The organism is Ignatzschineria sp. 22MB058224, assembly GCF_058188435.1.
The window spans coordinates 338,356-396,026 of record NZ_CP187366.1; the positions used below are offsets into that span (position 1 = coordinate 338,356).

45 protein-coding genes (2 of these 45 only partly in view) are annotated in these 57,671 nt (G+C 38.1%); 25 read left to right on the forward strand and 20 right to left on the reverse strand.

Annotated elements, in window-relative coordinates; all coding sequences use genetic code 11:
* Positions 1-305, forward strand: the 3' portion of a protein-coding gene (locus ACPF7B_RS01265; RefSeq protein WP_490505826.1) for a class I SAM-dependent methyltransferase. It extends 919 nt beyond the left edge of the window; 305 of the gene's 1,224 nt are visible here — the last part of the coding sequence; the start codon falls outside the window, past its left edge; it ends in the stop codon at positions 303-305.
* An 87-nt stretch (positions 306-392) separates the two neighbouring features.
* On the opposite strand, the gene recQ is transcribed toward ACPF7B_RS01265, so the two are convergent.
* From recQ to ACPF7B_RS01280, 3 genes are all read right to left on the reverse strand, one after another.
* Entirely contained in the window at positions 393-2,180 is a 1,788-nt protein-coding gene (gene recQ / locus ACPF7B_RS01270) for a DNA helicase RecQ (RefSeq protein WP_490505827.1), read from the reverse strand.
* A 511-nt stretch (positions 2,181-2,691) separates the two neighbouring features.
* Entirely contained in the window at positions 2,692-3,987 is a 1,296-nt protein-coding gene (gabT, locus tag ACPF7B_RS01275; protein ID WP_490505828.1) for a 4-aminobutyrate--2-oxoglutarate transaminase, read from the reverse strand.
* A gap of 146 nt (positions 3,988-4,133) precedes the next feature.
* On the reverse strand, positions 4,134-5,531 hold the full coding sequence (locus ACPF7B_RS01280) for an APC family permease (protein ID WP_490505829.1): 1,398 nt from the start codon (positions 5,529-5,531) through the stop codon (positions 4,134-4,136).
* A 471-nt stretch (positions 5,532-6,002) separates the two neighbouring features.
* On the opposite strand from ACPF7B_RS01280, the gene ACPF7B_RS01285 reads away from it, so the two are divergent.
* Together ACPF7B_RS01285 and ACPF7B_RS01290 are read left to right on the forward strand one after the other, a co-directional pair.
* Positions 6,003-6,242, forward strand: a complete 240-nt coding sequence (locus tag ACPF7B_RS01285; RefSeq protein WP_490505830.1) for a hypothetical protein — start codon at positions 6,003-6,005, stop codon at positions 6,240-6,242.
* The gene (locus tag ACPF7B_RS01290; RefSeq protein ID WP_490505831.1) at positions 6,232-7,632 is read left to right on the forward strand and encodes a solute symporter family protein; all 1,401 of its coding nucleotides are present in this window, start codon (positions 6,232-6,234) and stop codon (positions 7,630-7,632) included. Before ACPF7B_RS01285 ends, ACPF7B_RS01290 begins: the two co-directional genes overlap by 11 nt.
* Here ACPF7B_RS01290 and ACPF7B_RS01295 read toward each other — a convergent pair.
* Positions 7,579-8,934, reverse strand: a complete 1,356-nt coding sequence (locus ACPF7B_RS01295) for an aminotransferase-like domain-containing protein (RefSeq protein WP_490505832.1) — start codon at positions 8,932-8,934, stop codon at positions 7,579-7,581. The genes ACPF7B_RS01290 and ACPF7B_RS01295 overlap by 54 nt on opposite strands.
* Before the next feature lie 163 nt (positions 8,935-9,097).
* On the opposite strand from ACPF7B_RS01295, the gene pdxS reads away from it, so the two are divergent.
* Positions 9,098-9,949, forward strand: coding sequence for a pyridoxal 5'-phosphate synthase lyase subunit PdxS (gene pdxS, locus ACPF7B_RS01300; RefSeq protein ID WP_490505833.1), 852 nt, complete (start codon positions 9,098-9,100; stop codon positions 9,947-9,949).
* Positions 9,950-10,078: 129 nt separating this feature from the next.
* Here pdxS and ACPF7B_RS01305 read toward each other — a convergent pair whose 3' ends face one another.
* Entirely contained in the window at positions 10,079-10,267 is a 189-nt protein-coding gene (locus ACPF7B_RS01305; protein WP_490505834.1) for a lipoprotein, read from the reverse strand.
* 90 nt (positions 10,268-10,357) lie between these two features.
* Here ACPF7B_RS01305 and ACPF7B_RS01310 point away from each other — a divergent pair, with 90 nt between their 5' ends.
* The 6 genes from ACPF7B_RS01310 (at position 10,358) to ACPF7B_RS01335 (ending at position 17,313) form a co-directional block, all read left to right on the forward strand.
* A complete protein-coding gene (locus ACPF7B_RS01310) occupies positions 10,358-10,672 on the forward strand; it encodes a hypothetical protein (protein ID WP_490505835.1) in 315 nt (104 codons plus the stop codon).
* A gap of 450 nt (positions 10,673-11,122) precedes the next feature.
* Positions 11,123-11,608 (forward strand): aminoacyl-tRNA deacylase, encoded by a 486-nt coding sequence (locus ACPF7B_RS01315; RefSeq protein ID WP_490505836.1) that lies wholly within the window; start codon positions 11,123-11,125, stop codon positions 11,606-11,608.
* 268 nt (positions 11,609-11,876) lie between these two features.
* Entirely contained in the window at positions 11,877-13,067 is a 1,191-nt protein-coding gene (locus ACPF7B_RS01320; RefSeq protein WP_490505837.1) for an MFS transporter, read from the forward strand.
* A gap of 98 nt (positions 13,068-13,165) precedes the next feature.
* Complete coding sequence (locus ACPF7B_RS01325; protein WP_490505838.1) at positions 13,166-13,705, forward strand: DUF2165 domain-containing protein; 540 nt, start codon at positions 13,166-13,168, stop codon at positions 13,703-13,705.
* Between the two features lie 181 nt (positions 13,706-13,886).
* On the forward strand, positions 13,887-15,515 hold the full coding sequence (locus tag ACPF7B_RS01330; protein WP_490505839.1) for an ABC transporter substrate-binding protein: 1,629 nt from the start codon (positions 13,887-13,889) through the stop codon (positions 15,513-15,515).
* Between the two features lie 154 nt (positions 15,516-15,669).
* Positions 15,670-17,313 (forward strand): ABC transporter substrate-binding protein, encoded by a 1,644-nt coding sequence (locus ACPF7B_RS01335; protein ID WP_490505840.1) that lies wholly within the window; start codon positions 15,670-15,672, stop codon positions 17,311-17,313.
* A 105-nt stretch (positions 17,314-17,418) separates the two neighbouring features.
* Here the strand turns inward: ACPF7B_RS01335 and ACPF7B_RS01340 are convergent, their stop codons facing one another.
* The 3 genes from ACPF7B_RS01340 to ACPF7B_RS01350 form a co-directional block, all read right to left on the reverse strand.
* Positions 17,419-17,916 (reverse strand): hypothetical protein, encoded by a 498-nt coding sequence (locus ACPF7B_RS01340; protein WP_490505841.1) that lies wholly within the window; start codon positions 17,914-17,916, stop codon positions 17,419-17,421.
* A 60-nt stretch (positions 17,917-17,976) separates the two neighbouring features.
* Positions 17,977-18,453, reverse strand: a complete 477-nt coding sequence (ybeY, locus tag ACPF7B_RS01345; RefSeq protein WP_490505842.1) for an rRNA maturation RNase YbeY — start codon at positions 18,451-18,453, stop codon at positions 17,977-17,979.
* A gap of 64 nt (positions 18,454-18,517) precedes the next feature.
* Entirely contained in the window at positions 18,518-19,525 is a 1,008-nt protein-coding gene (locus tag ACPF7B_RS01350) for a PhoH family protein (protein WP_490505843.1), read from the reverse strand.
* Positions 19,526-19,683: 158 nt separating this feature from the next.
* Between ACPF7B_RS01350 and ACPF7B_RS01355 the strand changes: the two genes are divergently transcribed.
* From ACPF7B_RS01355 to ACPF7B_RS01370, 4 genes are all read left to right on the forward strand, one after another.
* Positions 19,684-21,780 carry an ATPase, T2SS/T4P/T4SS family gene (locus ACPF7B_RS01355; protein ID WP_490505844.1) on the forward strand — a complete coding sequence of 699 codons (2,097 nt, stop codon included), beginning with the start codon at positions 19,684-19,686 and terminating at the stop codon, positions 21,778-21,780.
* Positions 21,781-22,494, forward strand: a complete 714-nt coding sequence (locus ACPF7B_RS01360) for a pseudouridine synthase (protein ID WP_490505845.1) — start codon at positions 21,781-21,783, stop codon at positions 22,492-22,494.
* Between the two features lie 2 nt (positions 22,495-22,496).
* On the forward strand, positions 22,497-23,537 hold the full coding sequence (locus ACPF7B_RS01365; protein WP_490505846.1) for a methyltransferase: 1,041 nt from the start codon (positions 22,497-22,499) through the stop codon (positions 23,535-23,537).
* A 250-nt stretch (positions 23,538-23,787) separates the two neighbouring features.
* The gene (locus tag ACPF7B_RS01370) at positions 23,788-35,526 is read left to right on the forward strand and encodes an autotransporter outer membrane beta-barrel domain-containing protein (RefSeq protein ID WP_490505847.1); all 11,739 of its coding nucleotides are present in this window, start codon (positions 23,788-23,790) and stop codon (positions 35,524-35,526) included.
* Between the two features lie 71 nt (positions 35,527-35,597).
* Here ACPF7B_RS01370 and ACPF7B_RS01375 read toward each other — a convergent pair whose 3' ends face one another.
* Positions 35,598-36,497: a LysR substrate-binding domain-containing protein gene (locus ACPF7B_RS01375; protein WP_490505848.1), complete on the reverse strand. Its 900-nt coding sequence runs from the start codon at positions 36,495-36,497 to the stop codon at positions 35,598-35,600.
* Between the two features lie 168 nt (positions 36,498-36,665).
* Between ACPF7B_RS01375 and ACPF7B_RS01380 the strand changes: the two genes are divergently transcribed.
* Positions 36,666-37,859, forward strand: coding sequence for an MFS transporter (locus tag ACPF7B_RS01380; protein WP_490505849.1), 1,194 nt, complete (start codon positions 36,666-36,668; stop codon positions 37,857-37,859).
* A 37-nt stretch (positions 37,860-37,896) separates the two neighbouring features.
* Here the strand turns inward: ACPF7B_RS01380 and mutT are convergent, their stop codons facing one another.
* From mutT to ACPF7B_RS01425, 9 genes are all read right to left on the reverse strand, one after another.
* Complete coding sequence (gene mutT / locus ACPF7B_RS01385) at positions 37,897-38,301, reverse strand: 8-oxo-dGTP diphosphatase MutT (RefSeq protein ID WP_490505850.1); 405 nt, start codon at positions 38,299-38,301, stop codon at positions 37,897-37,899.
* Between the two features lies 1 nt (position 38,302).
* Positions 38,303-39,520, reverse strand: a complete 1,218-nt coding sequence (locus ACPF7B_RS01390) for a CinA family nicotinamide mononucleotide deamidase-related protein (RefSeq protein ID WP_490505851.1) — start codon at positions 39,518-39,520, stop codon at positions 38,303-38,305.
* A gap of 76 nt (positions 39,521-39,596) precedes the next feature.
* Positions 39,597-39,911, reverse strand: coding sequence for a GIY-YIG nuclease family protein (locus tag ACPF7B_RS01395; protein ID WP_490505852.1), 315 nt, complete (start codon positions 39,909-39,911; stop codon positions 39,597-39,599).
* Positions 39,911-40,492, reverse strand: a complete 582-nt coding sequence (locus tag ACPF7B_RS01400; protein WP_490505853.1) for a DUF2726 domain-containing protein — start codon at positions 40,490-40,492, stop codon at positions 39,911-39,913. Before ACPF7B_RS01400 ends, ACPF7B_RS01395 begins: the two co-directional genes overlap by 1 nt.
* On the reverse strand, positions 40,465-42,387 hold the full coding sequence (locus tag ACPF7B_RS01405) for a lytic transglycosylase domain-containing protein (protein WP_490505854.1): 1,923 nt from the start codon (positions 42,385-42,387) through the stop codon (positions 40,465-40,467). The genes ACPF7B_RS01400 and ACPF7B_RS01405 overlap by 28 nt, the downstream gene beginning before the upstream one ends.
* Before the next feature lie 244 nt (positions 42,388-42,631).
* Positions 42,632-43,267 (reverse strand): uracil phosphoribosyltransferase, encoded by a 636-nt coding sequence (gene upp, locus ACPF7B_RS01410; RefSeq protein ID WP_490505855.1) that lies wholly within the window; start codon positions 43,265-43,267, stop codon positions 42,632-42,634.
* Positions 43,268-43,338: 71 nt separating this feature from the next.
* Positions 43,339-43,671: a Grx4 family monothiol glutaredoxin gene (gene grxD, locus ACPF7B_RS01415; RefSeq protein ID WP_490505856.1), complete on the reverse strand. Its 333-nt coding sequence runs from the start codon at positions 43,669-43,671 to the stop codon at positions 43,339-43,341.
* 130 nt (positions 43,672-43,801) lie between these two features.
* Positions 43,802-45,064 (reverse strand): glutamate-5-semialdehyde dehydrogenase, encoded by a 1,263-nt coding sequence (locus tag ACPF7B_RS01420; RefSeq protein WP_490505857.1) that lies wholly within the window; start codon positions 45,062-45,064, stop codon positions 43,802-43,804.
* A gap of 239 nt (positions 45,065-45,303) precedes the next feature.
* Positions 45,304-45,837, reverse strand: coding sequence for a carboxymuconolactone decarboxylase family protein (locus tag ACPF7B_RS01425; RefSeq protein ID WP_490505858.1), 534 nt, complete (start codon positions 45,835-45,837; stop codon positions 45,304-45,306).
* Between the two features lie 265 nt (positions 45,838-46,102).
* Between ACPF7B_RS01425 and ACPF7B_RS01430 the strand changes: the two genes are divergently transcribed.
* The 8 genes from ACPF7B_RS01430 to ttcA all read left to right on the forward strand — a co-directional run bounded on the left by ACPF7B_RS01430 (position 46,103) and on the right by ttcA (position 53,344).
* Positions 46,103-46,582, forward strand: coding sequence for a YiiD C-terminal domain-containing protein (locus ACPF7B_RS01430; protein WP_490505859.1), 480 nt, complete (start codon positions 46,103-46,105; stop codon positions 46,580-46,582).
* Positions 46,583-46,731: 149 nt separating this feature from the next.
* A complete protein-coding gene (locus tag ACPF7B_RS01435) occupies positions 46,732-48,534 on the forward strand; it encodes a glycerol-3-phosphate dehydrogenase/oxidase (protein ID WP_490505860.1) in 1,803 nt (600 codons plus the stop codon).
* A 58-nt stretch (positions 48,535-48,592) separates the two neighbouring features.
* Positions 48,593-48,928, forward strand: a complete 336-nt coding sequence (locus ACPF7B_RS01440; RefSeq protein ID WP_490505861.1) for a YerC/YecD family TrpR-related protein — start codon at positions 48,593-48,595, stop codon at positions 48,926-48,928.
* A 212-nt stretch (positions 48,929-49,140) separates the two neighbouring features.
* On the forward strand, positions 49,141-50,127 hold the full coding sequence (locus tag ACPF7B_RS01445) for an ABC transporter substrate-binding protein (protein WP_490505862.1): 987 nt from the start codon (positions 49,141-49,143) through the stop codon (positions 50,125-50,127).
* 12 nt (positions 50,128-50,139) lie between these two features.
* Positions 50,140-50,985 (forward strand): ABC transporter permease, encoded by an 846-nt coding sequence (locus ACPF7B_RS01450; protein ID WP_490505863.1) that lies wholly within the window; start codon positions 50,140-50,142, stop codon positions 50,983-50,985.
* Positions 50,979-51,734, forward strand: coding sequence for an ABC transporter ATP-binding protein (locus ACPF7B_RS01455; protein ID WP_490505864.1), 756 nt, complete (start codon positions 50,979-50,981; stop codon positions 51,732-51,734). The genes ACPF7B_RS01450 and ACPF7B_RS01455 overlap by 7 nt, the downstream gene beginning before the upstream one ends.
* A 21-nt stretch (positions 51,735-51,755) precedes the next feature.
* Positions 51,756-52,421 carry a SprT family zinc-dependent metalloprotease gene (locus ACPF7B_RS01460; RefSeq protein ID WP_490505865.1) on the forward strand — a complete coding sequence of 222 codons (666 nt, stop codon included), beginning with the start codon at positions 51,756-51,758 and terminating at the stop codon, positions 52,419-52,421.
* Positions 52,422-52,501: 80 nt separating this feature from the next.
* The gene (gene ttcA / locus ACPF7B_RS01465; RefSeq protein WP_490505866.1) at positions 52,502-53,344 is read left to right on the forward strand and encodes a tRNA 2-thiocytidine(32) synthetase TtcA; all 843 of its coding nucleotides are present in this window, start codon (positions 52,502-52,504) and stop codon (positions 53,342-53,344) included.
* An 83-nt stretch (positions 53,345-53,427) separates the two neighbouring features.
* Here the strand turns inward: ttcA and ACPF7B_RS01470 are convergent, their stop codons facing one another.
* Both ACPF7B_RS01470 and ACPF7B_RS01475 read right to left on the reverse strand, forming a co-directional pair.
* Positions 53,428-54,591, reverse strand: coding sequence for a hypothetical protein (locus ACPF7B_RS01470; protein WP_490505867.1), 1,164 nt, complete (start codon positions 54,589-54,591; stop codon positions 53,428-53,430).
* Positions 54,592-54,781: 190 nt separating this feature from the next.
* A complete protein-coding gene (locus tag ACPF7B_RS01475) occupies positions 54,782-55,897 on the reverse strand; it encodes a toxic anion resistance protein (RefSeq protein ID WP_490505868.1) in 1,116 nt (371 codons plus the stop codon).
* Between the two features lie 268 nt (positions 55,898-56,165).
* On the opposite strand from ACPF7B_RS01475, the gene ugpB reads away from it, so the two are divergent.
* Both ugpB and ugpA read left to right on the forward strand, forming a co-directional pair.
* A complete protein-coding gene (gene ugpB / locus ACPF7B_RS01480) occupies positions 56,166-57,479 on the forward strand; it encodes a sn-glycerol-3-phosphate ABC transporter substrate-binding protein UgpB (protein ID WP_490506480.1) in 1,314 nt (437 codons plus the stop codon).
* 71 nt (positions 57,480-57,550) lie between these two features.
* Positions 57,551-57,671 carry the 5' portion of a sn-glycerol-3-phosphate ABC transporter permease UgpA gene (gene ugpA / locus ACPF7B_RS01485; RefSeq protein ID WP_490505869.1) on the forward strand. 758 nt of this gene lie beyond the right edge of the window, so 121 of the gene's 879 nt are visible here — the first part of the coding sequence; the start codon lies at positions 57,551-57,553; the stop codon falls past the right edge of the window.

Sequence of the window (57,671 nt, forward strand, 5' to 3'; positions counted from 1 at the left end):
AAGATCTAACTGCAAATGTAAATTTCAGCCATGTTGCGACAATTCTTGTTGATATGGGCTTGGAGTTTTTAGGTTATACATCCCAAGCGTATTTTCTTTTTGGCAATAAGATTCAACAATTGGTAGAAGTAACAAAATCCGAGCTTGGGGATAATGAAATCGCATGGTACGAAGTCTCTAAACGTGTTCAACATCTGATTCATCCTGAAGAGATGGGGGAGCGATTTAAAGTGCTAGCGGTTGGGAAAAACTTTGCTCATGCCTTACAAGGTTTTGAAGTGCATGATTATGCCCATCATCTCTAGATAAAAAAGACAAGTTTGTCACCAAATGTTAAATAGACTGATATTGAGCCATTTTATGGATAAGTTTGCATTGATAGAAGTTTTAAATTATGAGAATTCTTGGATGGTACTGATAAAGAGTTTTCCATATTGATCAAGTTTCTTAAGACCAATTCCTTTGATCTGTAATAGTTGTGCTGGATTTTGGGGTTTACGTTGCGCAATCTCTCGTAAAGTTGCATCATTAAAAATGGTGTACGCTGGTACATCACGTTCTTTAGCAAGTTTTAATCGAAGTTCACGAAGCTTATCATAAAGAGGAGAGTGATAATGCTTTTCTGGATTGTGAAACTCTCGATGAGCAATTAAGTCTTGTCGATGGAAGAGTTGTTTTTCGCCTTTCAGAATTGTTTTGGCACTATTTTGTAGCTTTAAAATCGGGCGAGCATCTGGGGTTTGGTAGAGATATCCACGGGCAATGAGCGTCATAATCATTTCTCTGATAGAGCGCTCTGAATACTCCAACATAATCCCATAGGTAGAGAGTTTATGAAGTGAGCGTTCAATAATTTGTTGATTTTTAGAGCCGCGAAGAATCTGAATAATTGTGGTGATACCGTAGTTTTGCTCAGCACGATAGACACATGAGAGAATTTTTTGTGCTTCAATAGTAATGTTGATCTTTGGTACAGTATTTGTACAGTTACTGCAATTATTACACTGAGTAAATTGCGGCACTTCGGAAAAATAGTGCAAAATTTCCGCACGTAAACAATCTTCTGTATGACAATAATCAATGAGCGCTTGTAAATTCTCATATAGAATTTTTTTGCGTTCTGGATCTGTGATAAATTCGTTATTCTCAATAAGATACTTTTGGTTTGAAATATCTTTTGGAGAATACATTAATAGACAATGTGCCGGCTCCCCATCGCGTCCAGCTCGTCCTGCTTCTTGATAATAAGATTCCATATTTTGTGGCATATTGTAATGAATTACAAAACGGACATTCGATTTATCAATCCCCATTCCGAAAGCATTTGTTGCGACAATAATTTGAACTTCATCAAAGATAAAGGCATTCTGATTTTCTGTGCGCATCTCGTGATTCATCCCGCCGTGATATCCACGTGCTTGGAAACCTTCATCAATAAGAAATTGTGTTAATCGCTCAACATTATTGCGAGTTGCACAGTAGATGATTCCTGATTCTTTGGAGTAATATCGGCGAATAAAATCGATAATATAGCGGCGTTTATCAGAAACTTTTCGGACTTCAAAAGTTAGATTTTTGCGGTCGAAACTAATAATGGACTCAACGGGATTTTGTAATTGCAGTAGTTGTTTAATTTCACTGATAACATCATGCGTTGCAGTTGCAGTATAGGCACCAATCGGTGGTCGATAGGGAAGTTGATGAACAAAATTTGTAATCTCACCATAAGCGGGTCGAAAATCATGTCCCCATTTAGAGATACAGTGAGCCTCATCAACAGCAATAAAACTGATTGGAAGTGCACTAAAGAGTGATCGAATAAGATAGCTGTTTAGTCTTTCAGGGGCAATATAGATAATCTTGTATTGTTTTTGACGAATTTCGATTAAACGGTTTCGCAAAATAGTATCTTCAAGCGTACTATTAATAAAGGTTGCAGGAATGCCAATTTCTGCTAACGCATCGACTTGATCCTTCATTAAAGAGATCAGCGGTGAGATAACGAGAGTAATGTTGGGTAATAATAGCGCAGGGACTTGGTAGCAGAGAGATTTTCCTCCGCCCGTCGGCATAATTCCTAAGCAATCTTGATTTGATAATATGGCATTAATGAGCGCCTCTTGTCCTTCTCGAAATGCGGAATAACCAAAATATTTTTGTAAGGCCTCTACAATTTTCAAAAAAATGATCCTAGGAATGCATAAAAAGAACAAAGAATTATCATAGAGCAAGAGGGAGACGAGTTCAAGATCGATTTTTCTTTAATTATTTGATAAATCCTATTAAAAAGTAATTGCTAATATCTTTATTCAACTAAAAAATCATAAATATTAATTATATTAATAATATATAAAATTAATTAGAGTTTATGCGTATTATGAGGAGAATATATTGGTGTTATGGAAAACTCGCATGGGAGCTAAACGGATTAATTCTCTAAAATATAATGATCGAATAGGAATTTATAAGGAAAATTTAGCCATGACTTGATGGATAAAGCATACAAGGATGTAGCTAAATTGAGGAAATAGTAATAAAGGATGGTTACTTCATGGATGAAAAGATCATAATGATCTGAACCACTAGGTAATTGCCTAGTGGTTTTTTATCAATTTATAAAGCACTTCAAGAATAAAAATCCCGAGTGATAGTCGGTCACTCGGGATTGTAAAGCAGAGGGTAAATTCTTGTTTATTGATTCAAGGCCTCAGTAAGGATCATAAGACCTTTTTCAAGCTCTGTATCTGTGATCGTTAATGGTGCAAGGAAGCGGATCACATTACTATTAATGCCGGCAGAGAGAAGTAATAAACCATTATCATTAGCATATTTTGTAATTGCACTTGTTTTAGCTGCATCAGGCTCTTTCGTCTCTGGTGATTGAACAATTTCTGCTGCAACCATCGCACCAAGACGGCGGATGTCGCCAATAAATGCGTGTTTTGTTTGTTGTTCTTTTAGATATACTTCAAGTTTTGCACCAAGAACTTCGGCTTTTTCGTTCAGTTTTTCTTCTTCAACGATATCCATTACTGCAAGTGCGGCAGCACATGCAAGAGGGCTTCCTGAGAATGTGCCTCCAAGTTCACCAGGGTTTGGGGCATTAACAACTTCAGCTCGGCCCACTACTGCGCTCAATGGAACACCTGCCGCTAATGATTTTGATGTTGTCATTAAGTCAGGAACGATACCGAAGTTTTCCATTGCGAATAATTTACCAGTTCTTGAGAAACCTGTTTGGATCTCATCTGCGACAAATAAAATTCCATTTTTTTGACAGAAATTATATACATGTTCAACGAAACGTTTTGGAGGAACAATAAATCCACCTTCACCTTGAACGGGTTCCATGACCAAACAAGCAATGGTTTCTGGTGATGCTGTTGCTTTGAAGAATTGATCAAAGCGGTGAATTGTATAATCAATATACTCTTCTTCACTCATATGTGCAGGACGTTGATAGGTGTATGGAAATGGTGCTTGATAAATTTCAGAAGCAAAAGGACCAAAGCCAACTTTATAGGGCTTAACCTTACTAGTCATTCCCATTGTGAGGTTTGTACGACCATGAAATGCTCGATTAAATGCAACCACTCCAGTACGCCCTGTAAATTTACGGGCAATTTTGACAACGTTTTCAACCGCTTCAGCGCCGGTGTTAAATAAGATCGCTTTTTTATCATGATCACCTGCTGTAATTTCACAAAGACGTTTACAAACTTCTAAGTAACCTTCATACATCATGACGTTAAACCCAGGATGGGTAAAATGATCGAGTTGAGCTTTGACTGCTGAAACAACCTTAGGATGACTGTGACCGACGTTCATGACACCGATAGCACCGGCAAAATCGATGAATTCTTCACCTTTCTCGGTAGTAATAGTGGCATTTTTAGCAGAAGTTGCAATATTAAGATTGCCATTGCTAACGCCTCTTGCAACATATTTATTACGGATTTCTTGTAATTGTTCAGTAGTATATGACATTTTTATTTCCTTCTTTATATATTAAGTGGCTGACCAAGAGTGACTTTTTTATTCTCTTATTATTAATTTTGGTCAAAAATAGTGTATCTATTATTTAACTGTTTTAGTAGGGGGATCTAAATATATTTTTACATCTTGGAGAAAGCTTACTTTTTGTGCTCCGCAACAAGCGATTGTTGTGAAAGATGTAGTTTTTTAAATGCACGTTCTTTTTCAGGATTTCGATGTAGAAAAAGAAAGTATGCACCGATTAAGTACCAGCCTAAAACTAAACTCCATTCGATAGGGAAGTTAAGCTCTGCCGGCATCCCAGGAAAGTAGAGTGATAAAAATCCAAGACTTAAAAATACCGCAATCCATCCGATTGTTTTCGGATACTTGACAGCATAAGGACGCTCCAAATTTGGTTCGAGTTTTCGAAGTTGCAAGAAAGCCAGTGTCACAATGAGATAACCTAGTACAATTCCAATACTTCCGGCATTTACAAGCCAGTTAAGGGCATGACGACCCAAAAGCGGTGCTAAGAATGCGAGGGCTGTTAAAAAAATAATGGCATTGGAAGGTGTTTGGTATTTTGGATGCATTTTAGCAAACCATGCTGGCAACATACCGCGGATCGCCATTGCATACATAATACGACTACCGCCGATAACAAACGCATTCCAACTTGTGATGATTCCGGCAATACCTCCAACAACAAGAATTTTTCCTAAAATAGCGTTATTAAATAAGTTACTCATCGCATCTGCAGTGGCGAGTTTTGAGGTTAATAATTCACTATGAGGTAGACCAATAGAGACACCATAGATGATGAGTACATAGAAGATAAGTGCAGACAAAATTGAAACAACCAATATTTTCCCAAGTGATTTTGTCGCTTTCACTTCAGATGCTATTTGAGGGATGACATCAAAACCAACAAACATAAAAGGAACCATGATGAGTACTTGCATTAAGCCATCAAAGCCTCCACTGAAATATGGTTTTAAATTCTCACTATCACCATGATAACCCGCGCCAAAAATAAGTAAAAATCCAACGCCAACAATGGCGATAGTGAATACAGTTTGTAAAATGGTAGCAGACTTAATACCGCGATAGTTAAGAGCACCAAGAAAGAGAGCTCCAACTGAACCGATCAAGGCCCACGTTAGATAAACTTCATATCCAGCAATACTCCAAAGGCGTACTTGATGAGTTAGCGGGTGAATATAATCAATAACCGTTGGAAGTGCAACGGCTTCAAATGCAATGACTGATACGTAGCCAAACAATACAGACCATCCTGCAAGAAATGCTAATGGTGTAGTAAAGGCGCGCTGGACGAACGCAACACCGCCACCTGTTTCGGGAATTGCTGTTGCAAGTTCTGCATAAGTTAGGCCGATGAGGATAATGAGTAGTCCACCGCCGGCAAATGCAATAGTAGCGCCTAAAAATCCAGCAGTAGCAACCCACTCACCTGAGAGAATGACCCATCCCCATCCTAGCATTGCCCCCATAGCCAAAAATAAGACATCGATAGATGATATCTTCTTGCTCATAACTCCTCCTTTGAGACTCTACCAAATTTTTATTTTCTAACAGACTGAATGGGTAGAGTTTTAATAAAATGTGTTTTTACTATATTTGATAGTATGATTTTCTGTTGAATAAAATACACTTCATTGTGTGTTGCATGCAACTTACCGCCTTATTTATTACATATCTATTTAGGATTTGCAATTAAAAATCCTCGAATTAGGTGCTAACGATCATTAAATTTTCAAATTGTAAAAAAGCATCGGGTTGCATCCAAGCGATTGTATTTGATGTTTTTTTATAATTTAGATGGACACAGAATTTTCTTTGACCTCAACTGAACATTATCATTGATTATTTGATTGAGACCATCAAACTTCTCCTTTTTGATTTTTGTGATGATGAAAAAGTAATTCTATATTTTTTATTGGAAGGATTTAACGGTTTTAGGAAGTATAATTGTTAAATTGAGTTATAAAAATGGAGCGCTAGAAATGAATGCACGACAGATATTAATTTTAATCACTTTGTTGCCAATGTTTTTTTACTATTTGAAACTAAGTTTTGCCCCTAAATTGATGGCGACCTATTTTATTTTGGGAGTACCACAATCAATTTTTTGGGGAGTTATGGTAATGCTCTGGGGTGTTCTGATGGCATTTGTTTATATTTTTTTCGCCGTAAAATCAGCTGAAGAACTTCAAAAACGAGGCGCTAATAGTCATGAACAATAACGCAAAATCCATAGAGAAAGATCATTCTTCTAGTTACTTTTTAGCGGGACGGTCTGTGGGTAGTCTGCAAAATGCACTTGCTCTTGCTGGGGATTATCTCTCTGCTGCGGCATTTTTAGGTTCAATCGCGATGTATTTTAGCCAAGGAATGGATTCTCTTTTTTATGCTGTGGCGACACTGATTGGTTGGACCTTACTTCTAATTCTCTTTTCAGAAAAATTACGTGAAACGGCTGCGTATACCTTCTCGGATGTGATTAATAATCATTTTAATAGCCAGCGACTTCGAATGTTGAGTGCTTCAACGAGTGTGTTGATCTCTCTTTTTTATCTGCTAGTACAATTGATGGGAGCTGGCGCACTCTTATCATTACTATTCCATATTGGCTATACGGTGTCTTTGATTATCATTGGGTTTTTAACAGGAGGATTGGTATTGTTGGGTGGGATGAAGGCTACTACATTAGTGCAAAGCGTGAAGGCATTGTTACTCTTTATTTTTGCAGGCACCATTGCATATCTTTCATTGAAATATTTCGATTTTTCTTTCACCAATCTATTTGTACAGGTTGCTAGTCTTTCTGGATTTGACGCATTAATGCCAAGTGTAATCATTCATTCTGGTGTAGAGCAGATCTCATTAATTATGGGATTAGTATTAGGTCTTTTAGGTTTACCGCATATTCTCATGCGTTTTTTTACAGTCAAGGATGCGAAAACTGCGCTCTACTCCGCAGCAGGCACAACATTCCTGATTGCGCTCTTCTTTATTTTAAATCTGATTATTGGTTTCTCCGCCTTTGTTCTGTTGAATGGGCAAATTTTAGAGGGGGGAGGTAATATGGCACTCTTACATTTAGCGGAGCTTCTTGGTGGTGCTTCTTTTAAATGGATACTTGCAACTTTAGTATTTGTCACTGTTTTAGCGGTTATTGCAGGATTAGTAATGGCTGCAAGTGCGAGTATTACGCGTGACATTATTCCATTGCTTTGGCCAGAGAAAAAAGAGAGTGTTATAGTTGCTCGCTTCTCAATTGTGGGAATTTTTATGGTAGGTATTTTCCTTGCTTATCTTTTTAAAGGAATGAATCTTGCATTTTTGTTTGGTATTGCGTTTTCGTGGGTTGCAAGTGCTCATTTCCCGGTAATGTTTTGCCGTTTTTATCTTTCAGGATTCAATGAGAAAGGTGCATTTTATGGGCTTTTAGTCGGAGCTTTTGGAAGTCTTATATTTATTATTAGTAGCGACACAGTTTGGGTAAATATCCTCCATTATGAATCGTTACATCCCTATAAAAGCCCGACGCTATTTGTTTTGCCGGTCAGTTTTTTAGTATTATGGTGCTTGCGAGATAGAAAAATGGGCAAAAGAGAGACGAAAATTCGGTGAGTCATCTCCGAAAAAATCCCCCTTTCGATAGCTACAAGCAAGTTCTTGTAGCTTTTTTTCAATTTCTTTACTTGTAGCATGATCGATACTTTTTGCGTAGAGATGGAAACCACCGAAAGGTGATGAAAATATCAATTTGTCGTTAAAATTGTTTTTAAGCCATAGTGTAAGATTATGGGCACGATTTTGTAGTGCTTGAGTAAGTTTTTGCTCATGGTCTAAAGCGTGTTGGATTAAGTAGTGTTCTGCCATGAATTGAGGGAGAGAACTTAATCCTGATTCTAACTGAAGTCTAATATTTGCAAGGTGCTCAACAATAGATGCTGGAGCAATCATCCATCCAATGCGAATTGATTTTCCAATATATTTAGAAAGTGATCCTAAGTAGAGTGTATTGCCGCTGATATCAAGTTTTTTTAAAGGTGAGCAATCGATCGACGGCGTGAAACTAAGTTGTGAGTATGCATCATCTTCAATAATTAGAAGTTGTTTGCGTTCACAATAGTCAATGAGTTGTTTTTTTCGTGCAGAGCTCATCACCGTTCCCGTTGGATTATGAAAAATAGGATTGATAAAAACCATCTTGATAGAATGTTTATCGACAAGTGCATCTAATTTATCTATCAGCACACCATTTTGATCGATTGGTATTCCATAAATACGAATCCCTAATGCTTGAAAAATAGAGAGCGAGTAGAAATAAGAGGGATTTTCAATGGCAATAGCATCTCCAGTTTTGAGCAGTCCAAGGGTAATGAGGGAAATCGCCTGTTGTGTGCCTGAAGTAATTAAAATTTCATGAAGATCGACACTCCATGAAAATCGATCTAAAAGGTAGTTTTTTACCGCTTTTCGTAAGCCAAGAGTGCCTAATTTGCTAGCTTGTTGCTCTTGTTCTGCCGCTACTAATAATTGCCACTCAATTTCAGGAAGATGGAAATTAGGGTAGAGCTCAGTGGGGAGATCTCCATTTGCAAGATCATGTTGAAATTGTTCTAAAAAAGTGACAGTGGGGCTATTTTGACGCCAATTCATCTGTGGAGCAAAGAATCGTCCCCATTTTTGAGGGTTAATATAGGTTCCCGATCCGACTTTTCGGATTATGATATTTCGGTCATGTAAAATTTCCATCGCTCTTACAATTGTTGAGCGATTGACGTTGAAATAATGGCTCATATCTCGTTCGGAAGGGAGCTTTTCTCCAGGTTTAATTCTTCCCGTAATCATTGCTTCCTCTACTAGTTCAACGATTTGTTGGTAGAGAGGTTTTGAGTTTTTTTTATCAAGTTGGAAGGAGAGCATTAGTACTGTTCCTTAAAATATCACTTTTAAAATATCTATTTAAAAATGGATGGGTAATTAATCATCCAAATGGCTCTTTTGAGAAATAATAGCAGAGTGTATCGTTTCATGGTGAGAGTTTTATCTCAATGAATAATGTTAATAACGAACAGAGGAGTTCAATATGAGTCAATTTTTAGAGATGCCAAAACGTGGTGTGATTATGGATGTTGTCAATGCAGAAGAGGCAAAAATTGCGGAGGCAGCCGGCGCGTGTGCGGTTATGGCACTTGAGCGTGTGCCATCTGATATTCGTAAAGCTGGTGGTGTTGCACGTATGACCGATCCTGCATTGATTGAAGAGATTCAAAATACAGTATCAATTCCGGTAATGGCAAAAGCGCGTATTGGTCATATCGCTGAAGCGCGTATTTTGGAAGCAATGAAAATTGATTATATTGATGAGAGTGAGGTATTAACACCTGCCGATGAAGTTTATCATCTTCTGAAAAGTGATTATAAAGTACCTTTTGTTTGTGGCTGCCGTAATTTAGGAGAAGCGCTTCGTCGATTAGGGGAAGGCGCTAAAATGCTGAGAACAAAAGGTGAGCCAGGTACTGGGAATATTGTGGAAGCAGTACGTCATATGCGCCAAGTAAATGATGATATTCGTCTATTACAGAATAAATCTAATGATGAATTAATGGTGTTTGCACGCGATATTCAAGCACCGTACGAATTAGTGAAAAAGGTTAAAGAGCTTGGTCGTTTGCCTGTTATGAACTATGCAGCAGGCGGGGTTTCGACTCCAGCTGATGCTGTATTAATGATGCTTCTTGGTGCGGATGGTATTTTTGTCGGTTCAGGTATTTTTAAATCTGAAAATCCTGAAAAGTTTGCAAGAGCAATTGTAGAAGCAACAAAATATTATGATGATTTTGAGTTGCTTGCAAAACTTTCTAAAAATCTTGGTAACCCAATGCCGGGTCTAGAAATTGGTACACTTTCTGAAAATCAAATTATGCAAGGCCGATAATTTGATTTTAAGGGATAACGATATATTATAATTAGTTCATATCTGATAATAAAAAGCCGATAGTAGTTTTTAACTGTCATCGGCTTTTTTATTGAAGTCATTATTCAATGGTAATTGAAATGAGATTGTCTATTGTTCTACTGATCTGATAGATGATTCTGTTTTAATATTAGGATCGCCTTCTAAAGTTGAGAAGGTACAGTTATTATCTATATTTCCGTCAATGACACAGTCAGCAAGGCGTTTTGCAGCATCTACTCCAGAAGCACAACCTGTTAAAGTTGCGATGAGCACTGACAATAATAGAATTTTTTTCATGGATATTCCTCCGACACATATAATTTTAATTAATTTACATAATTTATTATATCTTATGGATGATTTTTATATATAACTTTAGGGAGTAATATGGAAGATACTGCTGTTTCAAATGTAAAAAACTCACGTTTGAGAGATTTATGTCTGGCTTATTCTATTGGTTTTTTAGTATTTATCGCTTCAATATTTATAAGTATGTATACATCGGGACTAGTAGGAATCCTTGTGTATATCGTAATAGGATTTTATCTAACAAAAGTCTACCTTCCAAAGTTAATTAGTTTTCATCCTGTGTGGGCCACAATTGATAATTTAGTAAGCATAAAATTAAGAGCAGTTTTTCTTTGGCCGCTATTTTATCTTTTTTTAATGCTGAAACTTGGTTTTTTACATGTGATGAAATAATACGAAATTAGGTGGTTTATAAGTTTAATCATAACCTCGGTATTTTAAAATACTGAGGTTTTTTATAACTTAAATAATCCTTTAGTAGCGGGAAATAGATGATTATTCATTTTTCTGAGCATTCTTGCTGATTGGTATTTTTTTGTGCAAAAAACATTAATATTATTGTGATCGTTTCTTTTATCGAGATTGATCTGAATTTAATCTATCCCTAACAATCTATGATTTTTATCTTGGTAATAGCGGCAATAGTCGAGAGAGCGATAATTGTTGGGTGCAACAAAGAAAATTAGCGCAATAATTCTAGCAGTGTAATAATCAGTACTACGATTAGAAGTGTATATTATTTATTTTATAATCTTCATTTTTCCCCCTATTATGAAGTATGTTATCTTTTTAATATAATATGATTTCAAAGGGTTATTTCGGAGTTTTAATAATTGATGACTTATGAAAAAAAGAGCTAAAAAACCCTTAAAGACACCTGCAATTCGTTTTCTTGATCAACACAATTTTGATTATGAAATTTTTCAATGTGAAGGTGGAATTGAGGGAACTGCAGAATTTATGGCAAAATTTTTAGGAGTCTCAGCTCATAAAGTGATAAAGAGCATTGTTTTTATGGATGATAAATATCATGGTTATATGGTGTTACAGCATGGTGATCAGACCATTGACACAAAAATTTTAAAGAAATTATTTGGTGTAAAAAATGTTCGTGCTGCCCCCTATGAATATGCTCATAAGTGGACAGGCTATGAGTTTGGCGGAACGTCTCCCTTTGGAATTAAAGCCAATATCCCTATCTATGCAGAAAAAACAATTTTTGAACTCGATGAGTTTTACATTAACGGTGGTATGCGTGGCGTAAATGTGCTTATTAAACCGAATATTCTTATAGAAATTGGCGTGATCCCTGCTGAAGTGACGAAATAATTTTCGTTGCTTATCGAGGTATATTCATAAAATAAATAGACTTATTTCAAAATCTCGACTAGATTCAGAATTAAGGGATCAATTTTAAAATAGTAATAAATATAAATTTTGATCTTTTACGGAGGAAATAACGGACTCGGTTTGCAATGACAATCTGAGCCAATAAAGGAGGAGCAACTATTTAGACTGGTATCTCAGATAACAGTTATCTGATAGCATGTCTAAATATTAACGCTCTCAATAATAATGATAATAGAAGGGAGTATATATGAGTCATACAATTTCTCATCGTTCACTGGTTTTGTCCGCATTTGCATCTGCTTATGGAGTCGGGCTTTTAACACTTTTAATGCTTCCATTTTTGATGGGAGCAATGATGGATGGATTAGGTCTAAGTGAAGGAACTACCGGATTAATATTATCCGTTGAATTTACAGTTGCAATGATGTCGTCACTGTTAATTTCCCCTTATATCAATCGTGTGCCTCGAAAAACTATCGCAATAATTGGAACCTTAATGGCTATTATCGGCAATATCGCTTCTGCTTATGTTGTGGATGTTTCACTCTTGATCTCTATAAGAGCTTTTGCAGGCTTTGGTGCAGGACTTGCATTAGCCACAGGGAACTCTGTAATTGCTTCTGCTAAAGATCCAGATAAAACTGCAGGTCAGGTGAATGTTCTTTTTGTTATTCTAATGATTGTCGTAATGTTAGGGTTTGGATTTATTTCCGATAATTTTGGTCTTAAAGGTACTTATTATGGGATTGCAGCTTCATATGCGTTAATGTTGGTATGGGTTGTTCGTTTGCCACAATATATTACGAGCGAAGATGCGCCTATTGACGAAGATGTGACAACTAACAATTCTAAGAGAGTAAAGCTTATTGGTCTTGTCCCGATTGGAATGATGGTTGCAATGTTTCTCTTTTCAATGCGCGACACAATGGGGTGGGCATTTGTGGAGCAAATTGGCGTTTCGCTTGGTTATTCTACTTCAGAGATGGGCATGATTTTAGCGTTACAAGCTTTTATCGCTTTAATTGGTCCCTTTATTGTCGCAAAAGTGGGGAATAAATTTGGGATTACTATTCCTGTTTTAATCGGTATTATCGGGCATGGAGCAATAACACTTGGTTATCTCATGGCATCGGAATCAAAATTCTTCTATACCTTAATTGTTTTAATGAATGCGACGGCGTATTTTTATGCTTTAGCGTATTTAACAGGATTAGCGGCTTCCTTAGATAAGGAAGGGCGCGTTGTTGCTGCGACAGGAAGTTTTATCGCCTTAGGTATTGCGATTGGTCCTGCTTTTGCAGGACAACTAATCGATATGGGAGGATACGCAATTGCGGGATGGGCAATTATTGTTGTGGTTGCTCTAACAGTTATAGCTGTGATTCCTCCGCTGAAGGCGGCAAGGCAGGAAGAGAGATTAAAGAGTTTTAAAAAGTAAGAAGAGATCTTCTAGATCACAAATGAATTTCACTTTTTGATATCAATCAAAGTATACTGCCGATTTAAGTAATTGTAATTTTTCTAAGGAGATTAAATATGGGTAAGAAATTGAATGTTATTTCAATTCAACAGCTTTCTAAAGCAGTAATCGCCTTTTCTGTCGGTGTTTTTTGCTTTTTGGTCGGCTTTGATAATATCGTTGATTTTCAAACAAATTATCAATTTGTTGATGCAGTATTATCAATGGATCAGATGGAGCCTTTTTTTTCAGGAACAAAAGCAATTGAAGAGCGCGCTATTACGAGTAATTCTATTCATTTAGTTGCTTATTGGCTGATTATTCTTGGGGAGTTGACCGCAGGTATTATCTGCTTAATTGGCGCATTTTATATGGCATTTAGAATTAATAGTCCGAAATTTGTGTATGGACAAGTGATTTACTTAATTGGTGGCACAATCGCAATTTTATTATGGTATCTCGGTTTTGCTGTTATTGGAGGAGAGTATTTTTCAATGTGGGCAAACAAGATGAATGGGCAGATGAAGGCATATGCATTTGCGACATTTATTATTATGACTATGATCTATGTCATGATGCCATATATAAAACCAGCTCTAGAGTCAGATAGCCAATAATACTTAAAAACGTTATTTAATATTTATAAAGACGTCTACTCGTTGAAGTGGGCGTTTTTTTGAGTATTGAAATAAGCTATGATCTATTTTTTCTTTCATAATAATTCATAATCTAATTGAAATAATATTTTTATTATAGGATGCTAAGAGAGTTCTCATAAAAAAGATATCGGAGGAAAGAATGAACAAAAATTGGCATAAGAATTTCCTAGCGGCAGCTTTAATTGCTGCATTAGGTATCGGTAACGTAATAGCAGCAGATGTTCCTGAAGGTGTAAAACTGCATTCTGAGCAAAAGCTTGTTCGTAATAATGGTGCAGAGCCTCAATCGCTTGATCCTCATAAGATCGAAGGGGTACCAGAGGCGAATCTTGCTCGCGATCAGTTTGAAGGATTAGTGAATATCGATTTAAATGGACAAATCCGTCCTGGTGTTGCTGAGTCATGGGAAAATGATGATGCGAAAGTATGGCGTTTCAATCTTCGTAAAGATGCCAAATGGTCTAATGGAGATCCAGTTACAGCGCATGATTTTGTCTATTCATGGAAACGTTTAGTTGATCCAAATACTGCATCTCCTTATGCAAGTTATCTTCAGTATGCGCATATTGAAAATGTTGATGACATTGTTAATGGTAAGGCCGATCCAGAAACTTTGGGTGTTAAAGCACTAGATGATTATACTTTTGAAGTCACGCTTACAGAACCAATTCCTTATCTCGATAAGCTCGTTGGGCATACGTCTGTGGTACCAGTTCATAAAGAAACTGTAGAAAAATATGGTAATCAATGGACATCTCCAGATCATTTTGTCGGTAATGGTGCATACAAATTGAAAGATTGGGTTGTGAATGAGCGTATTGTTTTAGAACGCAATGATCAATACTGGAATAATGATAAAAGTGTGATTGATGAAGTAACATTTTTGGCTGTGCCTTCAGAAGTTACTGATGTGAATCGTTATCGTAGTGGCGAGATAGATATGACAAACAATGCAATTCCTGTGGATCTATTTGCGCGTTTACAAAAAGATATTCCCGATGAGGTAAAAATTTCTCCCTCATTATGTACGTATTACTACGAAATTAATAATGAGCAGGCACCTTTTGATAATCCGAAAGTGCGTGAGGCAGTGAAGCTTGCACTAGATCGCGATATCATTGCCAATAAAGTGATGGGGCAAGGACAAGCACCAGCATTTGGCTTTACACCACCTTCAACAGTAGATATGGAAGCAATTGAGCCAGAGTGGTTTGGTTTGTCGCAAAAAGAGCGTAATGATCGTGCAAAAGCGTTATTAGAAGAAGCCGGCTACACTAAAAATAATCCGTTAACTTTTACGTTACTCTACAATACTTCAGAATCCCATAAAAAAGTAGCGATTGCAGCAGCATCTCTTTTAAAACAGAATGCAGGTATTAATGTGAAGCTTGAAAATCAGGAGTGGAAAACGTTCCTTGATAATCGCCATCAAGGTAATTTTGAAGTGGCACGAGCAGGTTGGTGTGCTGATTATAATGAGCCATCAAGTTTTCTAAATATTATGCAGTCAATGAGTAGTAATAATACATCGCATTATAAGAGTGCAGAGTTTGATGCTGCAATGCGAAATAGCATTACTGCTAAAACAGAAGCTGAGCGTATAAAAGCATATCAAGAAGCTGAAAAAATTCTCGATAAAGATAGTGCTATTGTACCGATTTACTATTATGTATCGCCTCGTTTAGTGAAACCTTATGTTGGTGGTTACAGTGTGAATAATCCATTAGGTTATGCATATACAAAAGATATGTATATTATCGAGCACTAATTTATCGCAGTATTCATTGAGGCATTCTTCGAATAACTGATTATTAGAGCCACTCTTGGGGTTGGCTCTAATTTTTTGCTTACGCTATTTACGAGCAACATAAAATAGGGTAATTCTAATATTGTGATATAAAAAATAATTAAGGGGAATAATAATGACGCAACGCAGATTGATTAAACTTGCAATCCCAACAGTTTTAACAACGTTATTACTTTTCAGTAATACAGTACTCGCTGCAATAATCCCAGAAGGTATTTTGTTAGCTAAAGAGCAGAAGCTTGTTCGTAATAATGCAACAGAGCCGCAATCGCTAGATCCCCATAAAATTGAAGGAGTAGCAGAATCCCATCTTTCTCGGGATCTTTTTGAAGGATTGGTGATTATTAATAGCGAAGGGGAGTTAGAACCTCGTGTGGCTAATACATGGGAAAATGATGATTACATAACGTGGCGTTTTACATTGAAACAGGATCTTAAATGGTCTGATGGGACACCACTAACGGCACACGATTTTGAATATGCTTGGCGGCGATTAGTTGATCCTGAAACTGGCTCTCCATATGCGAGTTATCTACAATATGCGCATGTTAAAAATGTCGATGAAATTATTGCCGGAAATTTACCATCAGAAGCACTAGGAGTAAAAGCATTGGATGATGACACCATTGAGTTACAACTCGATACCGCGGTGCCATATTTGCCTAAATTGTTGGCACATACCGCAATGGCACCGGTGCCACAAAAAGTGATTGAGCAATACGGTAATCAATGGACAAATCCCGATAATTTTGTGGGAAATGGTGCTTATAAATTAGCAGATTGGCACGTTAATGAGTTGATTCGTTTAGTGAGAAATGATTACTATTGGGATAATAAAAATACAGTGATTAATGAAGTTACATTTTTGCCAATTGCTTCTGAAATTACTGAGGCGCAGCGCTATCGTGCAGGCGAGATTGATATTACTGCGAATGTGCCCATTGATCTTTTTAGTAAACTTCAAAAAGAGATTCCTGATGAGATCAAAGTAAGTCCTTATCTTTGCACTTATTATTACGGTATTAATAATAGCCGTGAACCTTTTACAGATGTTCGAGTACGAGAAGCACTGAAACTATCCCTTGATCAAGATTTATTAACCAATAAAGTTAAAGCTCAAGGAGATTTACCAGCGTATACTTTTACGCCACCTTATATCTCAGGATTGGAAAGTTTGCCAGTACCAAAATGGTTCAACACGCCGATTGCTGAGCGTAGTAGCCGAGCGAAAGCATTATTGAAAGAAGCGGGGTTTGATGAGAATAATCCGTTAAAAATTAAGCTTCTTTATAATACATCGGATCTCCACAAAAAGATGGCAATTGCAGCAGCCTCGCTGTTGAAACAAAATGCAGGTGTTGAAATGACATTGGATAATCGTGAGTGGAAAACTTATGCTGATAGTAGGCGACAAGGTGATTATGATGTTGTTCGTGCTTCATGGTGTGCTGATTATAATGAACCATCGAGTTTTTTAAATATGATGATTGGTGATAGTAGTGTGAATACCGTTCATTATAAAAGTGATGAATTTGATGAGTTAATGGCAAAAACATTAACGGCGAAAGATGATGCAGAACGTGAAAAATTCTATCAAGCGGCTGAAAAGAAACTAGATGATGATTCAGTGATTATTCCTATTTTTTACTATGCAAATTTACGCTTAGTAAAACCATATGTCGGAGGTTATAGTGGGAAGAATCAGTTGGGGTATTTTTATACGAAAGATCTTTTCATTAAGGAATTAGACGAGAAATAATCTTTTGTTATAAATTATAAGAGTGATAGAAAAGCCCTTCAAAAGTGAAGCGCTTTTCTATATGTATCTAAAGGTTTCCAGCAAACAAAAAATTGAAGTTGCTATTTATCCCTGCGGCATTCCGGCAGTAATTTCTAAAAGTACTTGAATAAAATCTTTCATTAAAAATGCTACGCCAAAGTAGAGCCATGCCGTAATGATGAGAGTAATAAATCCTGTTTTCGAGGTTGCATATGCTTTAAATAAGCCCATGCCAACAGTGGTAAATGTTGCGGCATTGAGGAAAAAGAAGAGATAAAATCCAACTTGGAAGAGTCTGGGGCCTCGTACATCTAGCAAGCTTACAACTTCATAGCGGAGCCAAATCGTTCCGAAATAGGTGATTGCTAAGAAAATAAGGGCAATGATAAATCCGATAAAAGCCATTGACCGGAGCTGGGGACGTTCTTTATAGAGTGCTACTGAAGTGAACAGCATGAAGATAGAGATTAATGAGACGGGAACGGTGGTTGTTAATCGTGCAAATAGAAGGTTAAAAACCAGTAACCCAATCCAAGAACTGATAAAAATAGTTCGTTGCTTTGGCGCTTGCTGTTTCGTCATTTCATCATCCTTCAAAGTGATTATTGCCGTTATTATATCCAAATTAGAAATTGGTGCTAATTAATCTGCATTATAAGGATTGGCAATTCCGAGTTTTTTGAGGATTTCAATCTCTAAGCTCTCCATTTTTTGTGCTTCTTCTTCCTCTATATGATCAAATCCAAGTAGATGAAGTGTTCCGTGAATTGTCATATGGGCAAGGTGATGTTCAATTGATTTTCCTTGCTCTTGTGCTTCTGCTTCAATCACCGGCATTGCAATGATGATATCTCCAAGTGTAGGGATTTTATCTGCTAAAAATTCCGGAACCTCAAATGGAAAGGAGAGGACATTAGTCGGTTGATCTTTGTGGCGAAAATCGCGATTGAGTTCTTGGATCTCATCATTATCGGTAAAACGAATAGTGATTTCTGCTTCATTCTCAAAACCGGCAGATGAAAGTGCTTGATTTACCCAACTAAAAATTTGGTTATCAGAGGGTAGGGAACTATCGATGTTTCGTTGGCAGTCGATAGTGAGTAACGATTTATCACGCATAGATTTATAAATTCTTAGTTAAAAAGTTGGAGGTATATGTATTAGTAAATAGCAACAGACGATATTATTCTAACTTTTCCCGTTCTGCACGTCTTTCAGTTTCGCGTTTTTCTCGTTGGACACGTTCGATTTCATCGGCTTTTTCATAGGCATCGATAATTTTCGCGACCATTGGATGGCGAACAACATCAGCAGATGAGAAATGACTAATTGAAATACCTTCGACATTATTAAGAATTTCCAGTGCATGCTTTAAGCCAGATTTAATATGGCGCGGGAGATCCACCTGTGATGCATCACCGGTGATAACAGCTGTTGACCCAAACCCAATACGGGTTAAGAACATCTTCATCTGTTCAATTGTCGTATTTTGTGCTTCATCAAGGATAATATAGGCGTCATTGAGCGTTCGTCCACGCATGAATGCAAGGGGGGCAATCTCGATGGTATGACGCTCGATTAGTTTATTGACTGTTTCAAAACCGAGCATTTCGTAGAGGGCATCATAGAGAGGGCGAAGGTATGGGTCAATTTTTTCTGTAAGATCGCCGGGTAAGAATCCCAGTTTTTCACCAGCTTCCACCGCTGGGCGCACTAGAATAATTCTGCGTGCCTCATCCTTTTGGAGCGCTTCAACTGCTGCCGCAACGGCAAGGAATGTCTTCCCGGTACCAGCAGGACCAATACCGAAGTTAATATCATTTTGTCCCATATTATAAAGATATGCTTTTTGTGCCGGTGTACGGCCACGAATTAATCCTGCTTTAGTCTTAATGACGCGATCATTGGCTTCTTGGACAATCTCTTTAAATTCAGGGGCGAACTCTTGAATTACCAGATGAACATCATTGGGTTCAAGAAGTTTTTCATCTGTTTGATTATAAAGGGTTTCTAAAATATCACGGGCGTTTTCAATATCGTCATCATTGCCTTCGATCTGAAAAATTGCCCCTCGGTTGCCAATCTCAACCATCGCTCGCTTTTCAATGAGTCGAAGATGTTCATCAAGGTTGCCACAGAGATTTGATAATCGTTCATTATCGCCATCGAAAGTGAGTGTGATTTTTCCCATTCGTTTTTTATATATCCTTTTGAGTTGATTGTTCTAAAATATCTTACAACTCTACATTATGAGGAAGTTTGACTCAAGAAGTAGTGCTATAATATCCATAATTTTGGGGCAAAACCTTAAAAAACAAGTTCAACTTAAAAAATGATGAGAGGTAGCGTGTGAAACTTGAGCAACACCAATTGATTCAGGCATTAATCGCCCTAAAGTGGATATCGAAAGAAGCAGTCCCGCTTTTATCCGCCAGAATGTATGACAGTGAACCCTCGGTTGTTGGCAAATTACGGGCATATGGGCTGACGAGTGCTGCAATTTTTGAAGCGGCTGTTCAAGCAAATAATACATTAGAAAACCCGCTTTCATCAGTAAATCTTGCAGAAGTAAAAGCAATTGGAGCGTTTGATTTTTCCACTTTTGCCTCAATCGATGAGATGCGTGCTCAGTTTGTAGTACCTATTATGATTGCAGGCGGTCGTTTGAAAGTAGCAACAGCAGATCCGGTAAATCAACAGTTCTTTGATACGCTTTCGCTTCGCTCTCTGCACGCGATCGACTTTTGGTTGGCTGATGGTGATGCTATCTTAGCAAAAATCAACAATCTCGAGTTAAAAGCAGAGAGTAATACTCAATCTACACAGACATCTGAAGTCCGTCATGTTGATGTTAGTGGATCTTTAATCCCTAATCACGAAGTTAAAAATACACTTACAGAGCATATGCAACCTTCCGATCATATTGAGCCACGTTTTGTGGAGGATATACCGGATGACAAAAATATGACGCTACAAAATAATCAAGAACCTACATTATCGACTGCAATCGTTGCTGAAAATGGTGTAAATGCTGATTTTGATATACGTTCTAATCAATTGAACGGTTCTGAATTGAGTGATGAAGTTTTAGAGAAATCAACGAATTTAGTGATGTCGTTTAATGAGCAAGTCTATTCGGCTGAAAATTCTCAAACTCAATATGAGAGCATTGGAGGTGATTTTACAAATGAAGTTCCCCCAATGATATCTCCTACCGAGCCTACGACATCAGCAATGGCGGGAGAAGCAGTACTGAATGAAGTAAAAACATCTTTGCTGGACGACTCGTTAAAAGATGATGATATTATCGAATATATTAATTACATCTTGCTTGATGCAGTCACACAAAAAGTATCAGATATTCATTTTGAGCCATTTCAAACGAGTTATCGAATTCGTTTTCGTATGGATGGGATTTTACGCAAAGTATATGTGGTACCAGAGAATTTTCGTCAAACTTTAGCAGCGCGTCTAAAAGTGATGGCGGATCTTGATATTGCGGAGAAACGCCTCCCACAAGATGGACATATCACAATTTGTATTGAAAATGACGAGGTTGATGCGCGTATTTCAGTAATGCCTACTATTTGGGGTGAAAAGGTTGTTCTGCGGTTACTTGATAATAGTGAAAAGACGATGACGTTGAACAAATTGGGACTGACTGTCGTTCATAAGAGTTTATTACAAACAACTATTGAGCGTTCTCAAGGTTTGGTATTAGTTACGGGACCAACTGGTTCGGGTAAAACCGTCACGCTTTACGCTTGTCTTAACCATCTTAATAATGCATCGCGAAATATTGCAACGGTAGAGGATCCTGTTGAGATTAATATCGATGGTATTAATCAGCTTCAAGTTCACCCTAAGATTGGTCTTGATTTTGCCGAAGCTCTTCGAGCATTTTTACGACAAGACCCAGATGTCTTAATGGTGGGTGAAATTCGAGATTATGAAACGGCAGATATTACGGTAAAAGCAGCTCAAACGGGGCATTTAGTTCTTTCTACGCTTCATACAAACTCCGCATCAGAGTCACTGATTCGCTTACAAAATATGGGGATTGAGCCATATAATATTGCTTCTACGGTTAAATTGATTATCGCCCAGCGTCTAGTTCGCGAGTTGTGTCACTGTAAAGATGAAGATATTGTCGATTCAGATTATTTGGAATCACTTGGATTCACTCCAATGCAAGCGGCAAGCCGTTTTTATCGCGCAAGTGGTTGCTCAGAGTGCCAAGATGGATATAAAGGCCGATTTGCTATTTTTGAAGTATTGCCTATTTCAAAAAGAATGTCTCAATTGATTCTTGAAAATGCATCAAATAGCGAAATTAATGCACAAATTGAAAGAGAAGGAATTAAAAATCTTCGCCAAGCAGGAATTGACGCTATTATGGAAGGTCGAACCTCTTTAGAAGAAGTATTACGGGTAACCACAGAATAGATGAGTAGAGAATATCGTTTAGACCAATTTTTACAGGTCGCTTTAGGTTATTCGCGAAAAGAAGCGGGTAAGATTATACGAAAGAAGCGCGTAACCGTTAATAATAATCTGATTACAGATCGCGATTACAAAGTAACACATGCAGATACCATTTATCTTGATGAGGAGCTTATTGAGTTTGAAGATGGTTATCGCTATTTTGTTCTCTATAAGCCAAAAGGATATGTCTCAAGTCATCAATATGATGGGCATCTTCCACTTTTTCGATTATTGGATGAAGAGACGGAAACCTTGCATATAGCAGGGCGTTTGGATGCCGATACAACAGGATTAGTTCTAATTACTGATGATGGAGAATGGTCACATCGGGTTACGCATCCTCGGCAGAATGGCTCCAAGGCAATCGGTAAAGAATATATTGTGACGCTCGCCGATCCAATTACGAGACCGATGATTGAGCAACTCGAAACGGGCGTTATATTACGTGACAGTACAGAACCCACGTTGCCGGCAAATGTTGAAGTTATTGATGAGAATAAAATTATTTTAACGATCTACGAAGGTCGTTATCATCAAGTGAAGCGGATGATTGCCGCGGTGGGCAATCGTGTTGAGGAACTTCACCGAAGTGCGATAGGTAACTTAACGCTTGCGGGTTTAAACTGTGGCGAATATCGTTCATTAACAGAACAAGAGATAGAAGGATTCAAATAAGTATGGCAGAAGCAAGCAAAGCACTTTTTAGAGATACTCAATTAATTGAAGAAGGGAAAGGTCTATTAATTGCTGATGAAAGCTTTGATTTAACAGGAGTTAGTGCAAAAAAGAATATTCGCTTTCTCACGAACCGAAAAGATATTGCAAATCAGCTCGATAATGTTGGTTTTAGCGGAAATTTGAGTGATTTCGAACTAGAAAGTGCTCCGAATGAGATCTTTGACTTTGTTCTTTTTCGACTCAATAAATCAAAAGTGCTGACCAATTATCTACTTGAGCAGATAGCAAGAACGTTGAAAGTCGGTGGAAGCTTGATTATGACAGGAAATAATCAAGAAGGTATTAAAAGCGTGATGAAACATGCTGAAAATATTGGTGAAATGGTTGAGTTAGAACTTCTCGGAAAAGGCTTGCGCTATGCACGCATTACTAAAAAAGCCGATTATAAGCTTGATCTCAATGGAAATGAGTATCGTGAACTTTTATTGCTTCAAGATCATGAATTGGGGCGAGAGTTTGTCAGTAAACCTGGTATCTACGGTTATAAGAAGATCGATGAAGGAAGTCGCTTTCTGGTAGAAACCCTTTTACAAAATCCGGAATTAGTCGAAGGTAAATTACTTGATTTAGGCTGTGGGTATGGGTATCTTGCCGGAAATCTTGGCGATTTAGAATCAGTTACTGAGATCACTGCCACGGATGTAAACGTAGCGGCTGTTCTTCTAGCGGATCATAATTTTAAAACACTTGGTTTAAATGTTGAGGTAACACTTGATGATTGTGGGGAGACTCTTGAAGATCGTATCTTTGATACAATTATTTGCAATCCTCCATTTCATCAAGGATTCGGTACATCACAAGATTTAACTGTGAAATTTGTTGAAAATACGAAACGTTTACTTCGGCGTCGAGGCAAAGCCTATTATGTCGTGAATAAATTTATAGGTATTGAAAAAGTTTGTTATGACAATTATGTAAAGTGTGTTGAATTAGTGAGTAACCATCATTTTAAAATTATGGTATTAGAACGGATTCGTTAAATTAAATTATTTTGTAAATAAATAATAATCGCTATTCCCCCCCCCCATAATTTTTTTGGGGGATCATAATCACTAGTATGAATGCACGCATAAGAAGTATTGTTAATATTTAATGGGTGCTGTTCGGATACTTTTGCTATATAAAATATTTACATATTTTTTAATTAATTGATTTAAACAATAAAAAACTAATTATTTTTTATAGTGTTACGATGATTATATAATCAATAATTGTCAATGGGGTAGCGCTATGAATCGTAATATCTATAAATTAGTTTGGAATAAAGTATCAAAGCTTTGGGTGGTTGCTTCTGAATTGGCGAAAGTTTCAAAGAATAGTGGATGTTCGAGAGGCGATTCCTCTCCACAAATAGAACCTATTATAGGCACTAAGGGTAAAATTGCCTTATCATTAGTTCTAGCCTTGGGATTGAGTTCATTGGGCTATGCAGAAAGCTTAAAAGAATTATTAAATAATGGTCAAAATGAAGGGACAGCTACAGATAGAGCCTTTTACTATACTAATGACCCTTTCACGATGAAGGATAAAACATATACTCTATCTTTCAGCTCGAACGATGATGATAAAAAAGAGATAAAATGGATTAATAATGGGGGAAATGCTGATATTCCAAGTTTTACGATGGATAATAGTAATTTTGTGGTGAATGGACGATTCTATACAGGCTATGATCCTTCAGGTATTACACCTTCAGAGAATAAAAAATACTATACGCTCATTGATAATAACAGTATCTTAGATATTAATGAGTGGGCTTATGTAGGTGTTTCTGATAGCGATACACAGTATTCTTTTATTATTAAAATAGATAATCAAAGTGCAATGAATACTCATAAACTATTGCTCGGCAGTATCGGTGGAATAGAGCTAGATAATCAATCGACACTGAGTGTTTATAGTACGAACTTTTTTAATAAAACAGGTATTGATGCTTTAGATCTTGATAGAGGAAAAAAAGGTTTTATTTCTTTAAAAAACGGTGCGATTATTAATATCGGGGTTAATGAAAGTCATTACACATCAGGAGATAATTTACGACTTATATCGGATGGAACGGGAATTTATAATTTAAATAACGTCGATATGAATGCCAAAACTTCTAATCCTGATTATAAAGGAGTTGTAAATGTTGGTAATGGCAAGAATAGAACCGTACTGCGTCTTTATAAACTTGATGCTTACGGCGCTTCAACCTTAAATGTAGAGAAAAATGGGACATTAGAAACACTAGCAGATGGTAAGTTTTTAAATACACTTGTCGGGGCCGGATATTTTGCTATAAAGGGTAATAATAGCTTTGATCAATCTCAAGATGAATTTACAGGAACAACAGAGATCTCAAACGGTAAGGAGGCGACCGTTGCCGCTAATAATGCTTTTGGTCCATCAGGAACCGTATGGGTGAAACCCGAAGCTGTTCTTACGTTTTCAAATAATAAAGTGAATAGCTTTAGTAATGCGCTGCGATCAAGTGGTGTTATTAATGTTGGAGAAAATCTCATTGAAGCAACCGGTGATCATTCATTATTTGATGGTATCGTTAATATTGCAACACCTAAGTCCACTTGGAGTGTCATCCAGAAAGGTAATTATAATTTTAAGTATCAATTAAAAGGGGAAGGGAATGTTATTATAAAAACAGGTACTCCTCTCCAAGAAATAGCTTTTAAAAATAATAAAGAAAATCAGGGTTTTACTGGTAAGTTTACGGTAGCTCAAGGTGCGCTTAATATTGATAAATTGAGCCAAAATGTGCTTGGTAATGCGAATCTTATTCTCAATAGTACCAATAGTACCGGTAAAGTACTCGATGATGTCACCGTGGGTAGTTTAACGATTGATAATAGTAAGTTATCAGTGGTACAGGATAGTAATAATGAATTTAATCTTATCACAGCGACCGATGGTATCACTTTAACGGGAAATAATAAGGTTGAGATTGCTAATAAAGATCTCTTAGGGAAAACATCGGCGATTAATAGTATTCAGCCAGAAGGAACGCTTCTTGATCAGCAGAATCAATTGGTTACAGGTGAAACTTTCGCCTTAGGAAAAACAGAAGGTGATCGAGATTCAATTATTTTGGTCGATAGTAGCGGTAGTGCCATTACGAATGTGGTGAAAACTTCCAAACCAATCATAGGGCAAGAGAGTAAAGGGACTGCCTATTATGATTATAGTCGTTTAGTGCCAGATAATACCGGCATTCACGCTGGCTATGGTTTAACGGCACTTTCAGCAAATAAAAATCAATCGGTATCGATTAATAGTAGTGATGCAAAGGAGCAAAAACTCTTTGTTAAACTGACCGGAGATGGTGGTTTTACCTATACTGGCAGTAAATTGATCACGGTAACAAATGGTGAGAATAATTATCTCGGGGATTCGATACTAACGAGTGGTCAAGTACTGCTTGGCGCGAATAACGCATTAGGAGAGCAGGGCGCGTTACTCTTGCAAGATCAGAGCAACTTAGACCTTGCGACATTTGCACAAAATGCGAGTTTTACCACGATCGATCAAAATTCAGTACTCAATCTTAATAGCGGGAATTTAACGCTGACTGCTAATCAGGCGAGTCTGATTGAGGGACAATTACAGGGTGGAAAAGATTCGAGTTTAAACCTCAATCAAGGTGCTTTAACCGTTAATTCGAGTAACGATACATTAAAAGCAGAGATTAATTTAGGCTCAAAAGCTACCGCAACGCTTGCTAAAACCGATGGTTTAGGAAAAGGAAACATCAATCTTATAGGTAGTAATAAGATTGCAATCAATGGTGCCGGCGATTTTGCTAATCGTGTGCAGGGTGATAGCTCTAACCAACTCAATATTAATGGCACAGATGGCGCCATTACATTGACTGCGGATAATAGTAAGTATGCCGGTGAACTCAACATCGCTGACAAAGCTCAAGTCAATGTCAAAGCACTGAATAATCTAGGAACAGGAATAATCGGGATTGCCGGTACTTTATATTTTAATAGCGGTATCGATGGGGATCTTAATAATACGTTAAAAGGTGCAGGAACTGTTACATTAACTGATAATAAGCTTAATATTAAAGGTGATCACGCAGGTTTTACCGGTGTTGCGAATCTTGGTGAGAAAGCCAATTGGAATGTGACTCAAAAAGATAACTATAACCTTAATTATGCCTTAGCCGGCAATGGAACGGCTACGGTAAATGCCGGCGGAACCATTGCACTTAAAAATGCCGGTAACAAAACTTTCACTGGGAACTTTGATGTTACTAAAGGACAGCTGTTGCTCGATCAAACCGGTTTTGATGTTCTCACTAATGCCTCTTTAGGCTTAAAAGGGGGACAGGCGAATTTATTATTAGATCAGAAAAACCTCAAAAATCTGATATTTAATAACGGTTCAATTTATCTTGATACTCTGGAAGGAGAAAAGCGACTGAACCACTTAACTGTGACAGATACAATCACGCTTATCGGTGATAAAAATCTGGTTAAAGTTGAGAATGGGGCATCGATTCCTAAAGAAGATTTTAGTAATGATATTAAAGAGACACAATCATTCTTAGACCAACAAATTGGGTTTATTGGTGAAACATTGATCACTGGTAAAGTGGTAAAAAAAGATGTTGCTGGTAATCCCGTGACTGACTTTGAAGCAATTTTCTTAGCGGATAAAAATGGTAATTTGATTGAAGCCAAAGATGTCGAGCAGAGCAAGGTGCAACTGCAAAATGGTGCCGGTCAAGGATTCTATGGTTTTAATGGTTTACGAACAGATGAAAAAGGAATCCATCTTAATTTTGGACTTGATGAAATTGAAGCGTATGCAGACAAAGTTGTCACAGTAAAATCCGATAGTAGTAATGTGACGACTGGGAGCCGAGATTTACGTGTGGAGCTTGTTGGAAAAGGTGGATTTACCTTTACAGGTGATCAAGCTGTAACGCTCTCTGGGAATCTTAATACCTATACCGGTAATACAATTCTTGATAATACCAAGATAACCGCCGGAATGAACCAATCCTTTGGAATTGGTGGGAACCTTGATCTTAATGGTGAATCTACTTTTGATCTTGGAAACTTTAGACAGCAAATTGATACATTAAATATCGCTCGGGAATCCACTTTAGATCTAAATGCAGGAAATCTACAATTAATTGATAATAAGACTTCCGAGATTAAGGGAACAATCAAAGGTTCAGAAGATTCACGGCTCCATATTAAGCAAGGCATCGTGAATGTTCAGAGTTCTAATGCTGAACTAAAAACTGCCATTGATCTTGATAGCAATGTTACATTGAATCTAACACACGTAAATAGCTTAGGTTCTGGTGATATTGATCTGAATGCCGAAGAATTAGAGGTCGGTAATAATATCATTAACCTCAATGGTGGTGGTCAATTTGCCAATAAACTCACAGGCGATGCGACTAATACGCTCAATATTAATGCGAATAGTAATAAAGTGGCGGTTGACTTGAGGGCAGATAATAGCGGTTATTTAGGCGCGATCAATATTGCCAAAGAAGCAACAGCAAATATCAATACACTTAATAATGTAGGGAGGGGAGTAATCGGCATTGCCGGTAACCTTACCTTTAATTCTGAGGCGTTAGGTGATTTTAATAATCAGTTTAAAGGTGATGGTGAGATTAAGCTTGAAGGTAATTCGCTCAATGTAACTGGAGAACATGATGCATTTACTGGCTTAATCAATCTCGCCGATAATGCCACTTGGTCCGTGACGGATCGACAAGGGGATTACAATATCAACTACGCCCTTGCCGGCAACGGAACGATGAATGTAGGTGCATCGCAAAATATTTTCCTTAATAATAAAAATGAGAATCAGAGCTATACCGGTAACTTCAATGTTCACCAAGGAAACGTAGTACTCAATACCACGGCAGGTTATGCGCTGAAAATGGGGAATCTGCATCTATTATCTGGCACAAAAGGAACGGTTGAGAATGACTTAATCGTCGGTTCGCTTGAGCTTGATAAGAGTACTTTGAAAGTCACCACATCCGATGGCAAATTTAATCTTCTCACCGCAACGAATGGTATTGCTCTTAAAGAGAAGACAAAAATCGAGATCGACAATAAAGATCTCTTAGGTAATGCCGAGATTGATAGTGATAAAGGATTATTAGATCAACAAAATATCGCCAATCTCGGTGAACTTTTTGCCAAAGGAAAAACTTCAGGGGATAAAGAGACAATTAGCCTGATCGATGCGGCTGGTAATGAGATTACCGAAGTGAAGGATATTCATATTCAGCTCAAAGGGCAAGAAACTGCCGGCGATGGTATTTATGATTATACGGGATTAGTGGCCGATGATATCGGAATTCACGCAGGCTATGGGCTAAAAGCGCTCTCTGCGAATAGTGGTCAGGCGATTAAAATCGATAGTACCGGTGCTGAAGAACAGACACTCTTTGTGAAGTTAACCGGCAAAGGGGGCTTTACCTATACCGGCGATAAAGCGATCACAGTTACTGGCGAAAATAACGATTACCAAGGAGATTCCACCTTTGCCGCGGGTAAAGTCGCGCTCGGTGCCGATAATGCGCTCGGTCAGCAAGGGGCACTGATCTTTACTGGTGTTAGTAGCCTTGATTTAAGTAAGTTTTCACAAATTGCCGATAGCGTAACGCAAAATGAAGAGTCTACCTTGAATCTCAATAGTGGACACCTAACCTTAACCGGTGAGCAAGATTCTACTTTTGAAGGCGCTTTAAGCGGAACAGATCAATCTTCCTTAACAGTTGAGAAAGGCGCGTTAAATGTTGAATCGAGTAATGCTGAGTTAGCCTCAAAAGTGGATTTAGGTTCTCACGTTACTGCTAATTTAGCGAAAGCCGATGCGCTTGGAAAAGGAGAGATCAATTTAGCGGAAAATAGCGTTGTTAACGTTAATGGCAGTGGTAACTTTGCCAATCAATTAACCGGCGATAGTAGCACTGCGCTCAATATTCAAGGAACAGATGGTGACGTGACATTATTAGGTGATAACAGCACCTATTCTGGTACGCTCGATATTGCCGAGAAAGCCCAAGCAAATGTGACGAATCTTAATAATTTAGGAACAGGACTTATTGGTGTCACCGGCGCTTTACATTTTAATAGTGGTGTGAATGGGGATCTCGATAATACGCTAAAAGGTGCAGGAACCATCACATTAACCGATAACAAGCTCAACATTAATGGTGATCACACAGGTTTTAACGGTGTTGCGAATTTTGGTGAAGATGCGACATGGCGTGTGACACAAAAAGATCATTACAATATCAACTATGCACTTGCCGGTAGTGGAACAGCCGTTGTAAACGCTGGTGGAAATATTGCGCTGAAAAACGCCGGTGATAAAACCTTCACAGGGAACTTTGATGTTACCAAAGGGCAGTTGCTACTTGATCAAACTGGTTTTGATGTTCTCACTAATGCCTCTTTAGGATTAAAAGGTGGGCAGGCGAATCTCATGCTTGATGGGCAAAAGGTAGAAAATCTAACGTTTAATAACGGTTCGCTCTATCTTGCACCGTTTAATAATGGGGATCGGTTAAATCACCTCTCTGTTTCTGAAAAAGTGACACTTATTGGGCAAGATAACTATATAAAAGTTGATTCGGCAGATTCCATTGTGCGTAAAGAATTCGACGAAGATGCACTTGAGAAATTGAAATCACTCTCCTTTATTGAACAACAATATGGCCTTTCCGGCGAAACAGTTGTTAAAGGTCAGGTAGATAAGACAAATGGTGCGATCTTCCTTGCCGATAAAGATGGAAACTTGATTGAAGCGAAAGATGTTCCAATGAGCTCTCAAGACTTAAAAGATGGGAGTGGAACGGCATCGTTTGGCTTTAATGGACTTCGTCCCGATGATGATGGTATTCATTTCAATTACGGTTTAGCGGTGCTGAATGCTTTTGAAGATAAGAATATTGAAGTGAATTCAACGAGTGAGAATACCACTACATCCAATATCCTTCGAGCAAAATTAACCGGCATAGGCGGATTTATCTTTAAAGGGGATAAAGCGATTGTAATTGATGGCTTTGCCAATGATTATCAAGGCGATACCCAGATAATGGGGGCTAATATTACCGCAAAAAGTGACAATATTTTTGGTCATAAGGGAGCTTTAACACTTACCACCAATGGCGCAGGGGCAAAACTCGATCTTGATCAATATGCCCAAAAGGTCAGCAAGCTCGATCTTAACGAAGGCTCGACGCTTAACCTTAACAAAGGAACTTTAACGCTTTTAGATACTCAAACATCGACCATTGCAGGATCTTTATTAGGAACTCAAGATTCTCAGTTTAATATCAATCAAGGGATTGTTAATGTTGAATCGAGCAATAATGAGCTACAAAGTGGTGTGAATCTTGGTGCTGAAGTGGAATTGAATCTCGCCAAGGCAGATGGCTTAGGCTCAAGCACTATTGCATTGAATAAGGGTAATAACACCATTAACCTCAATGCCGGCGGAGAATTTAAAAATCAATTAACGGGTGATAGTTCAAATACGCTCAATATTAATGCGAATGTTGAGAAAAAAGCCGTCGATCTTACGGTAGATAATAGCGGTTATGCCGGTGCGATCAATATTGCTGAAAAAGCGACAGCAAATGTTAATGCGCTGAATAACTTAGGAACTGGAGTGATCGGGATTGCCGGAGATTTAGCCTTTAAAGAAGGAGTCAATGGTGATTTGATTAACGATTTCGAAGGTAAAGGCACAATTACTTTAACGGATAATGAGATAGCAGCAAATGGCACACATCAAGATTTTACAGGTATTGTAAAGCTTGGTGAAAAAGCGAATTGGGTCATTAAACGACACGACGATTATAGTGCAAATTATCAACTTGCCGGCAATGGCTCGATGACGATTGCGGTAGAAAGTGGGGATGTTAAAAGCCTTGCCAATATCCAATTCAAAAATAAAAATAAGAGTGATTTTGGCGGTCATCTCTATGTGAAAAATGGCAATCTGCAATTAGATGATGGTGCGCAAAATGCACTTGAAACAGGGAATCTCCACTTTTCTAATGGCAGTCAAGGAACGGTTTTACAAGATATTACTGTCGGTTCGCTCGAGCTTGATAACAGTACCCTGAAAGTGACCGATCAAGATGGGAAGTTCAATATTCTTACCGCAAGTAATGGGATTGTGCTCCAAGGCGATACGAAAGTTGAGATCGATAATAAAGATCTTCTAGGAAAAGGCCAAGCGATTGAAGAGATTAAGTCAAAAGGTACACTCCTTGATCAGCAAAATCAGCTCACTTTAGGGGAGACATTTGCGCTTGGTAAAACCTCCGGCGATCGTGATTCGATTACCTTAGTGGATAAGGAAGGCAATGTCGTTAGCGGTATCTTTGATGTCCGACAAGCGATTGTCGGGCAGGAAGATAATGGGGATGCGATCTACGATTACAGTAAGTTGGTAGCGGATGATACGGGTATTCACGCGGGCTATGGTTTAGCGGCGCTCTCAGCTAATGCCGATAAAGTAGTGCAAATTGATAGTCAAAATTCAGAGGAAACAACGCTCTCAGTGAAACTCACTGGCGATGGTGGCTTTACCTATACCGGCGATAAAATGATTACCGTTACCGGTAAGCAGAATGATTATCAAGGTACTTCCAGGGTTGAGAGTGGCGCCGTTGATCTCGGTGCTGATAATGCACTCGGAAGTCAGGGTGCATTAGTGCTCACAAGTGGCATACTCAATCTTGCCGGCTTTGAGCAGAGAGCGGATCAATTAACGGCTGATGAAAAGTCTAAACTTGATCTTGCCGGTGGCATCTTATCCTTGACGAAGGGCGACAATACTATTGCCGGTACAATCACTGGTGATAACAGTTCAGCGCTCAATATAGAACAAGGCTCACTTACGGTTGGTTCAAATAATGCTGATCTCTCCGCTAAAATCAATCTTGGTGAAAAGGTAACCGCAACATTAGCAAATTCTGATGGGCTAGGTAAAGGGAATCTCAATCTACTTGGCGCTAATAGCGTTGATATCAATGGTGGCGGTGACTTTGCCAATAATTTGATCGGAAAAGATCGCAATAATGTCCTTAACCTGAATAAGGGCGATATCAATCTCTTAGGGAACAATAGCGAATATGCTGGAGCGGTTAATATTGGGCAAGAGGCTCAAGCTAATGTCAATCGCCTGCGTAATCTTGGAACAGGATTAGTAGATATTGCCGGAAAGCTCAATTTTGCTGACTCAACGGTAAGTGGTGATTTCAATAATGTCTTTACAGGCACGGGGGAGATTAAGCTCAATGGCAATACACTCAATGTAACCGGCGAGCATGATGGATTTAAGGGGATTCTCAACCTTGCTGAAGGATCTACATGGTCAGTGACGGATCGATCAGGGGCTTACAATATCAACTATGGTCTTACCGGTAAGGGGAGGATCAATGTTGGCACTAAAGGTGCGATTGCCCTTAAGAAAGAGCATATTGATAATTTTGTAGGCGATTTTAATGTCAAACAAGGAGATCTAGTCTTAGACAATAACGGGTTGTCGACCCTTGAAAAAGCATCACTTGGCTTGATTGGCGGTTCTGCAACCTTAATGGAAGATGGTAAATCTTTGGAAAATCTTACATTTGATAAAGGTGTCATAACATTGAATACCGTCACTAATGAGGATCGTTTTAATCATCTCTCTGTGACCGATACCATCTCACTGATGGGCGATCAAAATAAGATCCAAGTCGATCCAAACATTATTCCGATTCATGATAAAGATTTAGGTAATGTAGATCAGAAGATCTCTTTCCTCGATCAACAATTTGGCGAAACTGGAGAGACCTTAATTTCTGGTAAAGTGATCGTCCAAGATAATAATGGTGTGGTCAATCCTGATTTTGAAGCGATCTTCTTAGCAGATAAAAATGGGAAGTTGATCGAATCGAAAGATGTGGGTCAAAGTACCGCGCTTATTCAGAACGATGCCGGCAAAGCCTATTATGGTTTTAATGGTTTGAAGACCGATGAGCGTGGAATTCATCTCAATTATGGGCTTGATGAGCTTGAAGCATTTAAGGGTAAGAATATTGTTGTTTTATCGGACACCTCAAATGTGAATACTGATGCTCGAGATCTGCGAGTAGAACTTGTTGGTGAAGGTGGGTTTATCTTTAAGGGAAGTGAAGCAATTACCCTTTCGGGGAATGAGAATAGCTATACCGGCAATACATTGATTGATGGAACTTCAATTACTGCAGGGATGAATAATATCTTTGGGAAAGAGGGTAACTTAACTATCTCAAATCAAGGCGATTTTGATCTCAGTGAGAAAAAGCAGATTGTTGATACACTTGCGATCATTGATGGATCAACACTCGATATTCGTCGTGGGGAACTCACTGTTCGTGAAAGTAGTACTCTGAAGGGAGGAACCCTTTTAGGCGCTGCAGGTACCTTTATCTTTGCAGGTAAAAGCGGGGATGAAGAGTTGACGATTGAAGGCATTCATAATGTCGGTGTCGATACGACTCTCCAAAATGGGCGCATGAATATTACTAAAGATGCCATCTATGGAAATGGTAACGGCACTGTAACTGTTGAGAATAGCGGTGTTCTCGGCGGCTATGGTTCTCTGAAAGGGAATCTACTATTACAAGGTGAGTTAAATGTAGGAAGCACCATGTCACGCACTGTGGGTGAAGCACTTGGTAACTTTACGGTCAATGGTAACTTTAAAGCGGAGAAAGGGAGCCTGATTCGTATCGCAAGTGATGGTAAAGAGGCGGGTCGCTTAATTATTGTTGGTAATGCGGAAGGTGAGAGTCAACTGCAAGTCAATGATATGCATGGGCAAGATCTTATCCAACTTGCAGATGGCACGAAGAAGGTCGAGGTGGTGACGATCGAGGGTGATGTCAATACCTTGGATCTTACACAAAAAGGCCGAGCAGTTCGTGGAGCATTCGATTACTTCTTGAAGAAGGAAGATGATGGCAATTGGTGGTTAGTAACTTTAAATAATGGTGGTGAGAATCCTGGTGATGGTGGAAATGATAATGGTGGCTCCGTAGCCCCTCTTCGTCCAGAGACCGGGGTTTATACAGCAGGACTCGCAGCTGCAAACCAACTCTTTAAACATCAATTGGCCGACCGAAACTATTTGGATGAATCAAGTCGTTTATGGACGATCATGAACGGCTCATTCAATAAGTTTTATGATCATGGTAAAGGTAATCGCGTCACAACTGATAGCTTTAGAATGATGATTGGTGGCGATATTGTGAAAGATCGTTTTGAAGATATGCCATTCACATTCGGGATATTCGGCGCATATGGTCATAGTAATATTAAGAGCAAACAGCAATTTTATAATGCGTCTGCCAAAGGTCGTAGTAATGGATTTGGACTCGGAGTATATGCCACTATTGGGGATCAGCTAAAAGAGGGCGGTTATATAGACGCATCAATGCAATATGTTCACTTTAGAAACAAAGTTTCCGGTGACTCGCTTGCAGATGAAACGATGAAAACGAAGGGTTTTATCACTTCGATTGAGGGAGGGTATACGTGGAAAGTTGCAGAAGATCTCTATCTTCAACCTCAAGCGCAACTCACTTGGATGGGCGCGAAGATGGATAACTTGATTGACCATTATGGAACCCATATCTCAGGCAGTAAAAACAATGTTGAAACGCGTTTAGGAGCTCGCTTCTTTATGGCAAAGACAGTTGAAAATGGTCATGAGATTAATCCTTATCTTGAAGCGAATTATTATCATAATTCTAAGCCATTCTATACTACTTTTGACGGTACGAGAGCAACGCAAAAAGGTGCTCGAAATCTTGGAGAGTTAAAAGTTGGTTTAGAGGGGGAAATTGATGAAAAACTGAATCTTTGGGGAGAAGTTGGATATCGGAAGGGATCAAATAGTTATCGTGATACGACGCTCTCAATAGGCGCCCGTTATACATTTTAGGAGATTACAATAATATTTTTTTGTAAAAGAGCGATTTGAGGATTACCTTAGTCGCTCTTTTTATTAGAGTTTTATATTTCATTTTCTCGTAATCGCTTTTGGAGGAAATCTAGAAAGATAGAAATTCTTTTAGGAATATATCCTTGGTAGTGATAAACCGCATGAATATCTTGAATTTTAGGTAGTAAATCTTCAGGTTCGAGCTTGATCAGATATTTTTTTTGGATATCTCGATTCACAAGAAAAGAGGAGAGATAACCAATTCCTGCATTTGCTAGAACAAAAGAACGAACAGTTTCACCACTAGATGCACGGATAGATGGTTTTAAGAGATAGTAATTTTCTTGTTCATTGTTCTTAAAAGGAATAAGATTGAGCGATTCTAGTTCTGAAAAACCAATAGTATGATGTCTTTCTAATTCTTCGACGTTTTTTATTTGACCATTCTTTGCAATATAATTTGGTGAGGCAACAAGATAAGAGGGCGTTGATACGAGACGACGAGAATGCAGTGTTGAGTCTTTTAGATGTCCTATTCGAATCGCGATATCTACATTTTCTTTCAAAAGATCAATAATATATTCGTGGTTTGTTATTTCGATCTCTATATTAGGATAAAGTTCTAAGAATTCAATCACTAGTGGTGTTAAGATGTGTAGTACAAAAGGTGTAGCCGAATCGATGCGAATGCGACCTGAAAGATCATTATTAGTTTGTAGTAAGCGATCTTCTGCTTCTTGAAGCGTTTGAGTGACTTTGCGTGCATATTGTAGAAATATCTCGCCATTATTTGTTAGTTTCTGGTTTCGTGTTGTTCGTTCAAGCAGAGTGACATTGAGTTTTTCTTCAAGCCTTTTTAGTGTTCGGCTTACTGCAGATGGTGTTTGCTCTTGGTACTCCGCTGCTTTATAGATAGAGCCTAAATCTACTATTGCAATAAAGGTCTTCAATTCTTCGATAGTTGTTTTCATAGCGTTTATTATTAACTTTAAAGCAATAATATATTGCATTTTTATTGCTTTATCAGCACTAAAATTCCTTATATTATCGTTTTTTATCCATACATATAGAGCTTATTTATTCTAATGGTACAGGAAAATATCATTGAAATATAAAACAATATTAATAGGAAGAATCGAATGTCAGTTACTCAGGGAAGAGAATTAAATAGTATAGGGATATTATTAACACTTGCAATCGGTGCTTTTTCGATTGGGGTTACAGAGTTTTCTCCAATGGGATTTTTACCACAGATAGCAGAAGGTGTTGCGGTATCAATTCCAAAAGCGGGCTTATTAGTTTCAGGATATGCAATAGGTGTTATGGTCGGAGCACCGATCATTACTCTTTGGCTTGGTCGTTATTCTCGTAGAATTGCATTGATATCCTTAATGGGGATCTTTGTTATTGGTAATATTATGGCAGCTTTTGCTCCTAATTATTACTGGTTAATGATTGCTAGAGTGATTACGAGTTTGAATCACGGAGCTTTTTTTGGTATTGGATCCATTGTTGCATCAAGTGTTGTTCCGAAAAATCGTCAGGCAATGGCGATATCGATGATGTTTATGGGGCTTACAATTGCCAATATTTTTGGAGTACCATTTGCAGCATGGTTAGGGCAAAATATTGGTTGGCGTAGTTCTTTTTTAGGGATATCAATATTAGGTTTAATAACAATTTTCGCTCTTTTTCTTTCAATTTCGAAAACACTACATGGTAACCGTATGAATGTTCGTTCTGAGTTAAAAGAGCTTGGAAAATTGCCAATTCAACTGGCACTTCTTACAACCATTTTAAGTTCAGGAGCAATGTTTACCCTTTACACCTACATTGTACCTGTTTTAATTGAACTCAATGAAGCAACCGCTAATATGATTACGGTCTCATTAATTTTGATAGGTATCGGTTTCTCTTTAGGAAATTTAATAGGAGGAAAGGTTGCTGATATAGCATTAATTAAAGGTCTTATTGGTTTTCTACTTGCGCAGATGTTTTTTATGTTAATGTTACCTTATATTGGGATGAGTAGTTTTGGCAGCAATATTATCTTGCTACTTTGGGGAATGGGCTCTTTTGGAGCTGTGCCTTTTCTTCAGGTTTTAGTTATGACATCCGCATCAAAAGCACCAGCTCTTGCCTCTTCGGTGAATATCGGTGCTTTTAACCTAGGGAATGCTCTCGGTGCTATTTTGGGGGCTTGGGTGATAGATATTGGATTTCAGTATATGACGGTTTCGATTGCTGGAGCGCTACTGGCATTTGCAGCAATCATAGTAGTGTTGATTCAATCATGTGTAATTCGCACAAATAATATGCAATATAATCAGTAATATTGATCGATAAGAAGGGATTGGCCCTTCTTATTTTTTATAGTATCGATAAAACAGTATTGTTTGCTTCAGGGAAGGGAAGTTCTTTTAATTTATTAGGTGTAAACCATTGAATAATTTGTGCTTCTTTTCCTTTAGGAATTCCTAAAAACTTGGTTACTTCGAAAATAACAAAATGAATCGTTTTATTTGGATACTGATGAGTAAACGTGAGAATTTCTTTACCTTCAGTAATCGTAATTCCTAACTCTTCCCGTAATTCCCGCTCAATTGCCTCTGCATCAGATTCTTCGGCTTCGACTTTTCCACCTGGAAATTCCCATAGGCCAGAGAAATCTTGATCGGCTTTTCGCTGGCTAACGAGGATTTCACATTTAGTTGAATCCCAAATAATTGCTGCAACGACTCGTAAAGTCTTTCTTTCAGTGGATGACGGCATCATATTAAATCGTATCCTTGATTGTATCTAAATTAAAATTCTCTAAAAGATAGAGTCGAATCATATTGAGTAGATTAATAACGGAAAAGCTGACCGCAGCATAAGTATTAAATGCTGGAATAATCATTGTTTTTTCGTCAAGTTGATCCTGATGTTGTAGGAGTAATGTGAGTTCCATATTGTTGGGTGAAATCACCTTTCCGTGAACAGTGGCTACAATATCTGCATGGCTTAAAGATTGAATATAGAAGAGTTTAGCCTTATAACTTTCAACAGAGAGATCTTGCTCGCGACTCTCAATCCACGCCCCTTTAAAGTAGGGTAATGTCTCACTTTTTTCATTAAGCCGCATGGAAATCATCCCTTCACTAAAAGACTCGTAGAGTGCTAATGTTAAACACTTTTGAGTAAGAAGCGTTGCAACAGCTGATTCCATACTTTCATTACCTTCACCAAAACAGAGATTACCAAGGATTACTTTTGCTCGTTCTGCAAAGGGGGCAATTAACGCTAGTGCCGTTGATTCAGAATTTGCTTTTGCAGAGAAACGAACTTGTATTCCTTCAATACCTGACGCTAAGAAAGAGAGTTTTGGATTTGGCAGTTGATCGAGCTCATCGTTAATCTCGGCTAGCATACTTGCAATATCCGACTCCCCTTTTCCCCAGCAACGAATGGTCCGAGTATAGACTTTTTCAATTTTAGGAAGAAGTTTTGTAAGGCAGGGGAGAATACTTTCACGCATCATAATTTTCATTTCAGATGGTACACCAGGCATTAAAAAGATATGCTTTTCTCCGATTTGGAGATGAACGCCGGGCGCTGTGCCGGGGAATGCCTCTAGAATCTCTGATCCTTTCGGATAATAGGCTTGACGAAGATTATTATCTGACATATCTCGGTTTCGTTTACGAAATTTATCTCGAATAATTTCTGCTAACGCCTCATCATAAACAAGTGGGCGACTAACAGCTTTCGATAAAGCTTCTTTGGTAATGTCATCTTGCGTTGGACCTAAGCCACCAGTACAGAGAATAATATCAGCACGTTCTAATGCTTTTATGAACGTTGCTGCCATATTGTTGAGATTATCACCCACAGTTGATTTGAAATGACAATCAATTCCAATTTCACTGAGTTTTCGGGCAATCCAAGGTCCATTGGTATCAATTGATTGGCCTAATAGCATTTCTGAACCACTAACGATAATCTCTGCTTTCATCTCTATTCCTCTGCGTAATGCATTGCTGAAAATGATAGTAGTAGTTTACCGCATGCTTATTATAAAAGCAGTTTTCTCATTGCATTTTTAGAGAGTTTTTATCACGTGGATTAGCGATATAGGCCTCTTTTTCAGAGCGGCTCAGTTTTTTAAAAGCATACTCTTTTCGAAGCGCTTCCTGTTTAGTCGCAAAGGTTTCGTAGTAGAGAATGGTTAATGGTCGGCGTATCGAGGGTTTAGTATATTTGGCCCCTTTTCCACTATTATGAGCCATAAATCGTTGTGTCAGATTATTGGTGTAGCCAGCATAAAGCGTATTATCAGCACACTTTAAAACATAAAAGAAATGTTGCTGTGGAAAGATAACTTTAGGAAAATAACAGTAACCCATTATCGATCTTGATAACGAAACTCAGGATTTTGACGAAGGATCTCAATGATTTGTGCGCGCAGATTTTGCTCGATATATCGTTGACGCAGTGGCACATGTAAAATTGGAATTTGTGCTTGATACATTGCTTCGTCTACAAATGCATCTCGGACTTTGCGTTCATAAGCATCGTGAGAGCTATCATCTAGCTCAATTACCAATAAGGGCGCAGTAGTTAAGGGATGAATCAATACAAAATCCACATGTTTTGAACGAATTTTGGCAAATGCTCCATTATAATCCTCTTTACTAAGACCGGGGCGCACACGGATAAGGTCGGCAATACGAACCTTTCCGAGTAGTTTTACAGGAACACCGGAAATAGCGGTTTCTAATGTGGAGTAGAAAAGTTGTTCCGCTGGCGTAAAAAGCCCCGGCACTGCTTTGTACCATGAGGTAGGTGTTGGACGATCTTGTTTGGGTTGTGCTTTTGAAGGCGCAAATTTCCAACGTAAAAAGAGGAAAAACCCCAAAATAATGATGATAATAAAAAGCAGTTTATAGAGCATAATGATTAGTTTAATGCCTCCGGTAATGGACATTGTAGATAATCCGAAATACGACGAGGATTCCCATTTAATGTATGGTAAATAATCGCATTACTTAAAACATTCTTCACATAGCCCCGGGTTTCGTAAAATGGAATTGTTTCAATCCAAAGAACCATATCGATGTTGTTATTGGTATCATCAGGAATCCATTTTTTTACATTCTGGGGGCCAGCATTATAGCTTGCTAGCATGTAAGGTATACAGCTGCCAACATTTTGTTGTAAGGTTTTAAGATAAGTAATGCCGTAACGAATATTGGCATCTGGGTCGTAGAGTGATGCACGTTCTTCTTCATTGAGTGATGCGGACATTTTCTCAGCAGTTGGAATTAATAATTGCATTAAACCATAAGCACTCGCTGGTGATTTTGCTTTCTCATGGAAGAGGCTCTCTTGACGAATGAGTCCTAAAACGATTGGTTCAGTAACAATCCCATCATTATATTTTTGGATAATCTCACGATAAGCACTTGGATAGCGATAAGGTAATCCGCCGGGGGCACGAGCTCGAGCCGCTGCTTGTAAGCTTAAGTTGTAAAAGCCAGCATCAAATGCGGCAATACTGCCAGCTTCTTGCTCTTCTTTAGTGCTTTTGCGCAGAGCTTCTTGCCATTTTACACGGCTAAAATACTCTTCATTGACTTTCGCTAATAGTAATCCCATTGAGAAGCGCGGGTTAATGGAGGCGTCATTTGCTTGACTCGACTCATTGGCAATGGCATTAATCCCGTCATATTTATGATGAAGTTCATCTGCTGCTAAAAAACCATAAAAGGATGGATTACTCTGAATAAGCTCAAAGTAATATTTGGCTTGCTCATGATCCCCAACTTTGCCATAAATACGACCAAGCCAGTAGCGCCAGACATCTTCTTGTTTAGCTTCATCTGAAAGATTTGATAGAAGTGCTAAAGCAATCGGGTAATTCCCTTGTTTTGCCGCTAATCTGAATCCCCATTGCAGAAGTTGATCATCACGCTCATCGCCAGGGATTGAGAGAATTTTTTCTAAAGGATCGTCTACATCAGGGCGTCCTGCTTGGAATACAGCGATGCGATTCCGAATTTTTTTATAGTCCGCTTCTTCTAATAAGCCTTTTTCATGTGCAAATTGGAGTCCTTCTTCTGCCGCTATGGAGTTTTGACTGGACCATTTTTGCAAGGCTTTTGCATAAAGCGTTTTACCGTCAGGGTAAAAGGTCGTCAGTGTTGTAATTGAAGAGGGCGTTTCAATTAAATCAATAAAATATTGGTAATATGGTTGCTTTTCGTCGGGGAGATTGGCAAGGAGTTCTTTGGCTTTTTGAAGGCGACCAGCATCTAATAATGCATGCATTTTTTTCTCAATAAGTTGTTGATTTTCATTATTTTCTAGCCAAAATTTTTCAACAGTCATACAGCTAGAGGGGAGTTGTAACTGTTTTTCCCACTCTTTTTGAAACTCTTGCAGATTTAAAACTGACTTTTGAAGTTGTGCGTTATAGAGATAACAGCGCAGGCTTAATGTATCTGCAAATTGAGCATTATCAAGAATGAATTGGAAATGTTTTTTTTGCTCTTGATCTTTAAAAAGCACAATTTTAAGCGTATTTGCAAAAGGTTCATCCGCGTATTTATCGGCAAAGCTCAGGACTTCTTCAGGATCACTTTCATCAATACGCTCTTGGTAATAGTAAAATTCTAAATAAGGTAGAAGTGTTGATTGGGTTAATTTATCACGATATTGTGTGTAGGTATCCCAATCTTTTTTGATGATAGCCTGCTTGCCTGCTTGAAACCACTCTTGTTCATTTTCTTGAGATGCAAAAGAAGAAAAAGGGAGCATGAATGCACCCGATAGAAGTAGGAGACAAGTTACTTTTGGAATCTTTTTTAGCAAAGGAATCATCAGTTTCTCTCTTATTAACAATAGAATTTTTCACAAACAGACGCTATAAAATACGCTTGTTTGTGTTCTATTATCCGCTATGTTGTGAATGATTTAAAATAAAAATACATTTTCAATTGATCATTTCTATCCTCAGTCGAGGAAAATCCCGATAAAATCGGGATTTGAAAATTTCTTTTGTCGGCCTAAAACAGATACACAATTATAAAGAGAATGTTATTTTAGACAAAAAATAATGATGCAATTATGACTCAACAACTGTGCCAAATATTTTATCGCCGGCATCACCTAATCCTGGGAGGATATAAGCATCTTCATCTAATCCCTTATCGATAGATGCAGTATAGATATCTACATCAGGGTGCTTTGTATGTAGTTTTGTAATACCTTCTGGTGCTGCAACTAAGAAGAGCGCCTTAATTTTTTGACAGCCTGCTTGTTTTAATAGATCAATAGTGGCAATTGCAGTACCACCTGTTGCAAGCATTGGGTCGATAATAAGTGCCGTACGATCCTCTAAATGGGTCGTAAGCTTTTGGTAATATGCTTTAGCTTCTAATGTTTCATGATCACGCTCAAAACCAACCACTGAAACGCGAGCGCCTGGAATTAATTCTAAAACACCTTGTTGCATTCCAATACCCGCACGCAAGATTGGTACGATTGTAATTTTTTTACCTTTGATCTGTTCAACTTCTACATCACCCGCCCAGCCTTTAACTGTACGTTTTTCTGTTTCAAGATCTTTTGTCGCTTCATAGGCAAGTAGCTGGGCAATTTCAGATGCAAGTTCTCTAAAGTCTTTGGTGGAAAGTTCAGCTTTGCGCATTTTGCCAATTTTATGGGCAACTAGAGGATGCTTTACCTCAAATACATTCATTTGTTACTCCTTGCATTAGCAAAAGACCCATCTAAGTGGGTCTTTTGTAATGAAAATATTCTATCTATTTCTTAAGCTTGTTTTTCAATCGCTTCATTCATCATCTGTTTGAGCTCATTACGTTCAGCAAGCTCTAATACGATGTCACATCCGCCAATTAATTCACCTGCAATATAAATTTGCGGGAATGTAGGCCAATCTGCATATTTGGGAAGATTTTCAAAAATATCAGGATCATCCATTACATTAACGAATGAGAATGGTAAGCCGGTGTCAGCTAATGCTTGTGCTGCACGGCTTGAAAAACCACACATTGGAAATTGTGGGCTACCTTTCATATAAATAACCACAGGATTTTCTGTCACTTGGCTATGAATTTTCTCGAGTGTTGCTTTATCTGTCATGTTATTAACTCCTTATCAGAATATGTGGGTATTTTAACAGTTATTGAGAGAAAGTGGCAGATTATCCATCGTAAATGATACGTATTTTTATCGATAAAAAATTTGACAAGAGTAAGCGCTTGTTTCTCCATTACTGACGGCTTTCCCCATGTCCAAAAACAATATATTTTTGTGAAGTTAGTCCTTCCAATCCAACCGGACCACGCACATGAATCTTGTCTGTGGAAATACCGATTTCCGCTCCTAATCCAAATTCAAATCCATCACAGAAGCGTGATGAGGCATTAATCATTACACATGCAGAATCAACGGCGCGCAGAAAATACATGGCCTTACTATAATTCTCAGTCAAAATAACATCGGTATGATGTGATCCGTAATGATTAATATGTGTAATTGCAGTTTCCAAATCTTTTACCGCTTTTATCGAGAGAATAGGTGCGAGATATTCTGTATGCCAATCCTCTTCCGTTGCCATAATAGCAGGGATATTGTTTGTTTTTAAAATTGCTAGTGACTTTTCGCACACCCTGAGTTCGACACCTTTTTCAACTAGAATTGTGGCCATTTCAGGTAAAAATTCTTTGAGTATTTTTTCATGAATTAAAAGTGTCTCCATGGTATTACATGGAGCGTATCGCTGGGTTTTTGCATTATCGACTACATGGTACGCTTTTTCGAGATCTGCTTCATTATCAACATATGTATGACAAATACCATCTAAGTGTTTAATAACAGGGACTGTTGCTTGTTTGTTGATCCGTTCTACTAAAGATTTTCCACCTCGAGGAATGACGACATCAATATATTGTGGTGATGTCACCATGAGATCCACGATTTCTCGATCAGTTGTATTGATAATCTGTACAGCATCTGTTGGTAAGTTAACAGATTGAAGAGCGCTTGCTAAGAGTGTTGCTAAGAATTGATTTGTATGAAATGCCTCACTTCCTCCGCGGAGAATCGCTGCATTACCTGATTTTAAACAGAGTGCTGCCGCATCAATAGTCACATTCGGTCGAGACTCATAGATAATTGCAATCACACCGAGTGGTACACGCATTTTTCCAACTTGAATACCTGAAGGGCGTGTTTTAATGTCGGTCATTTCACCAATAGGATCAGGAAGAAGAATCATCTCTTTTACGCCTTCAGCCATTGCGGTAATGCGATCATCGGTGAGCGTCAAACGATCGATAAAGGCTGTATCAAATCCTCTCTCTTTTGCATTTTTTAGGTCCCGTTGATTTGCTGCGTTGATTGCCTCACGTTCTTTTAAAATTTTCTGATAGAGGGCTTCTAAAAGCGCATTTTTTTTGCCAGAATCTGCTAATAAAAGCTTTTCTGATGCTCTACGTGCATTTTCACCAACATTTTCCCAGTAATTGAACATTGTAATCCCCGTGTCGATATAGCATATGTTATTTATTATTGTTAGATAATTCACAAATAGAATTAAGCAAGGAATATTAGTATACCGTAATGGTCAACACGACTCATCATTGATTACGCTTATCTAGATTAAAAAAACTCTCTAGAGGATTGCTCTAGAGAGTAAATAAACTTACCACCCAGAAAGGGGGGGGAAGGATGATAAGTTTTTGAGGACATTGATAAAGGCTTAATTCTTAACTAAGCATCTTGACCTAGTAATGAAACACTCACTGAGAAAAGTACAGCAGCGATACGCACAGCTGATTGGATTGCTTGTGTTGAAACACCAAGATTGCGAAGACCTTTCTCATGTGAATCAATACACATGCCACAGCCATTTACTGCAGATACTGCTATTGATGCTAATTCAAAAGTATCTTTCTCTAAACCTGGATTTACAAGTTGGTTCATACGAAGTCGTGCTGGTAATTTGCCATACTCATCATTTGATGCTAAATGCACAAAACGATAATAGATATTATTCATGCTTATAATACTAGTGGCGATTTGAGCGCCTTGGTATTCTTCTTCAGTTAAGAAATCTTGCGCAAACTCTTCGATATTTTTAATTAAAACAGGGCATTTTGTACTTAATGCGACTGATACGGCGATCGCCGCGATCTGTTTTTCTGTTAAGCCAGGTGCGCCAGCTTCTGTTAATACTGTCGAAAAGTTTAAACGCATATCTTTTGCATATGCAGGTAACATATCTTTAATTGTATCAATTGCCATTTTAATATCTCCTTATGATATTTTGCTCAGTGTACTGAGTTGCAAATATAATCTATTTATTATCAATTTTATCTTTTAATAAGAACTTGAATTATTTTCTGCTCTTGCTTGATACCTATTATTTAAACATAGATAAATGATAAAATCTTATGGTATTTCTTAATAAGAATGATAAGGATTTTTAAAAAGAGTGTTATTAAAAGGCTTTATAATAAGTTATTTTTAATAATCTATAAAAATGTATAATATATCTCATGGAGTTTTTATGAGTCTTGAATATGCCCAATCATCCATAGCCTGTGAGTACCTTGCAAATTGGTTGCCGCGTGAAATTCCGATAAGTGCTTCACTCGATTTAGAGCCACTTTCTTGGGAAAATAATATTTTAACATTAAAGTTTCCACTAGCGCCTAATCGTAATCATATGAATACAGGATTCGGTGGTAGCCTTTACACAGGAGCGCTTTTGGTTTGTTGGAGCTGGTTACATTTACGCTTAAAGGCGATAACGAATGCTGATAATCTCCATATAGTGATTCAGCATGCTGATATTCATTATCCTAATCCCTTAACAGAGGATGGTGTTGCAATCTGTCGAGGAGTCGAGGATACACAGTGGCAAAAATTTATTAAAATGTTTAATAAATTTGGGAAGGGACGCTTATCAATTACAGGATTTATTCAACAAGCTGAAAAAGTGACCACTGAGTTTAATGGTGATTTTGTCGTTTATCGATCAAAATGATTGTCAGAAACTTTTTATCGATCTTTTGATTGGAATAAAAGATTTCATTCTCATAATCTTTTATCATATGCAATTAATGTTATTAAAATTGGATCAATGTGTGAAGTTATATCCAGATATTTATCAATTACATAGAGTAGGAGATGCAGATGAATCTTGCCTCAAAAGAACGTCGTAATAATTACCAAGTATTTAAACAATATCATTATGATGTCGTTATTATTGGCGGCGGTATTACCGGTGCAGGTATTGCGTTAGATGCTGCAACTCGTGGTATGAAAGTTGCATTGGTAGAAAAACATGATTTTGCCTTTGGTGCAAGTAGTCGTTCTACGAAGATGATTCATGGTGGTCTGCGCTACTTACAAAAATTTCAGCTTAAAAATGTAAGTAAAACAGGTCAGGAACGAAGCATTAATTATGAAAATGCGCCTCATCTCATTTATCGAGAAAAGATGTTATTACCAATCTATAAAGGCGGAAAACTAGGCAAATTTTCGACCTCTTTGGGACTCAAATTCTATGATTATCTTGCAGATGTGAAAGAGGATGAGCGTCGGAAAATGCTCAAAACTACGCAAGTTCTAAAACAGATACCTTTCATTCGTCAAGATGGATTAAAAGGTGCTGCTGAATATGTAGAATATCGTACAGATGATGCGCGTATGACATTAGAAATTATTAAAAAAGCAGTAGAGAAAGGGGCTGCTTGTTTTAATTATCTTGAAGTAGTTGATTTCAATTATGATGATCGTGGTTATATTGAGGCGGCAATTTTAAAAGATCGTGTTACTCACAATACCTATATGATCGAAGGTTCGCTTTTTATAAACGCTACGGGCGCTTGGAGTTATAATTTTCCAGATATGGAAAATACTGAAGATCAGTACAATACGGTTAAAGGAGCTCATTTGGTCTTTAATCGCGCTGATCTTCCTTTAGAACAAGCAATCTATTTTGAATGTGGCGATGATCAAAAAATGGTTTCCGCAATTCCGCATGGCTCTAAAGTCTATGTGGGGGTAAGTGGTTCACTTTATGAAGGGAATAATGAGAATCCGACAGTTTCAAAAACAGATCAATGTTTTCTTTTATCAGCACTGAAACAGATATTTCCTGAGTTAGCGTTAGATGAAACGAAAGTAGAATCTTCTTGGGCAGGCGTGAGTTTAGCGGCGAAAAGTGCTTATAAAAAAGCGTTAGCAAAGCAACCATTGATCTTACGTGCTAATAATGGTTTGCTGACAGTAACAGCAGGGAAGCTAACTGGCTATCGCGCTGTGGCAGAAGCTGTTGTAGATGAGGTTAGCAGTCAATTAAAGGCAGAACGTCAATTAGAATTTGGTGTATGTATTACAGAAAAATTGGCGATTTCAGGCGGTGATGTCGGGGGTAGTCGAAGTTTTGAAAAATATATAGAAGAGGCGGTTACTCGCGGAGTTGCGTCAAATTTAACTGAAGATGAAGCGCGTGAATTAGCTCGTATTTATGGTTCAAACGTCGATCAGTTATTTGATATTGCAGCAAAAGCCAGCCCTGATGAAATGAAAGGTTTGCCGATACTGCTTTATGTAAAATTGATCTATGGTTTGACTGAAGAATCGGTTATGACACCGTCTGATTTCTTCTTACGCCGAACAGGTGCTCTCTATTTTGATATTGAGATGGTAAAAGCATATCGTGTAGAAGTTGTAAAATTTATGGCCCAATATTTTGGTTGGTCCGTCGATGCAGTTAAATTGTATAATGCTGAATTGGAACAAGCACTTTACCAAGCAACACACCCAGTGGAAGATGACCGAATTGTTAAATTAGAGAAAAAAACGACCTCTACGGGGCAAGATTCGCAAGATGATGGTGAAGAATCTTTGCAAGAAGCGGTCTCTAATATACAAATAGAAGTAGAACCTTCATCTAAAACTGAAAATGGTAATGATACAGTGACAAAATAAGCGTATGAATCATCGAAGAATGTGATTCAATATCAGCATCGATATAGGGGGATAATTTATGAGTAATAAAGAACATCTGGCGGATTTAAAGCAACGGTTAGAGACGATTGATTTTGAAAAATCACTTTGCCAAGCTTTTTTAAAGATTGAGAATGAGCAAGAGATGCTCCTTTTTTTGAAAGATCTATTAACTCCAAAAGAGCTGACATCCCTTATTGAACGGTGGAAAGTCTGTCAGTTGTTGGAGAAAGGGGATCTTTCTTACCGTGAAATCCATGCATTAACCTCTGCAAGTTTAACCACTATCGGGCGCGTATCTCGATTTGTGAATGAAGAAAAAAATCATGGATACCGTTTAGTACTAAATCGCCTTAAGGATCAAGAGAAAATTTAAGTCGAAATAGATTAGTAATTAAGTTTATCAAATTGAAGCCTGCAATCGAGATTGCAGGCTTTTTTGTTGTTGGAGATCAGTCTGATATAGATAGCAGAAATATTTTTTTATTTTTTGTGATAAATAAATTGACACATTTCCAAAACTGCATTACTGTATCATTACAGTGGAACAGTCAAGCGAATAGATTCAATTAAGTTTTAGGAGCAATCATGAAAAAATTATTAGCAGTTGTTTTAAGTGCAGCGTTAGCGAGCGGTATTTCGATGGCTGACGATCTAAAAAAAGTCTACGTGAACCAAATCGTTGAGCATCCTGCACTCGATATGACAGCAAAAGGAATTCGTGATGGGCTTAAAGAGCGTGGTTATACTGAAGGAGAAAATCTTGATTTTGTGATTGAATCAGCACAAGCAAATGTGGCGTTAGCATCACAAATCTCAACAAAATTTGTGGCTCAAAACGCAGATGTAACAGTGGGAATTGGTACTCCTTCAGCGCAAAGTTTGGTGAAAGCTGCTATGGAAGGCAAAACAAAGATGGTCTTTAGTTCAATTACTGATCCAGTGGGGGCTAGCTTAGTAAAATCACTTGAAAATTCAAATACGAATGTGACGGGGATGTCGAACTATGTTGAAGTCGCACCGCAACTTGAAATGTTCAAGCAAGTGCTTCCAGAGATGAAAAAAATCGGTTTTATCTATAACCCCGGTGAAGCAAACTCTATTTCACAGCTCGCAGATCTTGAAAAAGCAGCGCCTGATTTTGGTTTAGAAGTAATCACTCAAGCGGTGAATCGAACCGCAGATGTTCCGCAAGCAGCCACTCGCCTAGCTAACCAAGCCGATGCAATCTTTATCTACGGTGATAATACAGCGCTTGCAGCGTTAGAGAGTATTGTAATCGCCGGAATTAAAGCTGGTAAACCTGTCTTTGTTGCAGATACAGATGCGGTTCCTTCAGGCCCTTTAGCGGCGCTTGGTCCAAATCAATACCAACTTGGTATCGACACAGCAGCAATGATTGCGGATATTTTAGACGGCACTGATATCAATACAATTCCTGTTGGTTTTCCTGATAAGGTAGAATTAGTGATTAATTTAGACACAGCGGAGAAATTAGGGTTAACATTACCGCAAGAAGTTATTGATTCTGCTGCGGTCTTTATCAAAGATGGTAAAGCAGAGAATGCCAAATAGTAAGGAAACGTAATGAGTATTGATGAATTAGTAATGAGCCTCGAATTGGGGCTCATTTATGGTATTGTTGGAATGGGAATTTATCTGACTTTTAGGATTATTGATTTCCCAGATTTAACCTGTGATGGAAGTTTCGTGCTTGGTGCGGCGATCTCCTCAATCTTAATCAAAGCGGGCGTTGATCCTTTTATTTCCTTGATATTTGCATTGATTGGTGGTGCGATGGCGGGCGCTTTAACAGGGATATTAAATAGTTTTTTTAAAGTGACCGATCTTCTCGCCGGTATTTTAGTCGCATTTATGCTCTATTCCATCAATCTCCATGTGATGAATGGTATCCCTAATATCTCTTTACTCATGTCGCCAACAATTTTTGTCACCAATAACTTAGTGGTTTTAAGTGGAATTGCGATTCTCCTAATTGCCGCATTTAGCTTCTTTCTAAATACAGATTTAGGACTTTCTGTTCGCGCTATCGGGCAGAATAAACGCCTCTGCATGAATGGTGGTGTTAGTGTGAAATGGATGGTGATTCTTGGGGTTGCAATGGGGAATGCACTTATCGCGATGGGTGGAGCGCTTTTCAGTCAGCAACAAGGATTTACTGATATCTCGGCCGGAGTTGGAACCATTATTGCTGGCTTTGCGGCTGTTATTATTGGTGAACGTATTTTACCATTTCGTTCAATCTGGATTAAATTGCTCAGCTGTATTGTTGGGTCGATTGTTTACCGTATCGTTACAAGCTTAGCACTGCATGCAGAGTTCTTACATTTGAAGAGCTATGATTTTAACCTTGTTGCAGGATTGCTCATTATCATTATTATGGCAATGCCGGGAGGACGACGTAAATGTTAAAACTCGAAGGCATTAAATTAGTGGTTGGTAAAGGCACACAGCTTGAGCGTATAATTTTAGAAGATCTCTCTTTAGAAGTAAAAAAAGGTGAGTTTTTGGTGATTATTGGCGGGAATGGTGCTGGCAAATCCACCGTATTTAATACAATCTCAGGTTTTATGAAGCCGGAAGCAGGGCGTATCATTATCGATGGCGTTGATGTGACAAAAACGAGTCAAAAAGAACGTGCCAAAATGGTATCGATCGTCATGCAAGATCCTCGGATGGGAACCATGGAGAATATGACCATTTTGGAAAATATGGCATTCTCATTTAAACGTGGTCAGGCGCGAGGATTTAAACTTTTTAACAATGATAAACGCCGGAAACTCTTTAAGGAAAAACTCTCTCTTTTAGAGATGGGACTTGAAAATCGTCTTCATGAAATGGTAACGAATCTTTCTGGTGGTCAGCGCCAAGCACTAAGTCTTGTGATGTCGATCATTGCGGAATCGAAAATCTTATTGTTAGATGAAATTACCGCTGCACTCGATCCTAAAATTGCATCACATGTGATGGTGCTTGCCGATAAACTTGTACGTGAACAGAATTTGACCTGCGTGATGATCACTCATAATATGGAGCATGCAATTCGTTATGGTGATCGTACGATCGTTTTAAAAGATGGTAAATTCCGTAAAGAATATCGAAAGGCTGAAAAAGAGCAATTGACGGTGCTTGATTTAACGCGTGAATTTACCGATGCTTAATCATTTAGTAAGAGGATTTTAATGATTGAAGTTGTTGGCGAAACCAAACTTCTAAACGCCTCTCCTAATGGAGAGGCGCTTTTATTCGCCTGTCAAAAAGCGATACAAGAAGTGGAATCACACGCGATGCAAGTATTGAATACGAATCTACCAAAGAACCAAATTCAGAAGTTGATCAATAATATCACCAAAATTAAAGGTCGAGAGAGTGCAACGTTTATCGAGCGAGTAAGTACTAAATTTAGAACGTCAAAAATATCTACTTATCCTCGTCTTTCATTTTTACAACGAGGAAAAACCGCTGGAACTGCGCATCTCCAAAAATGGGAGATTCGCTTAAATCCGATATTATTAGCGGAAAATCAACAGCAATTTATCAATAATGTTATTCCACATGAATATGCGCATCTTTTAGTCTATGCACTTTTCGGAAACGTTGCTCCGCATGGTCGAGAATGGCGCTGGATGATGGAAACTATTTTAAGTCAACCTGCACAACGAACTCACGAGTTTGATACCGCCAATAGCAGCACCCGACAATATCAGCAATTTACATATCAGTGTGCATGTCAAACGCATGAGCTAACGATTATTCGTCATAAACGGATTGTAAGTGGAAAAGCGCAATATCACTGCAAAAAATGTGGAGAAATGCTTATAGGGGTTGATGGAAAAGTCGCTGAATAATCTCATTTAATTTCGTATTGAGGAAAGATTTGAGTGTTACAATAATCTCTTTTATTAAAGTCTGACAAGGGTGAATTGTTGTGAGTCTATCCGTTTCTGAGAAAAAACTGGAAAAGCGTCTACGTCGTTTGGTAGGTAGTGCCATAATGGATTACGAGATGATCGAAGAGGGCGATCGTGTGATGGTTTGTCTCTCCGGTGGGAAAGATTCTTACGCCCTTTTGGATATACTTTTAAAACTTAAAGAACGAGCACCGGTTAATTTTGAAATTTTCGCGGTAAATCTCGATCAAAAACAGCCCGGTTTTCCAGAGGATGTTTTACCTAATTATCTCCGTTCTATTAATGTGCCGTTTGAAATTATTGAGCAAGATACCTATTCTGTGGTTAAGCGAGTCATTCCAGAAGGCAAAACAACGTGTAGTCTCTGTTCACGTCTGCGTCGTGGGGTTTTATATCAATATGCGAAAGAGCATGGCTTTAATAAGATCGCATTAGGACATCACCGCGATGATATGGTTGAAACGCTCTTTATGAATCTCTTTTTTGGGGGGACGATGAAAGCAATGCCTCCAAAATTAAAGAGTGATGATGGTGATAATATCCTTATTCGTCCATTGGCATATTGTGAAGAGAAAGATTTGATTAAATATGCTGAATTACGAGAATTCCCGATAATTCCCTGTAACTTATGTGGCTCACAAGATGGGTTGCAGCGTCAGAGTACAAAGTCAATGTTAGCAGAGTGGGAAGCCAAATATCCCGGCAGAAAGGACTCGATTTTTAGAGCGATGCAAAATATCAAACTATCGCAACTTGCGGACAGGTCTCTCTTTGATTTTAGTAATTTTGAGATTAAAGGTGGTCAAAATAATCTTTCTAATCGAGCAGAGAGTGAATCTTTTGTAAATTGGCTTGGATAATGTAGAATTATAAAAAATCCCCATCAACGTAGGTTGATGGGGATTTTATCTTTGGGGATTATTGTTTTTTACTTTTAAGGATATTAACGGATTTCAAATCCTTGAGATTTTAAGAGTGTATCCGTGACATTAAAGTCGATTTGTAGATCGTGTAGATCATTTTCAATTAATTGTTCAATCACTTGATTAAAGGCTTGACGAACGGCGTTCATTGAACGAATTGTATCGGTGTGAATTTTTTCGCTCTCTTTAGGTTGATACGCCATAATGGTCTGATAACGAATAAGATTATCTTGAACTAATGGTAAATAACGATTTAAGAAGCGACCGCCGGTGATGATATCGCGTGAATCTTTTTCCATCGCACGAATAATTTTTGCAGAATCGATCCCGATCGCATTAATGATTAAACGTAGATCCTCAGGGAGAGAAGCAACCTCTTTTTCTAACTTTTCGAGTACTTCTATATGACGTGCAAAGAGTGCGAATTTAGCATTTTTTTCTTCGCGGATTTTAGCTTCAGCTTCTAAGCGCTGTATCTCTGCTTGGATAGCTTTTTCTTCCGCCAAATAGACTTTTTTCTCATTTGGACCCATAAAGTAGTAACTAAATTTACGGCGAATTTTTGGTGGCGCAATTAAGCCAAAAAGGGTTGTAATTCCTAAACCGATTAACGAGACTGTCGGGAAATCATTACCAGTTTTGTAAAAAGCAAATGCTAAGGCTAAGAATACAAGTGGAATCGTGACAAAGAAGATTTTGTTATCAATATCACGATCCCGAATACCGGTAATCGCCGCGATAATTCCGCCAATTCCTAATGCAATTGGCCAATATCCACTTAAAACAGCGATGAGTGTGCCAATTAACCCAACGCCTAAAGCAAAACGGTTTGGACGAGCAGGGAAAAGCATTAATAGACCAATGTAGGATGCAAAGATTGGGAAAACAGGATTAATCGGCCCTTTGAACGGAACAATTAGCATCATGATCTGTACAAAAATACCTGCACCAAATGATTTAACATGGTCTAGCATTCGGTAGAAAGTCTCTTTGATGCTCGCAATTCCTCTGCTGAAAGCGGCTGTAAAATCGAGAGTTTGTTCTTCTTCGATTTCTGTATACTCAATGCTTCCTGTGGTAGTGTTTTTACTAAATTTTGATAAAAACTCATACTTATAGTCAGCAGTGCGCTCTTCAAACGGCAGTCGATCGTCGCTTGATGGCTGTCTATTCTTGGCGTTCATAGTATTAATCAGTTCCTATTATCGAGTAAGTTGAATAAGATTGTTATTCATAAGATCAACATTTTATCCTGAATTCCACTGTTACGGGGAATTTTCCTTTAGGATTTGAAAATAGCGTATCTTCAATAAAAAAGATCCAAGTAAAAAACTCTACTTGGATCGATTTCATAATAGATTTCAAAACTAATGATTATTGATACTTTTCAACAACAGAAGTGATACGAGTACGTAAGTCATCTTCCATCTGTCCAAGTTCTTTTTCAACCTCTGCACGTTTTTGGCGAGCTTCAGTCGCAATACGCATTGTCTCTTCAATAGTATCTACTAAGCGTGTTTGAACTTCACGAACAGTCTCAATATCTACAATAGAACGTTCGACTTCTGTTGCTGTTGCGATACTATTTTGTTGTAATGCTTCGGCATTTTTACGGAGCATTTCATTCGTTGTATCTGCAACATCTTTTTGTAATTTTGCAGCTTTGCCTTGTTGTTCAAGGGAGAGTGCAAGTACCATTTGGCTTTTCCAAATGGGAAGTGTTGAAAGAATACTTCCTTGGATTTTTTCAGCCAACTGTTGGTTGTTGTTTTGCATCATTCGAATTTGTGGCGCTGTCTGCATGGAGATTGTTTTAGAGAGCTCTAAGTCATGAAGACGGCGTTCAAAACGATTAAGATTCTCCATCAAATCTTTCACTTTTTGTGCATCTAAAAGATCTTTACTCTCTTCAGCTTGCGCTTGAAGTTTTGGTAATTCTTCAGCTTTGACTTGTGCAATTTTCTCTTTACCCGCTTTCACATAGAGATTAACTTCTTTGTAATATTCGAAGTTTTTAAGGTAGAGTTGCTCAAGACGCTCATTATCACGAAGTAGCCCCACCATAGAATTATCAAGATGGCTCGCAATTGCATCAACTTGTGCGGTCAAAGAGAGATGATCAATCTTTTTCACTTTCGCTTTATGGATCATCGGCCCAATAATTGGTAGGCTCTCCCAAAAACTTGTTTCATCAGTTGTTAATGGATCATATTCGCGGATTTTTGCGATTAAAGACCCTAGCTGATTACCGACAGCGCCCGAATCTTGACCTTTTACGCCTTCAAGTAGAGTGTCGGCAAATTTAGCGATTTCTTGCATGGGTTGCACACCATAACCAAGAACTTCACCTGCTTGTGAAATATCGATATTCTTGTTGATCTCCTCTATACGAGCAACTTCGTTGGCACTCTCTTTGGGCTCTTCACCTTTATCAAAAGTCGCTAGATCAATAGGGCTAAAGTTTTGCAATGTAGTAGTTTGTTCACTCATACTTGACTCTCTATTTAAATGCATAAATTAAAAATAATATATCTCATTAATACTTGAGCAATATTATAGAACCTTTTATCTTTTTTTACTCTCATAAATTCGCTTTTAATGTGAAATTTAATCGAAAAATCAAAAGGAAATGAGTTTTTACGAGATTTTACATGATGAGTTATTTTATGAAAATTTCTGATTGTTAATAAGCTGTCATAATTCCTTTTTATACTTTAAAAAGTATTTAGAAACTCTTTATAAAGGGAAAAATATGATATTGAAGATTAAAAAAATCGTGGCAATCTCTTGTATGAGTGCATCATTATTATTCGCAAAAGTCAGTGCACAAACCGAGATCGAGTGGTGGCACTCAATGGATGGGGCACTATCAGAGTGGGTAAATGATTTAGCGAATGGATTTAATGGATCACAAACTGATTTTAAAGTCACACCTGTGTTTAAAGGCGGTTATGAGCAATCTATGACAGCGGGCGTTGCGGCATTTAGAGCGGGAGAAGCCCCTGATATTCTTCAAGTCTATGAGGTTGGTACAGCTTCCATGATCTATGCAAAAGGGGTGACGAAATCAGTTACCGAGATCATGAAAGAGAACAATCTTCACTTTGATCTAAATGATTATATTCCAGCGGTTGCAAGTTACTATACGGCTCCGAATGGGGAGCTCTTATCATTACCATTTAATAGTTCAACAACAGTTATGTATTACAATAAAGATGCTTTTAAGAAAGCAGGTCTTGATGCGGAAAATCCACCAAAAACATGGGATGAAGTATTCGCAGCTGCAAAAGCATTGAAAGCATCCGGTGTAAGTTGCCCCATGACAACTGAATGGATGGGGTGGACACAGTTAGAGAGTTTCTCAGCTTGGCACAATGAACTATACGCTTCAGAAGGAAATGGTTTTGGTGGTTTAAATGCCGAACTGCTTATTAATAAGCCATTACAAATCCGTCATTTCAATAACTTAAGAGATATGGCAAAAGAAGGTCTATTTGTCTATAAAGGCCGTGCAAGTGAGGCGGGGCCTGCATTTAGATCAGGAGAATGCACGATGACGTTTGGCTCATCTGCAAGTTATGCCAGCTTGAAGCGCGATGCAAAATTTGAATTCGGTGAGACAACACTCCCGTACTATGTGGATGTTGAGGGTGCGCCACAAAATACTGTTATTGGTGGAGCAAGCCTTTGGGTCATGAATGGTAAGCCGGCGGAACATTATCGTGGTGTGGCGAAATTCTTCGAATATATCTCTCAACCAGATGTACAAGCTGCAAGCCATATGCGTACAGGGTATTTACCAGTTACCAAAGCCGCGTTTGAGATCACTGAAAAGAGCGGGTTTTACAAAGAAAATCCAGGTGCAGATGTTCCTGTTGAGCAGATGATTCGTAAAGCGACGAATAATACTCGTGGTATCCGCTTAGGAAACATGTTACAGATTCGTGCCATTGTCGATGAAGAGACAGAGCAGATTTGGACGGGGCAAAAAACACCTGAAGATGCGCTTAATGCAATTGTTAAACGCGGAAATGACTTACTTCGCCGTTTCGAGCGTGTGAATAATCGATAAGCAACGATTAAAGGACGGGGCGGTTTTGGGAGGAGGCGCTTCGTCTTTTATTGTCAGAAAAAAGTGATTCAATGATGAAATTATATTTTAAACAGTACCGATGGTTACCATGGTTTTTGATTCTACCGCAATTAATCGTCATATTAATCTTTTTCTATTGGCCGGCAGTGCAAGCAATGGTTCAGAGTTTTC

Excerpts from the sequence above, each read along its gene's own strand:
- ACPF7B_RS01470 (WP_490505867.1), bottom strand. The coding sequence starts at position 54,591 with ATGAACGCCAAGAATAGACAGCCATCAAGCGACGATCGACTGCCGTTT.
- ACPF7B_RS01395 (WP_490505852.1), bottom strand. The coding sequence starts at position 39,911 with ATGGGTTACTGTTATTTTCCTAAAGTTATCTTTCCACAGCAACATTTC.
- ACPF7B_RS01405 (WP_490505854.1), bottom strand. The coding sequence starts at position 42,387 with ATGATTCCTTTGCTAAAAAAGATTCCAAAAGTAACTTGTCTCCTACTT.
- grxD (WP_490505856.1), bottom strand. The coding sequence starts at position 43,671 with ATGACAGATAAAGCAACACTCGAGAAAATTCATAGCCAAGTGACAGAA.
- ACPF7B_RS01430 (WP_490505859.1), top strand. The coding sequence starts at position 46,103 with ATGAGTCTTGAATATGCCCAATCATCCATAGCCTGTGAGTACCTTGCA.
- ACPF7B_RS01315 (WP_490505836.1), top strand. The coding sequence starts at position 11,123 with ATGAAAAAAAGAGCTAAAAAACCCTTAAAGACACCTGCAATTCGTTTT.
- ACPF7B_RS01350 (WP_490505843.1), bottom strand. The coding sequence starts at position 19,525 with ATGGGAAAAATCACACTCACTTTCGATGGCGATAATGAACGATTATCA.
- ACPF7B_RS01390 (WP_490505851.1), bottom strand. The coding sequence starts at position 39,520 with ATGAAAGCAGAGATTATCGTTAGTGGTTCAGAAATGCTATTAGGCCAA.
- ACPF7B_RS01475 (WP_490505868.1), bottom strand. The coding sequence starts at position 55,897 with ATGAGTGAACAAACTACTACATTGCAAAACTTTAGCCCTATTGATCTA.
- ACPF7B_RS01290 (WP_490505831.1), top strand. The coding sequence starts at position 6,232 with ATGAACAATAACGCAAAATCCATAGAGAAAGATCATTCTTCTAGTTAC.
- ACPF7B_RS01330 (WP_490505839.1), top strand. The coding sequence starts at position 13,887 with ATGAACAAAAATTGGCATAAGAATTTCCTAGCGGCAGCTTTAATTGCT.
- ACPF7B_RS01425 (WP_490505858.1), bottom strand. The coding sequence starts at position 45,837 with ATGGCAATTGATACAATTAAAGATATGTTACCTGCATATGCAAAAGAT.
- ACPF7B_RS01460 (WP_490505865.1), top strand. The coding sequence starts at position 51,756 with ATGATTGAAGTTGTTGGCGAAACCAAACTTCTAAACGCCTCTCCTAAT.
- pdxS (WP_490505833.1), top strand. The coding sequence starts at position 9,098 with ATGAGTCAATTTTTAGAGATGCCAAAACGTGGTGTGATTATGGATGTT.
- ACPF7B_RS01285 (WP_490505830.1), top strand. The coding sequence starts at position 6,003 with ATGAATGCACGACAGATATTAATTTTAATCACTTTGTTGCCAATGTTT.
- ACPF7B_RS01440 (WP_490505861.1), top strand. The coding sequence starts at position 48,593 with ATGAGTAATAAAGAACATCTGGCGGATTTAAAGCAACGGTTAGAGACG.
- ybeY (WP_490505842.1), bottom strand. The coding sequence starts at position 18,453 with ATGCGTGATAAATCGTTACTCACTATCGACTGCCAACGAAACATCGAT.
- ACPF7B_RS01280 (WP_490505829.1), bottom strand. The coding sequence starts at position 5,531 with ATGAGCAAGAAGATATCATCTATCGATGTCTTATTTTTGGCTATGGGG.
- ACPF7B_RS01295 (WP_490505832.1), bottom strand. The coding sequence starts at position 8,934 with ATGCTCTCCTTCCAACTTGATAAAAAAAACTCAAAACCTCTCTACCAA.
- ACPF7B_RS01360 (WP_490505845.1), top strand. The coding sequence starts at position 21,781 with ATGAGTAGAGAATATCGTTTAGACCAATTTTTACAGGTCGCTTTAGGT.
- ACPF7B_RS01320 (WP_490505837.1), top strand. The coding sequence starts at position 11,877 with ATGAGTCATACAATTTCTCATCGTTCACTGGTTTTGTCCGCATTTGCA.
- gabT (WP_490505828.1), bottom strand. The coding sequence starts at position 3,987 with ATGTCATATACTACTGAACAATTACAAGAAATCCGTAATAAATATGTT.
- ACPF7B_RS01455 (WP_490505864.1), top strand. The coding sequence starts at position 50,979 with ATGTTAAAACTCGAAGGCATTAAATTAGTGGTTGGTAAAGGCACACAG.
- ACPF7B_RS01435 (WP_490505860.1), top strand. The coding sequence starts at position 46,732 with ATGAATCTTGCCTCAAAAGAACGTCGTAATAATTACCAAGTATTTAAA.
- ACPF7B_RS01450 (WP_490505863.1), top strand. The coding sequence starts at position 50,140 with ATGAGTATTGATGAATTAGTAATGAGCCTCGAATTGGGGCTCATTTAT.
- mutT (WP_490505850.1), bottom strand. The coding sequence starts at position 38,301 with ATGATGCCGTCATCCACTGAAAGAAAGACTTTACGAGTCGTTGCAGCA.
- ACPF7B_RS01365 (WP_490505846.1), top strand. The coding sequence starts at position 22,497 with ATGGCAGAAGCAAGCAAAGCACTTTTTAGAGATACTCAATTAATTGAA.
- ACPF7B_RS01445 (WP_490505862.1), top strand. The coding sequence starts at position 49,141 with ATGAAAAAATTATTAGCAGTTGTTTTAAGTGCAGCGTTAGCGAGCGGT.
- ACPF7B_RS01400 (WP_490505853.1), bottom strand. The coding sequence starts at position 40,492 with ATGTCCATTACCGGAGGCATTAAACTAATCATTATGCTCTATAAACTG.
- ACPF7B_RS01340 (WP_490505841.1), bottom strand. The coding sequence starts at position 17,916 with ATGACGAAACAGCAAGCGCCAAAGCAACGAACTATTTTTATCAGTTCT.
- ACPF7B_RS01380 (WP_490505849.1), top strand. The coding sequence starts at position 36,666 with ATGTCAGTTACTCAGGGAAGAGAATTAAATAGTATAGGGATATTATTA.
- ACPF7B_RS01335 (WP_490505840.1), top strand. The coding sequence starts at position 15,670 with ATGACGCAACGCAGATTGATTAAACTTGCAATCCCAACAGTTTTAACA.
- upp (WP_490505855.1), bottom strand. The coding sequence starts at position 43,267 with ATGAATGTATTTGAGGTAAAGCATCCTCTAGTTGCCCATAAAATTGGC.
- ACPF7B_RS01375 (WP_490505848.1), bottom strand. The coding sequence starts at position 36,497 with ATGAAAACAACTATCGAAGAATTGAAGACCTTTATTGCAATAGTAGAT.
- ACPF7B_RS01325 (WP_490505838.1), top strand. The coding sequence starts at position 13,166 with ATGGGTAAGAAATTGAATGTTATTTCAATTCAACAGCTTTCTAAAGCA.
- ACPF7B_RS01305 (WP_490505834.1), bottom strand. The coding sequence starts at position 10,267 with ATGAAAAAAATTCTATTATTGTCAGTGCTCATCGCAACTTTAACAGGT.
- ACPF7B_RS01370 (WP_490505847.1), top strand. The coding sequence starts at position 23,788 with ATGAATCGTAATATCTATAAATTAGTTTGGAATAAAGTATCAAAGCTT.
- ACPF7B_RS01420 (WP_490505857.1), bottom strand. The coding sequence starts at position 45,064 with ATGTTCAATTACTGGGAAAATGTTGGTGAAAATGCACGTAGAGCATCA.
- ACPF7B_RS01310 (WP_490505835.1), top strand. The coding sequence starts at position 10,358 with ATGGAAGATACTGCTGTTTCAAATGTAAAAAACTCACGTTTGAGAGAT.